Origin of the sequence: Bacillus sp. AF62 (assembly GCF_050312695.1) — a bacterium.
In the GTDB taxonomy this organism is placed as follows: Bacteria; Bacillota; Bacilli; order Bacillales; family Bacillaceae_G; genus Bacillus_A; species Bacillus_A cereus.
Genome location: NZ_JBNPJZ010000098.1, coordinates 1 through 57,671, shown reverse-complemented (window position 1 = coordinate 57,671; position 57,671 = coordinate 1). Strand labels below are relative to the sequence as shown.

Sequence of the window (57,671 nt, the reverse complement as noted above, 5' to 3'; positions counted from 1 at the left end):
ACAACTATCTTTATGTAACCCTTTATCCTTCCCAGCAAATTTGTCTTTTCTATTATCTGACACATAAAATATATCGTTCCCACTATACTCTAACGTTTGAAAAATCGGGTCCCCTTCAAGGGTATACTGTACAATTCTTATTTTATCAACTTCCCTTTGTTCGACATTCAAAACGAAATTTTCAAATTTATCTAGATTGGAAATCCTGGTTCCCTTTACAATGACATCGTTCTTCTTATCAATTGTAGTGTTAGATGGTGAGCATGCTACTAAACTAAAGAGAAATAGACATATAAAGCTGGTTCTTTTTTCTATTGTCATCCTCTCCTATAAAAATTATTTGTATACCCAAAAGCTACTTTCAACTATGAAAGTAGCTTTTCTTTTCCTTTCTCCTTCTTCGGAAAAACCACATATGAAAATGAAATCGCTGTATCAACTAAAAATATAATTGCCCACACTTGGCTCACGCGACTTGCAGCTTTATTTAAAACGATTCCCGATTCTAACCAATTACCCCATTGTTCAAATGGAATAAATCCATACGCGAAGAAAAAGAATATGTGCACACCAACGAATAAAACAAGATGTAATACCCAATTTTTTATTTCCTGCTTTGCATAGGCCATACCTGTTAATTCTACCTGTTCTTCAATAATAGGCGCCGGTTCATTACGCCATTTCGCAACTAGCTTTTGCGCAAATATATCAAGCTTCTTCAAATCCTTTTTCCCGTAGAAAACTGCATACAGTAAAATAATTACAGTAATGATTTGAAAATTAGAGAACTTTCCTGTTTGATAATAGTCCACTGCCCCTAATGTTAAAATAAACACTTCATTTACGAGGAGTACAATCCCCATAATAAAGCTCGCCTTCTTCAAACGGAATCCGTAACGGAGTAAAAAGAAACCGATAGCCGATAACCAAAATACAATCTCTGCTCCAATTAAAAAATACCAACGATATTCTGCGAGTATGCTCATTTATCCTTCTCCCTTTCATCATAAATACGAAAAGCTTCATCCATATATAATAAAAACTCTTCTTCAATTGGATACATGCTCATTTTCTGTGAATCTTCCTTTGATTTTCTAACTTCCCATAACTTATCTAAAAACGCTTCGTCACCATTAGCCATTTCTAAACACTTCTGCATTAATCTCTTCATTGCCCTTTGTACTTCATCACTAGTGGCTTCTTTACCCTCTTTCATAAAAATACGTAATTGCTTTAATAAATCTACCCATTCTAAAACATTCGGATCTTCCTCACTCATATTTGGCAAATTATGAAGCAACTTTTGTTCTTCCTTTGAAAATACTTCATTTTGAAATATTTCACGTATACGAGGAGACTGTTTTGAAAGCTGAATAAGTTCAAACATAACTTTCCAATCAAGTTCTCCCTCTACATCTACCGAATAAACAACCGCTTGTAAAACACGCTCCATTCGATTGAACTTCTTTTGCTCTTCTTGTACAAATCGAAGTTGGTTTTCAAGTGATTTTTTCAAATCCAGCTCACCTTTTACTAACATATTCGCAACTTCTTTTAATGAAAATCCCATTTCTTTTAAAAATAAAATTTGTTGCAAACGAATAACGTCAGCTTCACTATATAACCGATGCCCACCCTCTGTTTTTCCGCTCGGCTTTAATAAATCTATTTGATCATAATAACGTAGTGTACGTACTGTAACCCCTGTTTCTCTCGTCAATTCTTGTATTGAAATCACTACCATCACCTCTTCCCCCTCATTATAGAAGATGACGTTACGTAACTTTCAAGTATTTTGTAAAAAAAATACAAAAAGCTGTTTATACAAAGTGTATAAACAGCTTTTATGGAAATAACCCCTTTTGTATGGCGCGCCCACAAAATAAAATAAGTGCTCCAACAACAACACTCGTTGCCGTTTTATGATAATGGGCTAATAATAATAAATAATACGATAAACCTACAGTACCAATCATAATACAAATACTCGGCACTGGATTACGAGAAAAGTTTTGCATTCCCCAAAGAAGCGAAAATATAGCTGTAGCGACACATAACACCGGTAATCCCATCCCAGTTCCCCTTTTTCTATCTATTATTCTTTGTTGCTAACACGCTCGTTGATGCCGTACTAATTAATAAACCAAAACCAATCCTTATATATTTAAACGTTTAATCTAATTGAAATCTCTCAAGCTTATCATTTATTTTCTTTCCCCTTACTCCAGCGTAAATATTTCCTCCACCTTCAATCCAAAATATTTGGCGATTTTTAAGGATAGCTCTAGACTCGGGTTATAATGATGGTTTTCAATCGCCACAATTGTCTGCCGCGTCACCTGCATCGCCTTTGCCATTTCAACTTGCGTTATATGATTTTGCTTTCTTAACTCTTTTATTTTATTTTTCACACCCATAGGATCCACCTTCAAAAGTAAAGATATCTTTACTTAAATTATAAATATTTTCCAGTTATAAGTAAAGATATCTTTACAAATTTTAGAAAAACATTTCACTGCATATCTTCTCTAACAAAGTACAAGAGTAATTCAATTTATATCAGCGATTTTGCAAATATATCAGCGCAACTCCATTTATATCGGCGATTTCCCAAATATATCGACATCAGTAGCACCATAAGCATAAGAAAGAAGCTGCCCCAAAATATCTTTTGGAACAGCTTCTTCGTCCTACTTATATAAATCCTAATCCCCATACAAGAACGTATCCAAGAACCGATAAGCAAACCGAGCCAATCAGCCCTGCCACGAATGCTTTACTTCCTAATTTACGGAAAGTTTTAAACTCTACATTTAAACCGAGCCCTGCCATCGCCATTGCGATTAGCATATAAGCAATAACAACAATGTATCCCGCAACAACTTCTGGAATAATCCCAAGCGAATGCACTGCACTCATTGCTAAAAACCCAAAGATGAACCACGGAATTGGAAGGTCGCGCCATGATCTTTTTTCCTCGCTACCTTCACTCTTACCAAACCATAATCCGATTAAAATCGCTACTGGTACAAGCATTGCAACGCGCGTTAGTTTCACGATAACTGCGATATCTACAGCCGTGCTTCCTCCTGGCGCCGCAGCCGCAATTACGTGAGCAATTTCATGCAGTGTCGCCCCTGAGAACACTCCATATCCGTATGGAGATAGGCCAAGCACTGGATATAATAACGTATAAATAAGCGTAAATATTGTACCTAAAATTGCAATAATCGCCGCTCCAACTGCTGTTTCGTCATCTTTTGCTTTCACTTGCGGTGCAATTGCCACGACCGCGGCCGCGCCGCAAATTGCCGTACCGCATGCTGTTAAAATCCCAAGTTTCTTTTCTACTTTAAATACTTTCGTTAGTCCGTATACAACAAAAATAGTAAATGTAATAACAACCGCCGCGATGACCAATACTTTCGGCCCCGCCTTCGCAATATCAACAAGATTTAATCGCATTCCAAGTAAGATGATCCCAAAGCGCAGTAACTTCTTACTCGCAAAGTTCGTTCCTGTAATCGCATCATGAGGAACTCCAATTGCAGCGCGCCAAACCATCCCAATTAGAATAGCAATTACTAATTGTCCCATAATATTTAAAAATGGAAGCTCTGCTAAATATTTCGCGGCAATTGCGATTAATAATGTAATCCCAATTCCTTGCGAAAATCCAAAACGCTTCTTCTTTTGTATAACAAGTGTTTGTTCCATTTTGAACCACTCCAATAATCGTATTGGAACATGCATGTTCTTTCTACTTACATTATAAGAGAGTTTCTATAATAAGTTTAATACCAATACCAAATCTCTATCATCAGAAATACTTATGATAAGATGATAGAAAAAGAAAGGAGCCCATTATATGAACGTAGACATTTTAAAAATTTTTGTTACTGTCGTTGAACAGAAACACTTCTCCCGTGCAGCAGAATTATTAAACCTTTCACAGCCTGGAGTAAGTATGCATATACGCAACTTAGAAAACGAACTTGGCACTACGCTTATTCAACGCTCCCCGAAACACGTCCAAGTTACGGAAGCAGGAAACATATTATATATACATGCAAAGCAAATGCTCTCTCTTTACGAAGATGCTAAACAAGAAATTAATGAACTACATAACGTTGTAACAGGAACACTTCGTATTGGTGCTAGTTTTACAATTGGCGAATACTTACTTCCAAAAATACTGGCTAACTATGCGAATGAAAATCCACACGTCGAAGTTCATACTTTCATCTCAAATACAGAAGACGTTTTGCAAAGCCTTCGCTCTAATCAAATTGATATCGGCCTAGTGGAAGGACTAGTCGTATATGCCGACGTAGATGTTGAAACATTTATGCAAGATGAAATGAAGCTCGTCGTCCCGCCAAATCATCCATTACTCCGCACAAATGAAATAAATGAAAGTACACTCCAAGATCAAGTATGGGTATTAAGAGAAAGTGGTTCTGGTACACGCGCTTATAGTGACCGCTTTATTCATCAACACCATTTAAAAATGAAACGATTCTTTACATTCAGTAGTATCCAAAGCGTAAAGGAAGCTGTTAGTGCCGGGCTTGGCATCGCTATCCTTTCTGATTGGACTGTACGGAAAGAGCTATTAGCAAAAGAACTATTCCACGTCGAAGTTCCAAATGAACAACTAATCCGTCCGTTCTCCATCGTGCGCGGTAAATATTTCATTCCATCTAAAGCCATTCAAGTGTTCTTAAATCATGTAGATTCTTTTGCAAAAAAACAGAGTTGACCTTCACATTAGTGTGAAGGTTTACAATACATGTAAAAGGAGTGAAATACATTGCGAATTGGAGAATTATCAAAAGAAACTGGCGTTAGTGAAAGATCACTAAGACATTACGAAGAAAAGGGATTACTCCCTTCTAAGCGCCTTGCAAATGGCTACCGTGATTTTGATGAAAGTGCCATCGAAAAAGTGGAGCTTATTCAAATGTACTTACAAATTGGCTTAAATTTAGAAGAGACGGCAAGGATGCTGCGCTGCCTTGAAATTGAACCGCACCTGTACGACAATCCGTGCAGCAGTATCCTTACACTTTACGAAGATAAACTCAATGAAGTAACAAAGCAAATCACATTGCTTTCCAACATCCAAGCGAATTTGCAAAAACACGTTTCACTCCTAAAACAAGCAAAAGAAAAGGGATGATTATATGTTTGTTATACATGGCAGTTCAAGACAAAACGGAAATACAGAAGCTTTAACACATATGATGATAGAGGACATTGAAACAGAACAAATTTATTTGCGTGATCATACCGTCTATCCTATTACAGACCAACGTCATGATACGGAAGGATTCCAACCCGTAAATGATGACTACGAGCAGTTAACCAAACGCATGCTAGAGCACGACACAATTATCCTTGCTACACCATTATATTGGTACGGAATGAGTGGACATATGAAAAACTTTGTTGATCGCTGGTCACAAAGCTTGCGCGATACACCTCTTCATTTCAAAGAGAAAATGAAAGATAAAAAGATGTATGTTGTCATCGTTGGCGGAGACAATCCAAAACTGAAGGCATTGCCGCTTATTGCTCAGTTTCAATACATCTTCGATTTTGTTGGTTCATCATTTGAAGGATATATCATTGGAGATGCGAATGGATTAGATGAAATCAAAAACGATGCTGAGGCGCTGGCAAAAGTACAATTGTATAATAATAAATTCAAAAATAGTAAATAGAAATTAGTTTGACAAAAAAGATGACATCACATCTCTCAACCAGGAATACGAAACATTATTAGTTCAAATACGGAAATGTAAAGAAGTACTCTAATGTCTTCCCTATATATCGACGGGACCTTCCGCATTTCCCAAGAAATATTGAAACTTCGACATATAAAAGTAAAAAGCCGTGCTGATGCACGGCTTTTTACTTTTATATATGGACAGCAGTCCCGCTCACAGCAACCATTAGCATCCCTTCGCGAACTACTTCGTAATCCACGTCAATACCAACAATGGCATTCGCATTTTTTTGTCTTGCGAAAGTTTTCATCTCTTCCATTGCAATGTCGCGCGCTTCTTTTAATTTACTTTCATAAGCACCCGCACGACCGCCGACAACGTCACGGACAGAAGCGAAGAGGTCACGAACGATATTCGCGCCCATAATCGCTTCTCCATTGACGATATCGATATACTCAATAATTTCTTTTCCTTGAATTGTAGACGTTGTTGTTACAATCATACTTTATAGCCTCCCATATGAGATTTTTACCTACTTATGGTGCACTAATTCAGTACAAATTATATTTACGAACTAAACTGAGCTTCGTATAACCTACTGTATCCTCCGCCACGCTCAATTAATTCATCATGTGAACCTTGTTCTGCAATACCGTCTTTATTTACAACGACGATTCGATCTGCATTTTTAATCGTTGCAAGTCTGTGAGCGATAACTAACGTTGTACGACCAGCTGCTAATTCAGCAAGTGATTTTTGAATTGCAAGTTCCGTCTCAGTATCTAGTGCGGAAGTAGCTTCATCTAGTATTAAAATTGGCGGGTTTTTCAAGAACATACGGGCAATTGCTAGACGCTGCTTCTGTCCACCAGAAAGTTTTACACCACGCTCACCGATAACAGTATCTAAACCGTCTGGTTGTGAGTAAATTAAGTCTTCTAACTGCGCACGTTTTACTGCCTGCCAAATTTCAGCTTCTGACGCCTTTAAGTTCCCGTAAGCAATATTTTCACGAATTGTTCCTGAGAATAAGAACACATCTTGCTGCACAATTCCAATTTGCTTACGAAGTGAAGATAATGTCATATCTTTCGTATCAATACCATCAATTTGAATTGATCCAGATGTTTGCTCATAAAAACGTGGTAATAGGCTACATAACGTCGTTTTCCCTGCTCCTGATGGTCCAACGAACGCAACCGTTTCACCTGCATGTATGTTCAAACTAATGTCATTTAAAATCGGTTCTTTATTTTCATATCCAAATGTAATGTTGTTATATTGAATATCACCATGTACCTGTTTAACTTCCATTGCATCTTTAGAGTCTACAATGTCAGGCTCTGTTTCAAGAAGCTCTACATACCTTTTAAAACCAGCGATTCCTTTCGGATAGCTTTCGATTACCGCGTTAATTTTTTCAATTGGACGGAAGAAAATATTCGTTAATAGAACGAATCCGATAAATCCACCGTATGTTAATTCTCCTTGCAGAACAAACCATGTACCGCATATTAATACGAAGAGCGTTACGAGACGCATGAGCATATAACTAATCGATGAATTTAAAGCCATAATTTTATACGCCATTAATTTCGTTGTACGGAAACGAGCGTTGTTCACAGCGAATTGCTCTTTCTCAAACTTTTCATTTCCGAATGCTTGTACAACGCGAATACCACCAACGTTGTTCTCAATACATGCATTGAAATCAGCAACGTCTGAGAATAAACGTCTAAATGTACCTGTCATTTTTTTATTGAAGTAAAGTGATAACCATAATAGGAATGGAATGACGAAGAACGTTAATAACGCTAACTTCCAGTTGATCATCATCATAAATGAGAATGCCCCAACTAAAGTCATTACGGCGATAAATAAATCTTCTGGTCCATGGTGAGCAATTTCCCCAATTTCCATTAAATCGTTTGTAAGGCGCGAAATTAAATGACCTGTTTTATTATTATCAAAAAATCTGAATGATAGCTTTTGAATATGATCAAATAATTTCTGCCTCATATCTGTTTCAATATTAACACCAAGCATATGTCCCCAATATGTAACGACATATTGTAAGCCTGCATTTAACATATAAACTGCGAGTAAACCGAAACAAGCCCATAAAATAAGCGTCCAGTTTTGCCCTGGCAATAACTTATCAATAAATTGATTTACGATAAGCGGGAAGCCGAGTTCTAATAATCCTGCGACAACCGCACAAGAAAAGTCGAGTATAAATAAACCTTTATACGGTTTATAGTACGAGAAAAATTTACGCAGCATATCTTACCTCCATTTTCCAAAATTAAAAAGACTCCCTAAATGATAACCATTATCAAATAATTATTCAAGTTATCCGTCTATGAAACTGAAAATAAGCTTTGCGATAGCTGTCGTTTTTGGCCGGAAAGTCGATATATTCGAATAATCGCCGATATATTTCGAGTTACGCTGATATATTTGCAAAATCGCCGATATAAATTTCATTTACTAACTACCCTCCCCCAAAAAAACAAAAAAAGGTACCACCACAAGGTGATACCATTCCTTCTATTACATCGCTTCTGAATCCCACTCATGCTCCTGTTCAACGAATACAATACCTAATTCGTGATGTCCACCAGCATATAATGCAGTTTGTGCAAGACGAAGCTCACCATTTGTATCTAATACTTCTAATTTACAAAATGCTCCTGTCGTCTTCGTTTGAAGCGCATCATAAAATTCCTCGGCGCTTTTTGGAATGACTCCATTTACTTTCGTAATAATTTCTCCAGGCAGTAATTTCAGCTCTGCTCCAATTGTATTTGGAATTGTATCTAGTACAATGAGCCCATCATTGCGTGCAGCAAAATACGCTGGTCTTGTTTCATCGGCAATTTTCTCTTGCATCGAAATTGTGAAACGCCCAAGCATCGCGACTCCCATCGCGATAATTGCAAGTACGTGCCACCAGTAACTTGCGATTCCTAAAACGAGCACAAGTCCTGCTAATCCATAAACACGTCTTCCTGTAAATAATAAAGCTTCCGTCGGCTCATAACTTTTAATCTTTCTCATAAATCCAATTAAAAATGGAACGAGGAATAGAGAATATGTATTTGAACCTATTGAAACGACAGGCCACCATGAAATAAACTGCGTTACCGCATCACCCGGTACAAGAATAAAAATAGGAACGATCCATAAACGCTTTGATTCGTGTAAACCAATCTTTAATCCACGCTTCCCCTTCCTAATCTTCGGTGTAGAGTATCCTACCGCGTTTTTAGAAATCAATAAGCCTTCTACAATAAGCATAACGCCTAGCAAAATAGCAAGGGATACGATGGTATTCTCTTCACCTTCTCGAAGCTGTAAGAAGGAAACTGGTAGCTTAGAAGATAATAGAACACATACAATCGCAATGCTAAATGTATAAGCTGCCGATAAATATCGATACATAGCCGTTAATCCAAATAGTAATGTCCAAATTAAAATAGCCCATAAGCTTGCTTTAGAAACAACAAGTCCAAGCCCAATCGTAATAATAGATACTACTAATCCGTATCCAATCCCTGCAAATAGAGAGGTTCGCAGTTCAAACCAAATATCATAAACTTTAAAAGAAAAATCTTTTCGTTCTCTTAACATACGTAAGTATCCAACGAAGATACTACTTATTACAAATATATAGACAGCAGGGTGTAAGAAAAAACGTCCAACTGCCCGCATTATTTCAAAAATCCACGCCTCCACGAACTCATTCACCACCATTTATATCATTCTTTCTTTTTATATTATCACAACTAAACAAACGTTTGTTTAACACAAAAAAATACAGGCAGCAAACTGCCTGTATTTCTTCTTATTTTGCCATTAACTTTAATGCTGACTGTAATTGTAAATCATTTTCTCCAGAACGGATTTTTTCGATAATTTTAGTTTGAATCGCTTCAGCTGTCTTTTTATCAAGCTGTCCTGTCGCTTCCATCTCATTCGCATTTTGGAATGCTTTCAGCGCCGATTCTGTCTCTTTACTAAAGTATCCATCTTCACGACCTGGTACATACCCTAAGCTCTTAAGCATTTCTTGAGCATGTTTTACTTGTACATCATTTGAATTGTATGAAAGTGTTTTTTCAATTTGAATTGGTGTCGCATGATAATAATTTGGTTGCTTCACTTCTACTGTTGGTGCGATTCCTTTTTTATGAATCCAGTTCCCATCCGGTGTTAACCATTTAAACATTGTTAATTTAATGTTGCTGCCGTCTTTAAATGGAACAGCTTGCTGGACAGTACCTTTACCAAATGTTTTTTCACCAATTAAATCGTATCCTTCTCCTTCTTTCAGCGCACCCGCTAAAATCTCTGAAGCAGAAGCACTTCCATTATCAATTAATACTGAAATTGGATATGGTTTTCTCTCTTTCAGTTCCGTAGAGAATTTCTTCTTCTCACCATTTCGCTGCTCTACTTGTAGCATTGGCTTTTTATTCGTCATAATTTCCCCTAGTATATCTTCTACACTATTTAAATAGCCACCAGGATTACCACGCACGTCAATAACTAAGCCTTTTATATTTTTCTTCTCTAACTCTTTTAACTGATCCTTAAATTCCTTCGCTGTATTCTCAGCAAAAGAAGTGATTTGCATATAACCGATATCTTTTCCACTCTCTTGCTTCACAGAACTAAACACTGTAAAGATTGGAATCTTTTCACGCTTAATTTTAAATACAATCGGATCAGTTACTCCCGCACGTTTAATTTCAATTGCGACAGTCGTTCCCTTTTTACCACGAATTTTTAATACCGCTTCTTCACGTGATAAGTCTTTCACACTGTTTCCATCTACAGATAAAATTTGGTCATTCGGTTTAATTCCTATCTTTTCTGCTGGTGAACCTTTAATTGGCGATACGATAATAAGCTTATCGTCCGTCTTGTTCACCTCAGCCCCAATCCCCTCTAATTCAGGATCAAGCGATTCACTAAACTGTTTGGCTGTTTCTTTATCCATATACGTGGAATAAGGGTCCTTCAGCGTAGACAACATACCTTGTATTGCACCTTCAACTAACTTTTCATCTTTCACGTCTTCCACATAACGTGAATCAATTAGTGCATACGCCTCATTAATTTTTGCCAAATTCCCTTGCGCAGTGCTAGCATTCCCACTCGAAATTGTTTGCGTTACTTCTGCTGGGGTAACCCCAAATACAGACATGCCTGCAAACATTCCGCCAGCACCAATTAAAAATGCAACAACCATTCCAATAATTGCAACTCTACGTTTCAATGCGGAATTCCCCTTTCCAAAACACACAGGTGGTGTAGCAAAAGGCATCACACAGTGTGTGATGCCTTTACCTATTTCTACTATATGATAAGCTTGTACGAATTATGTTTGCAACTTTTTATACTTTTAAGAAGCGACGAATTGACATTACACTTCCCCACATACCGATTAAAGCACCGATTAACACTAGTAAACCAGCTAATTGGAATACGAAAGGACTGTATGGTAGAAGCTCGAAAATTGTTCCGCCAAGTTTTTCGTTAAACACACCTTGCAACGAATTATACGTAACTAGAATTAGGCCAATTGGAATAATTGATCCTAATACTCCTAAGAATAATCCCTCTAGCAAGAATGGCCAACGAATAAACCAGTTTGTTGCACCAACAAGTTTCATAATTTCAATTTCTGTACTACGAGCATAAATTGTAATTTTAATTGTATTAGAGATTAAGAACATCGCTGTGAATAAAAGACCAGCAATTAACGCAATCCCAATGTTACGACCAGTTTTTACAGTATCAAATAATCGTTCAACTTGCCCTTTTCCGTACTGAACATTACTGACAAACTGCATTTTTTCAACTTTCTTCGCGATTGTCGCTGTATCTGTTGGTTCTTTTGCTTTTACAACGAATACGTTTTTAAGTGGGTTATCTTGTTCAAATAACTCAAACGTTTTTCCACTATCACCTAAGCTTTTAATTAAACGTTTTAACTCTTCTTCTTTAGAAGAATATTTAATAGAATCTACTTTTGCAATCTTACTCATATCTTCTTCTAATTTCTTTTGATCAGCTTCTTTTGCAGCTGGATCAATGTGTACACGAATCTCTACATCTTGCTCTACTTTCGTCGCAAAATGGTTCATATTCATAATCGCTGTTAAAAAGACACCTACAAGTAATAATGTAACTGTTACTGCACTAACAGAAGCAAACGTCATCCATCCGTTACGTGATAGATTCTTTACACCTTCTCGCAAATGTCGACTAAGGGTCTTAGCCTTCATATCCGTATCCTCCCTCAATCTCGTCTCGAACAATTTTTCCGCCTTCAATCGCGATTACACGATGACGGATTGTATTTACGATATCTGCATTATGCGTCGCCATAACAATTGTTGTACCACGCTCATTAATGCGAGTAAAAATCTTCATAATATCAAGAGCTGTTTCAATATCTAAGTTACCTGTTGGCTCATCGGCAATTACAACCTTTGGTCGATTTACAATCGCTCTCGCAATCGCAACACGTTGTTGCTCCCCGCCCGAAAGTTCACTTGGGATTGCATCTGCACGATCTTCAAGACCTACAAGACCTAAAACTTCTGTTACGCGCTCACGAATTGCATCTGGTTCTTCTTCAATTACTTCTAAAGCAAACGCAACATTCTCATATACCGTTAATTTAGGTAGCAATTTAAAATCTTGGAAAATTACGCCTAATTGACGACGGAAATATGGAACATCTCTTTCTGCCAATGTTTCAATAACAAGTCCATTTACATTAATTGATCCTGTAGATGGCTTCTCTTCACGATACATCATTTTAATAAATGTAGATTTTCCGGCTCCACTCGGTCCAACTACGTATACGAACTCACCTTGTTTAATGTTAACTGTGAGACCAGCAATGGCTTTCATACCATTCGGGTACTCCTTATAAACATTCGTCATTTTTATCATTATTTATCACCCAATACTTAATGATTTTTTTCGAAATACTTTTCTGTACATCTGAAAATAAAAGACACCCTTTATTTTCGCCTGGTCTTTCTTGTTGAAGGCAGTTTACTTACGCTTTTTCATAAGCAATACTACTCTATGTAATATATTTCAGCAAAATTCTACAAAACCCATTGTAACATCAAACGGTTTCCAATTTGGATACATTTTTGTTACAGTTATGTTACATCCCAGAAAAAGGAAAACGAGTTGACTATATTATCAACTCGTCCATTTCACCTTTTTTATTTATGTTCAGCTAACCATTCAGATACTTTTTTCGCATCTTCACCTTGAATAAGTCCTGGCGACATTGAACCGCGGCCTTTTTTAATAATCTCTTCGATATCTGCAGCGTCGTACTTACCGCCTACTTTTCTTAAATCAGGTCCAGTTGCCCCTGATAAATCTGTCGCGTGACATCCAGCACAACTTCTTTGGAAAATTTGTTCTGCGCTGTCTGTGCTTGCAGACTGTTTCGAAGACTTACTCTCTTCTTTATTTCCGCATGCTCCTAAAGTAAAAACAACCGATGTCCCTAGCGCAATAGCCAACAATTTCTTTTTCAATTCTATCGCTCCCCATTGTTGATATTCTTTTTATTCTTAACACACTCATTTTCATTATAAGCATTATCTTTATATAGAAAAACCAAGGTGTATTTCATATTCCTCAAAAATACAGTGAGAACCTTGATAAAATAAAGCTTTCATAAGTTGTTTCAATTCTGTGAACAACTTAAAGAACTTCTATAAAGAATCCTTTTTAAAAGGAAAATTAGAAAAGTTCTTTATAAATCTTTCCCCTATTACCGCTCTATTTTACTATTCTCTACTTTTTACAAAACAATATACAGCATTGTAATCTACATATAATCCCATCAAAAAGAGAAGTTGTCGTTTCCAACTTCTCTTCCTCTTTACTTCATCTATAAAAATAAAATCAAATTCTTTCTATCCTCTATATCCTCAGCATGTGCCAACAATTTTGTTGGCTTTTTTTCGCTTATTAGATGCGAGAACGTAAGTAAGCATCAATAAATGGATCAATCTCTCCATCCATAACTGCTTGTACGTTACCAACCTCCGTATTTGTACGGTGGTCTTTTACAAGAGAATACGGGTGGAATACGTAAGAACGGATTTGGCTACCCCATCCGATTTCTTTTTGTTCCCCACGGATTTCATCTAATTGTGCCTGTTGCTCTTCTAGTTTCTTTTGATATAATTTCGCTTTTAACATCTTCATCGCATGCTCACGGTTTTTAATTTGTGAACGCTCTGACTGACACGTTACAACTGTATTTGTCGGTGTATGTGTAATACGAACTGCTGAATCTGTCGTATTTACGTGCTGTCCACCCGCTCCACTTGCGCGGTACGTATCAATTTTTAAATCTTCTGTACGTACTTCGATTTCAACTTCATCATTGAACTCTGGTACAACTTCACAAGATACAAACGATGTATGACGACGACCTGAAGAATCGAATGGTGAAATACGTACAAGACGATGTACACCTTTCTCTGCTTTTAAGTAACCGTAAGCGTTATGACCTTTAATTAATAAAGTTACACTCTTAATACCAGCTTCATCACCTGGTAAATAGTCAACCGTTTCTACTTTAAATCCACGTTTTTCAGCCCAACGTGTATACATACGTAATAACATAGAACCCCAGTCTTGTGACTCAGTTCCACCTGCACCTGGATGTAATTCTAAAATCGCATTATTTTTATCATAAGGATCACTTAATAGTAACTGAAGCTCATACTCATTCATTTCTTGAATTAAGCCTTTTACTTCTGATTCTAATTCCTCATGTAAATCTTCATCATATTCTTCTTTTAAAAGCTCATGCGTTACTTCTAAATTTTCGAACGTCTCATCTAACTGACGGAAACTTCCAACCATATCTTTTAACGCATTCGCTTCATTAATTACAACTTGTGCGCCTTGTTGGTCATCCCAAAATCCTGCGCCCATCATTTTTTCTTCTAATTCTGCAATTTGGTTCTCCTTAGTAGGGAGGTCAAAGAGACCCCCTAAAAGCCGCTAATCGCTTAGCCATTTTCTCTAATTCCTGTCTAATTTCTACTAATTCCATTTCCTTCACCTCTATGTAATTGCTGTTACTTTCGTATGAAAACAAGGGAAACTCTCTCCACTTATTACGGAGAGAGTTTAATTCTTCTTAATTATACATTTTTGATATAAAAGTTTGCAAAGCAGCCAAAGCTACCGCCCTATATTACTGAACAATACCACAGCAGTTTTTATATTTTTTACCGCTACCACATTTACATAAATCGTTGCGGCCCACTTGGTCACCTTTTACAACTGGCTTTTTCTTCGCTTCTTCGCCATCGCTAGATGGATGAACAGCTTCACCTTGAACAACTTCTTGACGTTCTAAGTTTTGTTCAATTTCAGCTTTCATAATGTAACGAGAAATTTCCTCTTCAATAGAAGCAACCATTGACTCGAACATCGCGAATCCTTCCATTTGGTACTCACGAAGTGGATCAATTTGACCGTAAGCACGTAAATGAATACCTTCACGAAGGTGATCCATCGCATCAATATGCTCTGTCCATTTCGTATCTACAACGCGGAATACAACAACCTTCTCAAACTCACGCATTTGCTCTTCTGGCATAAGCTTTTCTTTGTCATTATAACGCTCTATTAATTTCGCGATGATCGGTTCGCTCATTTCCTCAGGAGCAAGGCGACGTAATTCTTCTTCTTTTATGTCTCCTTCTTGAAGAAGGTTTGTATTTAAGTAGTCAACAAGACCTTTGATGTTCCAATCCTCTTCAATTTCCTCTTGTGTATGAAGCGCAACAGCACGTTCTACTGTAGATTTCATCATACCTTCAATAATGCCACGTAAGTTTTCCGATTCCATTACTTCTTGACGTTGCTTATAAATAACTTCACGTTGCTGACGAAGTACATCATCGTATTGTAATAACTGCTTACGTGCATCATAGTTATTTCCTTCAACACGTTTTTGTGCAGACTCTACCGCACGAGAAACCATTTTACTTTCAATTGGCTGAGAATCATCCATACCAAGACGATCCATCATTGCTTTCATATTATCTGAACCAAATCGGCGCATTAATTCATCTTCCATTGATAAGTAGAACTGCGTCACACCAGGGTCCCCTTGACGACCAGCACGACCACGTAACTGATTATCAATACGACGGCTTTCATGACGTTCTGTACCGATAACTGCTAGACCGAAGATTTTCACATCATCTCCAAGCTTAATATCTGTACCACGACCAGCCATATTCGTTGCAATCGTTACAGCACCTTTCATACCGGCTTCTGCAATGATATCTGCTTCACGCGCATGGTTTTTCGCATTTAAAATGTTATGACGTACACCTTTACGTGTTAACATTTTTGAAATAAGCTCTGAAGTTTCAATTGCAACTGTACCTACAAGAATAGGTTGCCCTTGTTTATGACGATTCACAATATCCTCAACAACTGCATTGAACTTACCTTCCATTGATTTAAAGATTAAATCGGCACGATCATCACGAATAATCGGTTTGTTTGTTGGAATTACGATAACATTCATATTGTAAATACTACGGAATTCTTCTTCTTCCGTTTTCGCTGTACCAGTCATACCAGATAACTTTTCATACATACGGAAATAGTTCTGGAACGTAATTGTTGCAAGCGTCATACTTTCATTTTGAATTTCTACACCTTCTTTTGCTTCAATCGCTTGGTGCAAACCTTCGCTATAGCGACGACCTTTCATAAGACGACCAGTGAATTGGTCTACAATTACGATTTCGCCCTCTTGTACAACATAATCTGTATCACGATGCATAACAACGTGTGCACGAAGCGCCTGATTAATATGGTGAAGAAGTGCTACATGTTTTAAATCGAATAAGTTTTCAATATGGAAAGCTTTCTCTGCTTTCGTAATACCATCTTCTGTTAACATTACATTTTTCGTTTTCACATCAAATGAATACTCTTTTTCATTTTCTAACGTACGAACGAATGCATTTGCAAACATGTATAGCTCTGTTGATTTTTGAGCTTGTCCCGAAATAATAAGCGGCGTACGCGCTTCATCGACTAAAATAGAATCGACTTCATCGATAATAGCAAAGTGAAGTGGACGTTGAACGCACTGCTCTTTATATAAAACCATGTTGTCACGTAAGTAATCGAATCCAAGCTCATTATTTGTGCTATACGTAATATCAGCAGCATAAGCCTCTTGTTTCTCTTCGCGTGACATACTATTTAAGTTAATTCCTACCGTTAAGCCAAGGAACTCATGAAGTTGTCCCATTTCGTTCGCATCACGTTGTGCTAAGTATTCATTGACTGTAACAACGTGAACACCTTTTCCTGTTAAAGCATTTAAATATACAGGTAATGTAGATGTTAACGTTTTACCTTCACCCGTTTTCATCTCAGAAATATTCCCTTCATGTAAGGCAATACCCCCCATTAACTGTACGCCATATGGACGCATTCCAAGAACACGAGTTGCCGCTTCGCGAACAACTGCAAAAGCTTCAGGTAGTAGATCATCTACTGTTTCACCTTTTGTTAGACGTTCTTTAAATTCAAGCGTCTTTCCTTTTAATTGTTCATCAGTTAGTGGCTTAATAGATGACTCTAATGCATCAATTTGCTCAACTGTCTTTTGCATACGTTTAATTTGGCGTTGGTTTACATCAAACACCTTTTTTAAAATACCGATCATAGGAAATACGCTCCTCTTTTTATTAAAATAAAACTTCCGATTGTTTTTCTTTTTCTCTATTACAATCAGTCGTTATAAAAATCAAATGTATGTTATGCCAATTTTTCTCCTAATTAAAAAAACTAAAATGTATATACCTAATGATAATTGTAACACTTGTCTTATAACTATGACAACAATCGGCCGAATGTCTCGTGCTAAATTAAGAAAAGTTTTTTAAAAATCTATTTTCAGCAAAAAAAGCGCAGCCATTTCGGCTGCGCTTTTGAATTATTATTTAGTTTCGATTAAACCGTATTTCCCATCTTTACGGCCATATACAACATTAGTTTCATTTGTATCAGCATTTGTGAAGACGAAGAAATTATGTCCTAGCATATCCATTTGTAGGATCGCTTCTTCAACGTCCATCGGTTTTAAATCGAATCGTTTTGTACGTACAAGTTCTAATTCATCCTCTTCTACCGCATCCAGAACAGCTACTGCTTCTGGAAGGATAAAGTTCGTTTTCATAGAACCTTTCTCACGTAACTTACGATTTACCTTTGTTTTATGTTTACGAATTTGTCGCTCAAGTTTATCAACTACTAAATCGATAGCAGCGTACATATCGCTATTAGTTTCTTCTGCACGAAGTAATAAATCAGTAAATGGTATTGTTACCTCGACACGTTGCTTGTCAGAGTATACTTTTAAATTAACTTTAATCTCTGGGAATGTATCAAAATAACGCTCTAACTTACTTAGTTTTTTCTCTACATATTCCTTTAATGCTGGAGTTACTTCAATATTTTCACCACGAATGTTGAATTTCATAGATGAATTCCTCCTTTCAAGCCTATGTACTATAATTTCGACACTGGCTTAAAAACTCCTTCTAACTTTTTTAAAAAAATTAGTGGAATTGCGATTTTTTTATCGTTTTTTGTTGAAATGAAAAGATGCATCGTTTCTATCTTTATTTTATCCTATTAACATCGTGAATAACGAATATAACTGTGGACAATTCGTTACAGAAAAGAAACAACTTTTTGACAACTTACCCTATAACAAAAAACCCCTTGCGAAAAACAAGAGGTTCTACTACATATATATAACGTTGCCACAAACGCAGCTTTCTCTTCCCAAAACAATATCCCCTACAGTTTCACAACATTAGCTGCTTGTGGTCCACGTGCTCCATCTACAATGTCAAACTCTACTTGTTGCCCTTCTTCTAATGACTTATACCCATCTTGTTGAATAGCAGAAAAATGGACAAATACATCGTCACCATCTTCACGCTCAATAAACCCAAATCCCTTTTCTGCATTGAACCATTTCACTCTTCCTTGCATGTTCATTCCATTCCCTTCACTCTAAAAATCAGGGCATTCGCCCCATATTTTGACTATAACGAATGACAACATATGAAGTCAAAGAAGACTTATCGCCTTTTTATTATCCCTTTCGACACTGCCATATTAACTTCTACAAAGTGTCAAACTAGATACTTCCCTTGCCCCTCTTTCATATAACAAACTTCCGATTTGCCTAACTGTAATTCCAGTCGTATACACATCATCAACGAGTAAAATATGTTGCCCAGAAAACATCTCTTCTCCCTGAAAATAAAAAGGATTGCTTCCTGACACCCTTTCTTTACGTGTCTTCTTACTTTGCTTTTCTGTTTCCCTTCTTCTTAATGATGGATAAGAAATTTTGACAGGTAAACAAGTTGCTAATAACTCAGCTTGATTAAAACCACGTTCAACTTCCCTTTCCTTACTAAGCGGAACAGCGATAACGGTTGAAACATTAGCAAAATACTTTTGAAATAAACTTCGAAAAGGACGATAAAAAATGCGCACTAACTCTGCATCCCCCCGAAACTTAAACTGCGCTACTATTTCTTTCATCTCATCATCATACATATATAACGAACGGTTTTTAAAAGAACGATACTCCGCCTCTTTCATCCACCTTAGACAATCTATACAAATTCCGTCTTCTTGAAATGAGGCAGGAACATATTCTAAAGGCCGCCCACACTCCATGCAAATTTCTCCTATAATATAGGAAAGTTTCTGCTCACATCTATCACATATATATTTTCTATGACACTTTACAAAAAAATTGTACCAACTAACCGTTTCTACAAAACACTCATCACAAAGTAAACAATGCATTAATCGATCAATCCTTGTTCTTTCGCATTTTTATTCATACCTTGAATATGTTTTTTCGCGTGCACCATCGCCTCTGTCTTACCATAGTGAAAATAAACGACCTCTCCATACGGTGCTTCAAAGCTCCGCCCTGCTCGGCCCGCAATTTGTACGAGTGCACTTTCTGAGAATATTTCTTCTTCCGCCCCTAAAACCGCTACTTGCAAATTTTTTACTGTTACGCCTCGCTCTAAAATTGTCGTTGTAACTAATAATGGGATTTCTCCTTTTCTGAAAGCCGCTACTTTTTCTTTTCTACCCGGATCTTCTGCATGTACACCTTCAATTCGCTTGTTTAATGACTTTAACAACAGGCTTATCTCTTCTATATATCGCACATGGGGGACAAATAAAAAAATAGGATATTTTTTATTTAAGTACGTTTGTAACCACTGTAGTAAAACTCGAGGAATTCTTTTATGAATGAGGCTTTTTTTCCAATTCCCGCACCAACAAAATAAAGGAACTGGCAAAGGATGACGGTGATATCGTCCAGAAACAATAACACCTTTTTGTTCACCTCTTCTAAATTTTTGCTTCCACGTTTCATCTGGAGTCGCAGTTAAATAAATACGCGCCGCTCTTTCTTTCATCGCTTGTTTTACCGCGTACTGTAACATTTGATCTGCACAATATGGAAAAGCATCTATCTCATCTACAACCATGACATGAAACGCCCTATAATAACGCAATAATTGATGCGTGGTTGCAACGACTAGTACTGCATCTTTTTCTTTATCCACACTCCCTCCATATAAAGCCGCTACCTTTATATATGGAAATACTTCTTGTAATCTCGGTGCTAATTCCAGAACAACATCCGTTCTCGGCGTTGCGATACAAACTCTTTCTCCTTTTTGAAGCGCTTCGTTAATACCGTAAAACAACATCTCTGTTTTCCCAGCCCCGCATACAGCCCAAATAAAAAATGATTCTTTTCGCTTAATAGCCTCTATAACTCCTTGCGCCGCCAAATTCTGACCAGTAGACAACGTTCCGCTCCACCGTAACAAGTTTAAATTCTTTTCTCTCTTTCTTTCAGCAATCCCGCGAACAAGTACAGCACATTCACTTACCCTCCCCATCGTTATACACTTCCGGCAATATGTGCACACTTTACTGCATCTTTTACATAAAAACGACGCAAATAGCCGCTGTTCTATATTTCCACAGCGCTGACATACATATTTAGAAGCCTTCTTTTTTACACCTTGTACACACACGACCTCTCCCTTCTTTTTCAAATCATTTAATTCCCTCTGTAAATCTGAAGAAAGTTCGTCTAATAGCAACTGTTTCCCCGCTAGCATCGACAATCACCTCCAGCACTACTATAAACCCTTCTTCAAATCCCGTAAAAACTCAAAAAAGCCGATAACCTACTTATAAAATAGTAAGCTATCGACTTTATACACGTTTTTTATTCTTTTATAAATCCTAGAATCGACCGTAACCTAAGAAATGTTTTTGGTTATATGAGCTGTTGATATCACCGTATGCAATTCCTTTATCACTAGCATGAATCATTTGGCCATTACCAACGTAAATACCGATGTGAGATGGACCTGCTTTATAAGTACCTTGGAAGAATACTAAGTCTCCTGGTTGTGGGCTACCTACTTTAGAAACTGAGTTCCAGTAACCTGCAACGTCTTGACGACCTACACCAAAAATGTAAGAAATGAATCCACTACAATCAAAACCACCGTTTGATGGAGATGCACTTCCCCAAACATATGGTAAACCTAAGTAGCTTTGCGCTTTACCAATTACGCCACCCACATTTGGAGCTGGCTTTTTCTCTTCTTGTTTAGGTGCTTCTTTCTTAGGCTCTTCTTTTTTTGGTTCCTCTTTTTTAGGTTCTTCTTTTTTAGGCTCTTCTTTTTGAGCTTGTCCACCATTGTTTGCTGGTGCAGCTTGCTCTGCAGGTGCTTGTGCTGGCTGAGCTTGCGCAGCTTTAGCAGCTTGCTCTGCTTGTTTTTGAGCAGCAGCTTCTCGTGCAGCTTTTGCTTGTGCTTCTTCTTCTGCAATGCGTTGTAATTGTAACGCTTGTTTCTCAAGCTCTTTCAATTGACCTTCCGTACTTGTCATTGAAGTTACAACTGTATCCATTTTACCGCTTAAATCGTTTACCGCTGTTGCTTTTTTCTCTTTTTCAGCGTCAAGTTCTTTCTTAGCAGTTTCAATTTGAGCTTGTGCTTCTTTTAATTCTTTTTGTTTCTCTTTTACCGTTGCAACATCTTTTTTCACACTAGCTTGATCTTCTTGCTGTGTTTTCATGATATCTTCATCAGACTCAAGAATTTTAGAAACAGAAGTTAAACGATCAACTAAATCTGCAACGTTTTTAGAGTTTACAAGAACTTCTGTTACAACGTTCGTATTTGGCTGTTCTTGAAGTGCAACTAAACGCTTTCTTAATAACTCTTCACGTTTTGCAATCTTCGTTTGTAATTCTGCAATATCTTTATTTTTCTTTTCAATTAATTGCTCAGTATCAGAAACTTTTTTCGTTGTTTCATCAAGCTTTGCAGCATTCTCTTGAACAGACTTATCTAAACCTTGAATTGTTTTGTTTAAGTCATTCATTTGTTTTTGTAATTCATCACGTTCTTGTTGTTGTTTATGTAAAGTGTCATTTTGTGTATTAATTTGTGATTTCACGTCAGAAATTTTATCTTCTGCAAATACATTTGGTGTTAGCCCTGAAAACATTAACCCTGCAACTAATGCGCAAGATGCCATTTTTAGCTTTTTCATTTTATTTTTTACACCGCTTTCTTTTTTCTTTTTCCGTATATAACCTATAAAATTTATACCATAATTCGGGATTTTTTTTGCTAATGTTACGTTTTTGTAAAACAAATGTAATATTATATGTAGCTCTAGCGCAAAATTCGTATATTTTTGTATGTGTGTGTAGAAATTTATATACTTTTCTTACTTCTATAAACAAAGAAAAAACGTAAGGAATCCCTTACGTTTTATTAAATATACGAATACAAATGAAATGCTACTTCATCCATTTCTCAGCCCAATTTTGGACCTCATCCATAACACTTTCTAACGCTTTTCCCTTGTCAGTTAAGCCATACTCGATTCGAACCGGTACTTCTGGATAGACATTACGAACTACAATGCCCTCGCTTTCCAATTCCTTCAAACGCTCTGACAACATACGATCGCTCATATTTGGGATAATATCTGCGATTTCTCTAAACCGTTTCGACTCTTCAAGCAAAGATTTAATAATTAAGCCAGTCCACTTCTTACTAAGCAGAGTAAAAGCTGACTCAAACTTTGGACATAAACAAGAATTATGCTCCATATGTTTCACCTCTCTTCTATTATAATATAGTTTCTTGTAAAAAGTAAGTTATAAAACTTTCCTCATTATTTTATTTTACGTACATTTTACCATTTCCAAATATTAACTTGTCAACTAAACGTAACATACCCGTAAAAAAACCCTCTTAAAAAGAGAGCTTTTTATATCTTTATTACTTCGTATACCATCCAAGACCTAATGCACCTTCACCTAAGTGCGTACCAATTACAGCTCCAAAATAACCTGTACGAATTGTGACGTGAGGATATTTTGCTTCTAATTCTTTCTTCCATTCATTCGCTTCCTCTTCACGTTGCGCATGAATGATAACTGCTTCCATAGGTACACCTTTACTTGCTTGCTCATCAAAAATTTCAATGATACGTTTTAATGCTTTTTTACGTGTACGAATCTTTTCAAACGGAATAATGATTTTATCTCTAAAATATAAAACTGGCTTCACTTGTAACAGACTGCCGATGAAAGCTTGCGCGCTATTTAATCGACCACCACGTTGTAAATGATGTAAATCATCAACTACAAAATAGGCGTCCATCGTTTTCTTCATTTCATCAAAACGAGCAATAATCTCTTTTGGACTCTTTCCTTCACTTGCTAACCTTGCACCTTCACGCACATAAAATCCTTGTACTTCACAACTAATTTCAGAGTCATACGTGTATACATCAATACCCTCTACCATCTGTCCAGCTGTCGTTGATGTTTGATATGTACCACTAATTCCACTTGATAGGTGAATACTAATAACTGCATCATAATCTTTAGCTAGTTCTTCATATAGCTCAACAAACTTTCCGATTGCTGGTTGAGAAGTTTTTGGAAGTTCCTCTTGTTCACGTACTTTCACATAAAAATCATCTGCTGAAATTTCAGCTTCTTCTTGATAAGATTCTGTTCCAAACACAACGTTTAATGGAATCATATATATATTGAGTTCATCACGGATTTGCTTCGGTATATATGCTGTACTATCAGTAACAATAGCTATTTTCATTTTCGTACCTGCCTTATAAAAAGTTTTATTTCCTAATTTTACACGAAAACTACAAATGGTGCATCCATACAGGGAAATGCCGGTTGAAATTATACTCACCATCTCGACAAATTACAACAAAAAGATAAAATACTCACCAAAAACTTCAGCCTATTTAGAAAAAATGTTTGAATATAAAAAGGCTCGCTTTTAAAATGGAAAGTACTAGTCATGTTGATAGATAGGGGCGTATACAAGTGCTATTACAATATTTAACAATCAAAGACTACGGCGAACACGAAATCGTCATTCAAAAATCAAGATTTATTTGTTATATTAGCCGAGCAACGACCGAGGAAGAGGCTCAAGAATTTATACAAAAAATAAAAAAACAGCATTGGAATGCAACACATAATTGTTCCGCTTATTTAATTGGCGAACAAGATCATATTCAAAAAGCAAATGATGACGGCGAGCCTAGCGGTACAGCTGGCGTACCAATGCTAGAAGTACTAAAAAAACGTGGGCTAAAAGATACCGTCGTTGTCGTAACACGCTATTTTGGTGGCATTAAACTTGGCGCAGGTGGATTAATTCGTGCATATGGAAAGTGTACAAGCGAAGGCATTAATCATGTCGGTGTTGTCCAGCGAAAACTAATGCGTGTGATGCAAACCGAGATTGATTACACATTACTTGGCAAAGTAGAAAATGAATTACGTAATTCAAAATATGCCATTAAAGATATACATTATCTAGAAAATGTCACATTTGATACTTATGTAGAAGAAGACGGCAAACAAGCATTTACAAATTGGATGATTGAATTAACAAACGGGAAATGTACAATTACAGAAGGAGATATGTTGTACTTAGAACAAGATGTTATCTAAGCATAACTCTTTTATCACCTTCAAAGATTAATGTAGTGAATTACTTCCCTACAAATGAACTAACGAACTAAGGAGATTATATATGGAAGAACGTTATTATCATCTCCAAAATAGCAGAATAAAAAAGAAGCGAAGAAGGAAACTTTTCTTCTTCCTTATTTTCGCATTTTTATTTGGCAGTATAGGAGTTTATGTGTTAAATTCTTACTCTTCTCTTATGGGGATGTATAGTGGTTTTACTCGTGAAAAATCGGATTTAAGAAACAAAGATGTAGAAATTACAAAGGAACCTTTTACAATTCTCATTATGGGTATAGAAGATTATGCGACAGACGGTCAAAATGGTCGTACGGACTCATTAATGTTTGCAACAGTCAATCCGAAAACTCAAAAGATTTCACTTATGAGTATTCCTCGTGATTCTCGAGTTAAAATTGTTGGTAAAGATAAGGAAGACAAAATTAACGCTGCCCATGCTTACGGCGGAGAAGAAATGGCAATCAAAACTGTCGAAGGCTTTCTAAAAGTTCCTGTAGACCATTATCTTAAAATTGATTTCCAAGGCTTTAAAGGTATCGTTGATGCTGTCGGCGGCGTTACGGTTGACGTACCCTTCGATTTCTGGGAGCGCTCTGACGTAGATTACTACAAAAAAATTCAATTTAAGCAAGGACAGCAAAACTTAAACGGTGAAGAAGCACTTGCTTACGTCCGTATGCGAAAACAAGATCCAAATGGCGATTATGGTCGAGCTGCTAGACAAAGACAATTACTAGCCGCTGTTGCCCAAAAGTTAAACTCCACCTCTACTGTATTTAAAATTAAAGATTTAACAGCTGTCGTTGGAAAATATATAAAAACCGACATTCCTATTTCAGACGGACTTGCTCTTTACAATAAACTCTCTGGATTTGATCCTTCTACAATACAAACGTTAAAGCTTGAAGGCGAAGACAAAAAGATAGGCGGTATTTATTACTTCCTTCCAGATCCAATCAGTGTAGAAACGGTGCGTAACGAAATTGAAAAAGAATTAGGGGAAAAAGCAAAAAATCCAACTACAAAAAACAACTCAAATCATGATTCAAATTCAAGTTCTAATTCTAACGAACAAGCAAAAAAAGAAACAAACCAAAATAAAACACCAACTAATCCGCCACCTTCTACAAATGCTCATGCAGAGTGGATTATGCGCAATCAGCCGTAACAAAAAGGCCCAATCTATCCGATTGGGCCTTTTTTATTTACTTATTAAAGTGTTGTAAAATTGCTTCTACAATGCGCTCTGATGCACGACCATCACCGTAAGGGTTAGATGCTTTCGCCATCTTATCATGAGCTTCTTTATCTGATAACAACTCATCTGCAAGACCAAAGATTGTCTCTTCGTCTGTTCCTGCTAATTTCAGCGTACCTGCTTCAATACCTTCAGGGCGCTCTGTTGTATCACGAAGAACAAGAACTGGTACCCCAAGTGATGGAGCTTCTTCTTGTACACCGCCAGAATCCGTTAACATTAAGTATGAACGAGCTGCAACATTGTGGAAATCAATTACATCTAGCGGCTCAATTAAATGAATACGATTATGTTCACCTAAAATTTCATTTGCTATTTCACGAACAACAGGGTTCATATGAACAGGGTACACAACTTGTACATCTTCATGCTTATCAACAAGACGCTTAATTGCACGGAACATATTACGCATAGGTTCACCTAAGTTTTCACGACGGTGAGCTGTCATAAGTACAAGACGATCATTTCCAAGTTTCTCTAGTACAGGATGACTATATGTTTCTTTTACAGTCGTTTGCAGCGCGTCAATCGCTGTATTTCCTGTGATGAAAATACGTGACTCATCTTTATTTTCCTTCTGTAAGTTCGTTGCTGATTTTGCTGTTGGTGAGAAATGAAGATCCGCCATTACACCTGTTAATTGACGATTCATCTCTTCTGGGTATGGAGAATACTTATCCCACGTACGAAGACCCGCCTCAACATGGCCTACTGGAATTTGATTATAAAAAGCAGCTAAGCTTGCAATAAATGTTGTTGTTGTATCACCATGTACAAGTACAATATCCGGCTTCGCTTCTTTCATTACTTTATCCAAACCTTCTAAACCGCGTGTTGTAACATCAATTAAAGTTTGGCGGTCTTTCATGATATTTAAATCGAAATCTGGCGTAATTCCAAAGATATTTAATACTTGATCTAACATTTGGCGATGCTGTGCTGTTACAGTCACAATCGATTCAATTTTTTCTGGGTGTTTTTGCAACTCTAATACAAGAGGTGCCATTTTAATTGCTTCTGGACGTGTCCCGAAAATTGTCATTACTTTTAAACGTTCAGTCATGTGATTGCCTCTTTTCTTTCACTAATTACAGCTTCTATTATGACATATAAAAATATGTATGAGTACATCCCTTTTTAACGCATAACAGAAACTTTTCTATTACAAATACTTTTTCTGCCCACCGAGTAATAATCTATCTTTTGTTTCTTAACATCTTCATCAGTATAACAATTTCTCCCATCGAATAAAATAGGCTCTCTCATAAGTTGTACGTACTTTTCTAACGGGTACACTCGAATAGCTTCCCATTCTGTTACGATAAAAACCGCACTCGCATCTCTAATCGATTCATCTATACATCTACTATATTGTATAGCATCTCCAAATATATTTTTCACATATTGAATTGCTTTTGGGTCGTACAGAACAATTTCTGCACCTATATTAAGTAATGCTTCTATTATAATAAGAGATGATGCCTCTCTAATATCATCCGTATTTGGCTTAAATGACGCGCCAAGAACTGCAATCCGCTTTTTATTCATGTTCATAACTTTTTTCGCTTTTTCAATCAATAGCAGCTGTTGCTTATTATTTACTTCAATAACCGCTTTTAACAAACGAAAATCATGAGCAACATTTCCCGCAATTTGCACCAGTGCTTTCGTATCTTTCGGGAAACATGATCCCCCATATCCAATGCCCGCATTTAAAAAAGATGCACCAATTCTCTTATCCATTCCCATCCCTTTGGCAACATCCAATACATTTGCGCCTACCTTCTCACATATATTTGAAATTTCATTAATGAAACTAATCTTTGTAGCTAAAAAGGCATTCGATGCGTATTTAATCATCTCTGCACTTTTAATATCTGTAACATACGTTTCTAAGCATAATTGGCTATACAAACTCTCTACTTTTCTTGCTACTTCCTCACTATCCGCTCCAATTACAATACGATCTCCATGAAAGAAATCATAAATACCTGAACCTTCACGCAAAAACTCTGGATTCGATACGATATGTACTGTATGCCTCCCTTTTAAATTCCCCTCAATCCATCCCTTCATTACATCATTTGTACCTACTGGAACTGTACTTTTCGTAACAACAATAATATCGTTTGTCGCATATAATCCAATATCTTTACAAGCACTCTGAATATACGTTAAATCCGCCGTCCCATCTAATAAAGATGGTGTTCCAACTGCAATAAATATAAACTCTACATCATCAAATGCCTCTTCTTTATTTGATGTAAAAGTTAAAGCATTATTCTCATATGCATAATTTATTAATTCATGTAATCTAACCTCATAAATAGGTAAATCCCCTTGTTTTATCCGTTCAATTTTTTCACCATCTATATCAAAACATGTAACTGAATGCCCCAACTTTGCCAATCCTACTCCTGTAATCAATCCAACATATCCAGTACCTATTATCGTAATTTTCATTTCCTTTTCGCACAGGAATTTACAATAGAAAAGATATGAAATACAGAATTCTCCCTGTGCTTCCCCCTCTCACATTAAAAATGAGAAAACCCTTTTCCTTCTTCATTATATGAATTACTTCCCTCATTCTTTTTAAAGTTTTTGTAAAATTAAATGCACTATAATATAAAGTGAAACTTTAATCAGTGGGGCTTTTACGAGCAGTTGATCCCCACCTAACTTCTTTGCTTCGCTGAATTTTGAGGAGGGGGTCTTACTGCCCATTAATGCGGGATAAAGTGAAACTTTAATTAGTAGGAATGGGGCTACTAGTTGACGCTAGATAAATTCCCACATTTTAACATGAAACTTACTCATTTCTACGTGTAACACTTATAATACTGAACTAAAAGTATTCACTATCGAAGAAAAAAAGGAAATGTCATATTCCAAAGTCCAGTACGATTAACCTTCTCATATGATGCAACATTCTATATACAATTGTCATATATTCTATCCGCTTCCATTAACCGTAAAGAGAAAAAAAGATTGAATTCTAATCTTTTTGTGATACCATATGTTATGAGCCTGTAAATAAACATCATAATTTTCAGATAAATATATTTTCAAAAAAAAAATTACGTTAGAATATAAAGGGTGGGGTATTAATGGACTCACAAGTGATTTATGCCATTTTGGCATCTTTCATCACTGTACTCGTCGTTACTCCTTTAGTTATTAAATTAGCTTTTAAAATAGGAGCGACAGATAAGCCAAACGCACGTAAAGTGCACCAAAAGATTATGCCACGTCTTGGCGGGTTGGCAATATTTATTGGTGTAGCTGTAGGATTTGTTGTCGGCGGCTTATATGAGCAAAGAATGTTATCAATAACACTAGGTGCGATTATCATTGTAATCATCGGAATTTTAGATGATATGTACGAGTTATCTGCGAAAGTAAAATTCGGTGGACAACTGTTAGTTGCCATTATGATTGTAAAAAGTGGCTTATTAGTGCAAGTATTATATATCCCATTCCTTGGGGATACTGAACTTGGATGGCTTGCTTATCCAATTACAGTATTTTGGCTTGTAGGTATTACGAATGCAATCAACTTAATTGACGGCTTAGATGGATTATCTGCTGGTATTTCATCTATCGTACTTGCAACGCTAGCATATATGGCCTTCACTAGCCCATGGGGTACTGGAACAGCTATTATCTTGCCACTTGCATTAATTATATTAGCAAGTACAATTGGATTTTTATTCTACAACTTCCATCCAGCAAAAATTTTCATGGGAGATACAGGAGCACTATTTTTAGGATACTGTATTTCTGTTATATCGTTACTTGGATTATACAAAAGTGTAACGTTATTCAGTTTTATCGTTCCAATTATCATTTTAGGTGTACCTATATTTGATACGATATTTGCAATCATCCGTCGTATCGTAAATAAAAAACCTATTTCAGCACCAGATAAATCGCATTTACATCACCGCTTACTTGCAATGGGATTCTCTCATCGTAAAACGGTACTAATTATATACGCATTCGGTATTTTCTTTAGTGTAAATGCCATTATTTTCACTAGTGCAACGTTATGGTTATCCATTATTCTTCTTTTCGCTTTGATTTTCTTCACAGAAATCATTGCTGAAATAATCGGGCTTGTACATGAACGTTACAAACCACTTATTTCCTTTTATAAAAAAGTGAAAAAACGCGAAGACTAATTGTAGTATAGCCTTTACCATTATGAAATATTCAAATAGCATCCTTTAGGATGCTATTTTTTATTCCTTATTTTATATTTCCAAAATATAGATTGTTTGAGAGTTCCTCTATTGGAGAAAGATATACATAATAAGAAAAGTATCAAGTTTTTTTTACATCTTGATTGTCAAACTGAGGGTGAATGTTATGATTAAGCGAGTATTTCAATGTATTATTTTATTCTTAACAATTACTACGTACGCATCATCTAATACTGAAGCAACAACCGTTATTCCTGCTGAACATCATCCAAATACTGAAACAACTTCTCCTACACAAAAAATTGCGTACTTAACATTTGATGACGGTCCAAACAAATATACTACACAAATTTTAAACATCTTAAAAGAAAAGAACGGAAAAGCAACTTTCTTTGTTATTGGCGGAAAAGTGCCGCATTACAAAAAAACGATGCAACGATTAATTAAAGAAGGACATTATATCGGGCTCCATAGCATGTCACATGATGTAAAACGCCTTTACACTGGTGACCCTTCCACTTTAATTGCAGAAATGGAACAAACTCAAAGCATTGTCCAGCAAGTTACGAAATTAAATACACATCTCGTTCGCGTTCCATATGGTAGTATGCCTTACTTAAAAAAGAATTACCGTGACGCACTTGTATCAGCCCAATATAAAATGTGGGATTGGACGATCGATACTTATGACTGGAAAAGCTATGATAATCCTTCTGCCATACTCGAAAGAGTGCGTAATCAAAGTGATGAACAAGTCGAAGTTATTTTAATGCATGATTCGAGTGTGACCGTACAAATACTGCCAAAAGTAATTGATTATTTACAGTCACAAGGATACAAACTTCTTCCCTATAATCCATCTTCTCATCTCGAGGTAAATTTTTGGAAAGACACAAGATTGTAACAGCTTTAGTACTTCTAGACTAAAGCTGTTTTATTTTTCTCTTCCCACCCTTCCCATTTTTGTGTAAACTTTTAAATAGTGATGAAGTTTCGAGGTGAATGGAAATGAAACGAATAGATCTCATTTTTAATGCAATACAAGAAGGAAATTATACAGAAGGTGTAACCGCATCAGAACTCGCTACATTTCTACAACTAGATCGCGCCAATGTAAGTAGCGACTTAAACAAACTTGTAAAAGATAAACGGTTATTAAAAACAAATACGCGACCTGTTCGTTTTTACATAGAAACGAACACTTCGTTGGAAACGCATTCAAAAGACATAACTTCATTAGATACATTTGCAATTGAAAATACGAGCCTTAAAATCGCAATTGAAAAAGCGAAAGCTTCTATTCTCTACCCTCCAAACGGTATGCATACTTTACTACTGGGAGAAACAGGGGTCGGAAAGTCTATGTTTGCTTCTTTAATGCACGAATATGCAATTGAAGTTGAACAGCTTCCCAAAAATGCACCATTTATCGTCTTTAACTGTGCTGATTACGCAAACAATCCACAACTACTACTTGGACAGTTATTTGGGATTAAAAAAGGAGCTTACACAGGAGCAAGTGATCAAAAAGGGTTAATTGAAAAAGCACATGAAGGAATTCTTTTCTTAGATGAAGTACATCGCCTACCTCCAGAGGGACAAGAAATGCTTTTCACCTTTATTGACCGCGGAGTGTACCGCCGCCTTGGAGAAACAGAGAACGAACGTAAAGCACAAGTATTAATCATTACTGCAACAACAGAAGAACCAAATTCCTTTTTATTAAAAACATTTACAAGACGTATACCGATGACTGTTACGCTGCCACCACTTCGTGAGCGTACACATAAAGAGCGCTTTGCTTTACTACAGCTATTTTTCACAAATGAAGCAATTCGTCTGCGAAAAGACATTCACGTTAGCCCAAATGCAATGCGTGCTTTCGTCTTTTACAATTGTCCCAATAACATTGGTCAATTAAAAACAGATGTTCAAATTGCCTGTGCGAAAGCCTATTCTGATTTGGTCACAAAGAAACGTGATTCTGTCTATGTTTCAAGTACAGATTTACCTTGGTATATGAAAGAAGGGTTGTTCATTGAAAGGAAGAGCCGTCACTTATACCAAATACCAAATGAAACATTTGTATTTACAGGTGAGGAAGGTTGGAGTAATCATAAAACAGAAGATGAAAAACGCTCTTCTATTTACGATTATATTGACTATAAATACGAAGAACTTCAAGCACGTGGTATTGAAGAGGAAGAATTAGAATTACTAATAGAAAATGATGTTCAAAGCTTTTTCGTACAATATTTTAACCAAATATCAAAAAAAACAAGCCATGAAAATGTTTTTAAAATTGTGGATCGTAATATCGTTTCCGTATGTGAAAAAATAGCGGAACTTGCTGAAAAGCATTTATCTAAGACGTTTGATGAAAAAGTATTTCTCGCTTTAAGTTTACATGTACAGACAACTCTACAACGTTTACAAAGCGGAAAACAAATACATCACCCACAATTAAATCAAATTCGTACGAAATATAAAGAAGCTTTTTCCGTAGCCATGCAATGCATTCAACTACTGGAGGAAGAATTACAAATAACAATGCCTATTGATGAAGCTGGCTTTTTAACAATGTTCTTCGTTGTTGATCCAATTCCTGCCTCACAAACAGAAGTAAAAGTATTAATATTAGCACACGGTAATGGCATCGCAACTGAAATGGCAAACGTTGCAAACGAACTTCTCGGCATTGAGGAAGTAACCGGTATTGATATGCCGTTACACGAATCACCGAAAGATTTCTTGGAACGTGTGAAAGTGTATATGAAAACACTACAAAATGTAAATGGGCTTCTCTTACTTGTCGATATGGGGTCACTTGCTTATATCGGTGACATATTAGAAACGGAGTTCAAAATTCCTGTACGTGTTCTCTCGATGACGAGCACACCACATGCACTAGAAGCAGCTCGAAAAGCTCAGCTCGGTTATTCATTAGATGCGCTGTATGAAACAGTAAAAAATTTAACACCATTTTACTTAAACGTACAAGAAGAAAAGAAAAAACCTCTCTCTCCAATGAAATCTGTGATTTTAACAGCTTGTTTAACTGGTGAAGGAAGTGCTTTAGCTATTCAAAAAATGTTAGAGAACTATTTACGATTTGATAAAGACTTAATTGAAATTATTCCGATTAGTATCGTCCATGAAAAAGATTTAACGAAAATGATCGAGAACATAAAAAAAGAGCGTAACATCATTTGTATCGTCACGAATTTCGATGTGCAAGTGCCGTGCTTAACATATCATTTCCAAGACATCGTAAACTACACAGCGATTCAGCCCATTCAAGAATTAATTACGTATGAAGAAACATATGCAAAAATGGCGGATATTCTTGAACAACAAATGCAACGTAACGATGGAGCATTACTGATTAAAACAATTCGTTACGCATTAAATACAATCCAAGAATTAATTTCCTTACAGCTAACTCCTGATAGCTTAATGGGTGTTATTCTGCATATGAGCTGTATGGTTGACCGTCTCCAAAAAGGAGAAAGCCTTCTTCCTCATCCTGATAAGGAGAAAAGGAGACAAGATGAATACTGGATGTATATGAAAGTAAAAAAAGCATTGCAACCAATTGAAAATACATTTGAAATACAAATACCAGATGACGAAGTATTTTACGTTATGGACTTCTTTATTAAAAATCAACCTGTGAAAAATTAATCGAGGCAGTTTTTAAAAATATCGACCGTAACGCGAGTTATATCAGCGATTATTGAAATATATCGGCGCAACTCAGATTATATCAGCGTTTTTCAAAATATATCGATTTACCGACAATAATCGCTAAAACTAGCACCTTATATAATGAGAAAAGGCTGTTCCAACATATGGACAGCCTTTTCCTCTACTTCTTTACTTTTCTAACTCGCCCTCTTATTTCTCCTCTTTTTTGTGATTTCGTATGAACATTAACATATACATTTGCTTGAATAATTTCTTGAAGTAAATGTACAAATGATTTCCCTTGTAAAGGTCCCTCAAAATCCTCCACATTCACTACACCAGTAATACTTCCCTCGTTCAAGCTAATCCCTTGCTCCAGTGGACCATACAAATATAAAACAACAGGACCAATTTGAGTAGACTTCCCTAAATGAATTTGACACGATGTAACCTTTTCTATATTTTTTAGTATTACTCTGTAATGCAATTTCGTTAAATCATCACTAAAAATAAACTCTGCTACCCCAAAAGCTTCTGTATTTACAGGAGGCACTTCCCTCTTACCTGTTAACCTGGCAAAGAAATGTGTTGTCATAAGGCATTCTCCTTATATAAATTTCCCAGCACTACTTCTACTACTTTATGGTTTAGACATAATCATTTATGACTTTTTCAATTTTAATTACAAAGAAAAGATTCACAAAATCTTTACATTAGATTTGTTCCTTTTGCTTTACCACTTCTTGTATAATGCACATAGCAAAAACATTCTAGGAGGTTATTTTGAAAAAAAACAAACACACCTTTCACACATTATTAGAGATTTTTCTCGTCTCATTTAAATTAGGACTTACTTCATTCGGCGGTCCTGTCGCTCATCTCGGCTATTTTCACCACGAATACGTGCAAAAAAGAAAATGGATGGATGAACGAAGCTATGGAGATTTAGTAGCGCTATGTCAATTCCTTCCTGGTCCTGCCAGCAGTCAAGTCGGTATGGGGGTTGGATTATTACGGGGCGGGCTTTTAGGAGCTATTATTTCATGGATTGGATTCACTTTACCGTCTGTCCTTGTTTTAGTTTTCTTCGCCTCATTCCTTAATCAGTTCGATCTTGGGAGTGCTGGCTGGATTCATGGACTAAAACTTGTAGCAGTCGCTATTGTCGCTCACGCCATATGGGGAATGGCGCAAAAGTTAACTCCAGATCGCAACCGTGCGACGATTGCGATTGTAACTGCCGCAATCGCCTTATTATGGCCAAGTAGCTGGACGCAAGTGATCCTCATTATAATATGTGGCTTTATCGGCTGGTTTTTATATCGCAACCAACCAATTAGCCAATCTCAGCATATAAAAGTACCTATTTCAAAAAAGATAGCAGTTTCTTGTCTCGTCTTATTCTTTGGACTCTTACTACTGCTACCAATATTAAGACCGTTCTCTTATTACATCGCTTTATTTGATAGTTTCTATCGCTCTGGCGCACTTGTATTTGGAGGAGGACACGTCGTGCTACCCCTTCTTGAAGGTGAGTTCGTACAAAACGGAATGATGACGAAAGAACAGTTCCTAGCTGGATACGGATTAACACAAGCAGTACCAGGACCACTATTTACATTCGCCTCGTATATAGGAGCAGTGTTAAACGGGACGCTTGGGGCAATACTCGCAACAATTGCGATTTTCCTCCCTGCTTTCTTACTCGTTATTGGTGTTTTACCATTTTGGAACAGTGTGAGAAAAATATCATTCATACAAGGCGCACTACTTGGTGTTAACGCCGCAGTTGTTGGTATTTTAATTGCCGCTTTTTACGATCCCATTTGGACGAGTACAATTATAAATGCTTCAGATTTCGTTTTCGCTTCGCTTCTTTTTTGCTTACTAGCTTTTTGGAAAACACCACCTTGGGTTATCGTTATACTCGGAGCCTTTGGCGGATATATTCTGTCCATTTTATAAATAGAAAAAACGACGGCATGATGTAGCCGTCGTTTTTTCTATTAAAACTTCACAAGTTCTATTCCTTCTGGCAACTCACTCTCTGTTAAAATACGCAATTCCTTCACACGATCCATTACGTAAGAAGAACGCTTTACAAGCTCTGGATCAATATAAGCTGGATGAACCATAATTTCTACCGTTTGTTCACCTTGTACTCTTTCTTTTAACTTCACAAAGTAATCTTCCGTCACACCATCCGCATAAAAGTCACTGTAAAACACATCAGAAAATGGATGCACCGCTCTATCTTCCTCACAACGACGAATCGGAACATTATATTTAGCCGCTAATCTCTCAAGAACATCATGTAAAATCGGTAAACCATGCACATGATGATGACTATCTAAATGAGTTGGTGTTAATCCGTAAGATAGGAATTTCTCAATTTGAGCAGTCCACTCCCTCTCAACTTCTTCTGGATTTATATTCCCTTCCCTTACAACACTTTGTTTATGAAACAACCCGTTTGCCCCTACGAGTGACGGTACATCCTTTAACAGTGGTTCTCCTGCTGTTAATACGAGATGTACGCCTACTCCGAGTAGGTTGTACTCTTTCGCTAAGCGTACCGCATGCTCTGTTCCTGGCATATTCATCATCATCGTCGTTGAATTTACAAGTCCATTTATATGCCCATCAATAATGCCGTAATTTGTACCCTCTGTAAGACCGAAATCATCTGCATTTACAATTAACTTAATCATCATAATACCTCCTAATAGAATAAAAAAAGCGGGCTAAATAGCGCCGCTTTTACTTCTCTACCTTTTTAAAGAACTGCGGAAGATACTCTTTATGTGCTTCCAACATTTCATCTAAAATTTGTTTTGCAACTTTATCTGATGGTACAAGTGGATTGATTGTCATAGCAAGCAGCGCCTTATGATAATCCCCTGTAACAGCAGCTTCAATTGTTGTGCGCTCGAATGATTTAATTTGTTGTACTAAACCGCGAACTGGTACTGGAAGATCTCCCACTGCAATTGGTTTTGGACCTTCTTTCGTAATAATACAGTTCACTTCAACAGCAGAATCATGTGGTAAGCTTGCAATTGTTCCGTTGTTTCGTGTATTAACAGGCTGGATATCACCTTTATTATTGTAAATAGACGTAATTAGGCTACATGCTGCATCACTATAATAAGCTCCGCCACGTTTTTCTAATTGTGGTGGTTTAATATCTAAGTTCGGGTCTTTATATAACTCAAATAAATCATTTTCTAATTGTTTTACTACTTCTGCACGTGTACCTTTTTCAACAGAAGCTTCTTTCTCTTCTTCTAACATTTCACGTGTTTTGTAGTAGTAACGATGGTATGGACATGGAATTGCACGAAGTCCGCGAATAAAGTCTGGTTCCCAGTTAAGCGCTGCGATATTTTCCATCGTAATTTGCTTTTCTGGATCTGTTACAAGCTCTAGCACGCGGTCCATTACACTCACGCCATCTAAATATACGTCTAGTCCGTATACCATATGATTTAAACCTGCGAAATCAACGTGAACACGACTCGCATCTACTTCAAGTAATCTTGCAAGACCCATACGAATTCCGATTGGAACGTTACATAGACCAACTACTCTTTGAATATTTGTATAACGAAGGACAGCTTCTGTTACCATACCAGCTGGATTTGCAAAGTTAATTAACCATGCATTCGGACAGAGCTCCTCCATATCTTTACAAATATCTAAAATAACAGGAATCGTTCTCAACGCTTTGAATAGACCACCAGGACCATTCGTTTCCTGACCGATTACATCATATTTTAACGGGATTGCTTCATCTTTTGCACGTGCTTCTAATAAACCAACGCGAAGTTGTGTTGTTACGAAGTCAGCATCTTTTAATGCCTCACGGCGATCAAGTGTTAAATGTACCTCGATTGGTAAACCTGATTTTTTCACCATACGTTTCGCTAAGTTACCAACGATTTCTAACTTTTCTTTTCCTGCCTCGATATCTACTAACCAAATTTCACGAACAGGCAGTTCATCATAACGCTTAATAAATCCTTCAATTAACTCTGGTGTATAACTAGATCCACCGCCGATTGTAGCAATTTTAATTCCAGTCATGCTTTATTCCCCTTTCGCTTCAAGCTTTTTATAAAGATCGATAAACTCTGCTGCTAATTCTTTCACTGTAATCGCATTCATTAAATGATCTTGTGCGTGAATTAAAAGAACACTAATCTCTGTTTTTTCTCCTCTTGCTTCTGATTGTATGAGCTCTGTTTGGAAATGATGCGCTTCATTGATCGCTTCTTTCGCCTTTACCATCGCTTCATCAGCCTCTGCCATTTTCCCCTGTTTGGCAAATTGAAGTGCCTCCATTGCAAAGCTTCGTGCATTACCACTATTTAAAATTAATTGGAATGGAATTTGTTCTGCTGTAGTCATCATAATTACCGCCCTCTCTATAAGGTTCAACCGATTTAAATACCCCTTCAGTTTGAACATGTCTATTAAATTATTATTTTATGAATGATAGTTTGGTGTTCTTGAAGATGGGTCTCATCTTTCTGAACATGATATAAAGGTAATTATTCTGACGAGCTATAGGAACTCGTCAGAATACTATTTTTAAAGTGATATTGTATTGTCGCTTCCTTTTGTTTCAGCTTTTGCAGCTTGCACATAAGTACGATCACACATTAATACGAATGGATAGTAAATTACTACCGCAATTGCAAAGTTTACAAGCTGTAGTACAGCACCAGCGATGCTTCCGCCCGATACAAGATAACCACTAAAGATTGGTGGCATTGTCCAAGGAACTAAAGCAACTGTCTTTGGTACCCATCCTAAATAAATTGCTGTATAAGAAGTAATAACCAATACAACTGGTGTAAGTACGAATGGAATAATTAGAGCTGGGTTTAATACAATTGGCGTACCGAAAATAACTGGTTCGTTAATGTTAAAGAAACCAGGGCCGATAGATACACGGCCTACACCACGAAGTTGCGCACTTTTTGCAACAAGCATTACCGCTACTAAGAATGCTAAAGTAGCACCTGATCCACCGATGTACACATATACATCAAAGAATGGTTTTGTGAAAATATTCGGTACATCATATGCAGACATACCATCGTTAAATAATTTAATGTTCTTTTCTAGTGCTGGTAAATAAATTGGGTCGATAATACCACCGATAATATTAGGACCATGTAATCCGAAGAACCATAATACGTGAATAAGTAATGCGATAATAATTGCACTTGGTAACGTACCTGCTAAACCTTGTAATGGTAATTGAATTGTTTCAAATACGATTTTATGAATACTTGTTCCCGCTAATTTCACAGCTAACTGAATACTTGCTGTTGCGATTAAAATAACGAATGCTGGAACTAATGCTGCGAATGATTTCATTACTGCTGGTGGAACACCATCTGGCATCTTAATTGTAATATCCCTTTGAACAAAGAACCTGAATACCTCGGTTACAAGAAGTGCTACAATGATAGAAACGAATAAACCTTGTGATCCTGTCCAAGCTAAATCAATACCGCCTTCTTTCGGCGTTGTCGGAGATATAATAATTAATGTACCGAATGTAATAATTGCTGCTGACAACGCGTCTACACCGTAAGATTTCGCTAAATTATAACTTATCCCAACTGCGGCTATGAGAGCTAATATTGCAAAGGACCCTGTCCACATACCACCGCCGATATCTTTCCAAACATCCCCAAATGCACCCTTCATAAGTTTTTGGAATGCATCAACTGGTAGATTATTTATAAGTACTGCAAACGATCCAACTAAAATAAGAGGCATAACTGCGATAAAACCATCACGGATTGCAACTAAATGACGCTGCGATCCGATTCTTCCTGCGACTGGAACTAAATACTTCTCCATAAATGCAATAAACTTTTGCATTTCGCTTCCCCCCTAATTATTTTTTAAGTGTTAATGCGTGATCTAAAACTGCTTCCCCATTCATCATGCCGTAGTGCATTGGATTGATAACGTCGATTCCAACGTTTCTCTCGTCAGCAAGCGTTTTCATTGAAGAGAGCATGTAACGAACTTGTGGTCCTAGTAATAATACATCTGCTTGATCGATATTCGTTTTTACTGCATCCCCAGATACAGCCCAAATCTTGCCTTCTAAACCGCGAGCTTTTGCAGCCGCTTCCATTTTTGTAACTAGTAAACTTGTAGACATCCCTGCTGAGCAACATAATAAAATATTCATTTGAAAATCCCCCTTGTGTAGTATAAAAAATTTATGTTTATTTATTTTTCTTTACGCTATTTATTAATGCAATTAGCGTGCCAACTTTTTAAAACCACTAAAATCAGTGCTTTTTCGAGCATTTTCTTTGTGTGTTAACGCTTTCAATTAGTGTGTCGTCCAAAAAACACACAGTGTGTTATAAAACAACACGCTTTTAACACATAACTGTATGAAAATAGATTAGTGTTTAGTTGTCTAGTTATGTTTAAAACAAAATAACACTAAAAAAATTTTTTAGTGAAAAATAATTTATTATTTTCATCCACTATTTAATGAAATAAAAAAACCTTGCATAAGCAAGGTTCATTCATCCACCGACATCTTCCTATATAACTCTACAAATTCACTTGCTAATTCTTTCACCGTAATTGCATTCATTAAATGATCTTGCGCGTGTACCATTAAAAGAGTAACTTCGGTCTTCTCGCCACCAGCTTCTTTCTGGATAAGCTCCGTTTGTACACGGTGCGCCTCTTTTAATTCCTCTAGTGCTTCTTGTAATTTAGCTTCAGCTTCTGTAAACTCCCCACGCTTCGCACAATCAATTGCTTCCATTGAACAACTTCTCGCGTTTCCTCCATGCAAGATTAAATGAAAAGCTTTCGTCTCTATCGTATCCATTTTAGTTATTTACTCCCCCTTTTCTTCCGCCAGTTTTTGTTTATCCCATATTTTTAAGAACGGTAAATAAATGAAGAATGCTAGCGCAAAGTTAACAAGTTGCAAAATAACACCTGAAATTTTCCCGCCCGATCCTAAATATCCACTAAAAAGAATAGGTGTCGTCCAAGGTACAGCGGCCCCACTCGGACGTGCGACCCATCCCCATTCCATTGCAAAGTAAGAAACAATTGTTAACACAACTGGAACTAATATAAATGGAATTAGTAAAAGTGGGTTCATTACAATCGGCATACCAAAAGTTACCATCTCATTAATATTAAATATACCAGGTGCAATTGACAATCTCCCTAAACTTTTTAATTGTTGACTTCGTGCAAATAGTAACATTCCGACAACTAGAGCAAGCGTTGCACCAGAACCGCCCATATAAATCCATAAGTCAAAAAACTGTGCCGTAATTGTATTTGGTACATCTTGCCCAGCTTGAAAAGCAACTCGATTTTGATCCATTAACGACAACCAAACGGGGCTCATTACACCACCAACAATAGTAGCACCATGAATTCCACACGACCAAAGAACATGAACGAGAATAACTGCTATTATTGCGCCCCAAAGACTAGCACCAAGTACACTAAGTGGTTCCTGTAAAATTTGTCCTACGATATTATGGATACTGCCAAAAGAAGTATTTTCTATAATTAAGCGTAAAATCCAAATAACTGTTACAACAATAAATCCTGGAACAAGTGCGGCAAATGAACGCGTGACAGCTGGTGGAACTGTCTCTGGCATCTTTATAATTATCTTTTTTTGTACAATAAACCGATAAAGTTCAGTAGATATAAGTGCAATAATCATTGCTACAAATAACCCTTGACTTCCCATTAATGCTGCTGGGATAGCGCCTTCTACAAGTACACTCTCTTTTGTACTTGGTATAATATATGCAACTTGAAATGGAGTCGCAAGTAAAAACGTCACAAGCGACAATGCCCCGGATGCTAAAGCATCCACTTTATAATACTCTCCAAGCCTGTAAGCGATTCCAAAAACAGCTATTAAAGCCATTATATTAAAAGTTGCACTAACTGGATACCCTAAAGCTCTCTGCCAATTCTCACCAAACAAACCTGCCATAAACTCGTTATATCCAGGTATCGGCAGTGCACTAATAATGAGGAAAAACGATCCAATAATTAAGAAAGGCATCGTTAAAATAATTCCATCTCGAATTGCTTGCAAATGCCTCTGCTCTGCAACCTTCCCTGCTACCGGCATCACGTACTTCTCTAAAAACCGTATCATCTATCCCACTCTCCTCATGGTTTCATTGACAAAGCTGCTTGCAAGATAGCTTCTCCATTACAAAGTCCGTAATGAACGGATTGAATGACATCAACAGGTATCCCTTTATCCTTACATAATTCTTTCATTTTCGGTAATAAATAACGTACTTGCGGTCCAAGTAAAAGGACATCAGCTTTATCAATATGACTATTCACTTCAGAACCTGATACTGCCCAGATTTTTACTTCTATCCCTCTTGCCTCTGCTGCTTTCTCCATCTTTGTAACAATCAAACTGGAAGGCATTCCCGCTGCACAGCAAAGCAAAATATTCATTCCGCTTCCCTCCCCCTTTTTCTAAACCTAAGTTATGGTGCATCCCTTGCCACCACTAGGTTACAAATATATATGTCTAGATTTCCTGCTGTATGCCGAGCTTAAAAACAAAAATTTCTTGGTTTTCACGCTATTCCATTTATCCGTATTCTCCTAGTAAAGAGGACTCTAACTCGCTATAATGATTCAGTATGATTTTTTTAATTGATAGGAGGATATATTTATGAAGGCATATCGCTTTCCACTTATTTTATTATCTTCTATCCTAATTGGTGGTTTCATTGGTTATTTCATGGGTGCCGATGCAGTTGCTTTAAAGCCGCTTGGTGACATTTTCTTAAACTTAATGTTTACGATTGTTGTACCTCTAGTGTTCTTTAGCATCGCATCGTCTATTGCTAATATGGATGGATTAAAACGTTTCGGTAAAATTATGTCTAGTATGGCTGGGACTTTCTTATTTACAAGTATTTTAGCTGGTATTTTTATGATTATTGTCGTGAAAGTATTCCCGCCAGCACAAGGTGTTGTACTAGAACTAACACAACCTGACAAAGCCGGCAAAGCTGTTAGTGTTGCAGATCAAATCGTCGGTATTTTAACAGTATCTGACTTCTCGAAGTTACTATCTCGTGAAAATATGTTAGCTCTTATTTTCTTCTCTATCTTAATGGGGATTGCAACTTCAGCAGTTGGCGAAAAAGGAAAACCATTCGCTACATTCCTACAAGCTGGTGCAGAGATTTCAATGAAGGTTGTATCTTTCATTATGTACTACGCTCCAATCGGACTTGCTGCTTACTTCGCAGCATTAGTTGGTGAATTCGGACCACAACTTCTTGGAACTTACTTCCGAGCAGCAATGGTATACTATCCAGCTTCTCTAATTTATTTCTTTGTATTCTTCACATTCTATGCATACCTTGCAGGTCGCAAGCAAGGTGTACAAGTATTTTGGAAGAACATGGTCTCTCCTACAGTTACATCACTTGCAACTTGTAGTAGTGCCGCAAGTATTCCAGCGAACTTAGAAGCAACGAAGAAAATGGGTATTTCTTCAGACGTTCGTGAAACAGTTGTCCTTCTTGGTTCTACACTTCATAAAGACGGCTCTGTTTTAGGTGGCGTATTAAAAATTGCTTTCTTATTCGGTATTTTCAACATGGAATTCGAAGGACCGAAAACATTAGCAATCGCACTTGTTGTTTCTTTATTAGTAGGAACAGTAATGGGTGCTATTCCAGGCGGGGGTATGATCGGTGAAATGTTAATCGTATCTCTATACGGTTTCCCGCCAGAAGCACTGCCAATTATCGCAGCAATTAGTACAATCATTGATCCACCTGCAACGATGTTAAACGTAACAGCAGATAACGCTTGTGCGGTAATGACAGCTCGCCTTGTAGAAGGTAAGAATTGGATCAAAAACAAATTTGCTTAATAGCTAGAAAGAGGATGCTCCAAACGAGCATCCTCTTTTTGTCGTTATTTGTTGATAAGTTGATATCTCCTCTGGCCACAAATTTGTTAAAATCTTCACAAATATTCCACATCCATTATCCATTCTCCGTACTATAATCATGTATGGAAAAGGAGATGGAAATAATGACACAAAGCGCACCTGAATTTAAAGTTTTGCAAAGCATTGCATTTCTCGCTGTCGTTTTGCAAAGTTCCTTATTATATACAATGAATCAAGGAAATGTCTTACTTGAGCAATCCCTCATTATGGGCATGCTATTTAATCTTGCAAAATTCTCAGCACCAGCATTCATATTTATCGTTGGATTTCACTTAATTCGTCACTATACGAAGCAATTAGTATATAAAGAATATATTTCTGAAAAAGCGACACACTTACTCATTCCTTATTTCTTTTGGTCTATTCTTTACTTATTAACAACAAATGATCTTATTACATTACAAGGCGGAATAAAAAGTTTATTACTCGGAACAGCCGCGCCCCATCTTTGGTACGTTATTATGATGTTCCAAATTCACTTATTGTTCCCTTTACTATGCACACTTTTTTATTGGTTTCAAAAACGAACAGAAAATAAAAAAGACATATATAAATATATGACCTTTTTCGCTTGCCTATATTTTCTATTAATGTGGTTCTCTTCTCACTATATTTTTAATGGAGAAAAATTAACAAGTTCAACAATTTTACATTATACAGATCGATCATTTCTATTCTACTCATTCTATTTCGTTATGGGTGGCATTGCCGCTGTAGCACTAAAAACTTGGCGTCTATTCGTCATGAAACATATCCCGCTTATAACAATATTATTTTTCATCTTATTTTTATTCATCAATTATGAGTTGTTTAGTTTTTACGGAGCAAACTCTATTCATTTAACTGTTTCTACCTATTTAAAACCATCTATGTTTTTATATATCGTATGCGAAATTATCATACTGTATGTATTATCTATTATGATAGTACAGCGTCGTGGTTTCTTATATAAAACGTTACGTTTCATTGGAAATTACACGTATGGTGCTTATTTAGCTCACTTATTCTTCTTGCAACTATGCACAAAGTTTCTTTCTTTATTCACACTGCAAGAAAATACTATATTATATAGCCTATTACTATTTGTGTTAACGGCTATTATCTCTATTTCAACAATGGTCATTTGTAGCACAATACCATTTCATACTTGGATTACAGGTCCTTCTCCTACAACAAAGATGAAATGGACGAAGGTTGTATTCCGAAAAAATCATAAAAAACTATTCAAACCATATATTTGATATAATGATACGCATATAAAAAGAAAGCGAGAGACACCTATGATTAATCAAGTTGGACAAATTATGCTATATGTAAATAACCAAGACGAAACAGTACAATTTTGGACAGAAAAAGTAGGGTTCCAAATCATTGCGGAAGAGAATAACGGAAACGGATTCCGCTGGATTGAAATTGCACCGGCGAAAGAAGCAGGAACAAGCATCGTCCTTCACGATAAAGCGTTAATCGCGAAGATGCAACCTGAACTAAACCTTAATACACCTTCACTTATGTTCTTCTCAAATGACTTAGACCGTCTATATAAAGATCTTTCTGAGAAAAATGTCACAGTTGGACAGGTTGTAGATTTACCTACTGGTAGAGCATTCAACTTTGCTGATAATGAAAATAATTACTTTGCAGTAATGGAACGTAAATAAAAAAGAAGCTATCCGAAAAAATCGGATAGCTTCTTTCATTTTAAGAAACTTGTTCTGCATTCGTTTCTCTATGCTGTATATGGCTCGTGATCCAAGCAATTCCACCGGCAACAACGAGATAACATAACAATATTAAAATTTGCATTTTTAATTGCGACCAATCTCCTAAAGAGATAACATCTTGTAATCCTCTAAGAGAATGAGACATTGGGAGAAACTGTCCAATTTTACTAAGAACAGCTATATTTAATTCTCCTGGGAAAGTACCTCCGCTCGTCGCTAATTGCAAGACAAGAAGCGTTACTGCTAAGAACTTTCCAACAAGACCAAATACTGTTACTAACATAAGAATAAATGTCATGAACGTAAAGGAAATCACAATACTTGATAAAACAAAGAGTGGCACACTGGCAACTGCTAATTTCATAACACCTAGCACAACTACATCTACGAGTAGCGCTTGAATAAGTCCAATTAAATATACCAATCCTAGTTTATTAATAAAATGTACCGTTCCGCTTACCTTCATATTTTGTCTGCGGCCAAGAGGTAAAATATTCGATGCCATAATTCCGCCAACATAAAATGCAAGTGATAAGAAATATGGCGCAATGCCTGAACCGTAGTTAGGAACGTCAGAAACTGTTGACTTCACTAACTGAACTGGCTCTGAGAACATCGTATTACGTGCATCATCATTACGAACATCCGCTATCTTCTCTGCGCCCTCTCCCAATTTCGTAGAAAGTTCTTTCGCACCATCATCAAGTTTAACAAGTCCATTTGTTAATTTACCAGCACCGTTATTCAGCTCCGTTCCACCACTCGCAAGCTGGTTTACACCTTCTTGCAATGACGTAAATCCATTTCCCCACTTCGTAAATCCATCAGCCAAATTCGATGCACCATCTGCTATCTTTTGCGTTCCAGCAGTAGCTTCATTTAACTTAACTCCGAATGTATTTATGCCTTCTTCAATCTTATGTTGACCGTCAGTAAGCTTCTTCGCACCTTGTGTCAATTGTTGTTGGCTATTATTTAAAGTACTTGTTGCTTTAGCTAGTCCATTAGACGTAGCAACGATTTTTTGAAAGGCGGGATCTTGCTGCACTTCTGGATGATTTTTCACGTACTCTTCTAATTGTTGTTTTATACTATTAGCTGCACCATCCGCTTTTACTTGCCCTTCAGCAAGCTTCTCACTTCCGCTCACCCATTCATTTGTACCGGCACTTAATTCACTAACTCCTGATTGTAACGTTTTTTCACCTTGTGCTAATAACTCCATACCACTATGAAGTGATGTCGCTCCTTGACTCAGCTCATTTGCTCCCCCGGTTAAAGCAGATTGACTGGATGCAAGCTTGTCACTTCCTTCTTTCAATTTCGATGTCCCATTACTTAAACGATTAATACCATCCGCAAGCTGATTCGCTCCATTTTTTGCATCGGTCGTTCCTTCATGTAACTTCTCAGCACCATTACTTGCATCACTCAATCCTTGTGCCAAATCTTGAAACTTTGAAAAGACACCTTCTGTATAAGATTTCGTAATACTATTTGAGATTTTTGTTTTCATATTTTCAACAGCTGTCGTTCCAATTTGAGCTGCTACAAAGTTTTTACCTGGATTTACTTTGTACTGCAACTTTGCCGGCTCTGGTTTCTCATCCATAAGTGTACTTACCTTTTTAGAGAAATTCTCTGGAATCGTAACAACCATATAATATTTATCTTCTTTTAACCCTTCATCTGCATTTTTTTCTGATACGAAATGAAAAGCCAGTTCCTTATTCTCTTTTAAACTTTTAACAAAATCGTCTCCTGCATGAATTGTTTTTTCATCCATCATAGCACCCTTATCTAAATTCACAACTGCAACAGGTAATTTATCTAATCTTCCGTACGGATCCCAATATCCAGCCAAGAAGAATCCTGAATAAATTAACGGAACAATTAACAAAAAAATTAAAGCGATACGTCCATGTTTATGGTGCCACATCGCTTTCCAATCTTTAAATATAAGTTTAATTCCCTTCATGAAACATACTCCTCTTCTAATTTAACACCCTTCGAATGGTTTAACAGATTTACTATACACGTCACTTTCCATACTGTATAATACATCTTTAATTATCAATTCATTCCTTTTGGTCTATAGAAAGGAGATTCGAAATGGAACTGCTCCAGTTAAAATACTTTCAGACAGTCGCACGACTAGAACATATGACAAAGGCAGCTGAAGAATTGCATATCGCACAGCCTTCTCTCAGCAAAACAATTGCTAGATTAGAAAAGGACTTAGGCGTTCCGTTATTTGACCGCCAAGGTCGACAAATTACATTAAACTCTTTCGGGAAAGTATTTTTAAAACGAGTAGAGCGCATTTTTCATGAATTAAGTGAAGGCGAACGAGAAATTAAAGATTTAGCTGACTTACAACAAAGCTCTATTACGTTGGCTGTTTCTATTCCAAGAATATTACCCGAACTAATTGGTTCTTTTTTACTAGAACATCCTAACGTTCGGTTCCAACAATTTCTCGCATCTACTCCTTCTATGAAACGACAACTAGATAATATAGAAATTGACTTTTGCATTTCTTCTGTGCCAATTGAAGGCGAAGAGATTATTTGGGAACCACTTATTACAGAAGAAATTTTCTTAGTCGTCCCTTCAGGGCACCGTTTATCAGAACGTGAAAGTGTATATTTGCAAGAAGTAAAAGACGAACCGTTCATTAGTATGAACACTGGTTACGGATTTCGGCACTTAACAGATGAATTTTGTAAAGAAGCTGGCTTCACTCCACATATTGCTTTTGAAGTAGATGAACCAACCGTGATTAGCGACCTGATTAAGCAAGGCCTCGGCATCGCCTTTGTCCCAAGTTTAACTTTATTAAAAAACTCTACTTTAGCATTAAATAAGTTACGTATTATTGAACCGAATTGTGAGCGAACGATTGGGTTAAGCTGGTCAAAAAAACGTTACTTATCGAAAACTGCTCAGAAATTTCGTGAATTCGTTATTGACTACTTCTCTAATATTAGGACGTAAAATTATATGAACAAATAAAAGGTGCCACCCTCATATGGTGGCACCTTTTATTGTTCACTCTTTTTTAATTCTATTTCAGCTAAAAGTGGTAGTACGTTATCAAAAATATGCGTATTATTATTTTCACCTGTTACATATCCACCGTAATATCTACTAAATACATTGTCATTTCGGAATGTGGCCATATGATCATACAATTCCTTCGCAAACTTTGTATCACCTGTTTGTAGTACGTACAAAATCGTTAGTCCGTAAGCGGCTGGCGATTCATAATTCACAGTTTGTTTTCCCGTTTCTAAATTGTAACGACCGTATAGCTTTCCATCCTTTTGGAACTTCTTCTTTATAAATTCCAAATAAGCAGCTGATGAAAGACCTCCTAAACTCCGATGATATGCAACGTATGATTGGTCAATAAGATTCACTTCTTTATCGTACGTAAATGTACCATCTTCTTTATACTCTTTTGGGAATGCCCAGCCATGCCTTGGATAATCAGCTAAAAATTGAACGACTTCCTGATATTGCTGAGCAGAAACTTTGCCGTACTTCTTCATATAGGAGAATGCACGCGGATTTATGTATGATGTTGTTACAAAATTATTTTGTTTCCCTGCATCTGCATCATAATAATCAACATAATAATTATCTTTTTTATTATAACGAAGTACAGCATCACTTAATTGATCGGCAAGGTTGTTATAACGCTCTTCCTTATACATTTCATAAGCACGATATAATTGTTCTATAATACGAAGATCATCTATAAGTGCATTTGTAGCTGACTGCCTCTCTCCCTTTTCAGAGAGTTTCCATAAAACGATATGATTCTTATATATGAAATTATCTTGAATAACCTTTACTTGCTCATCAAATAACGCCTGATCATCTTTATCAAGTGTATACTGTAACCATAATCCCGCCGATTCTGATAATGCTTCACGTCCCTTAGCTTCACCCGTACCTGCCTTAGTATCTACTAAACGATACGTGGCAAGTGTTCCATTGTCATTCACCATATGTCTTAAAATAAAATTTTCTGTACGGTTTCCTTGTAAAGCTGACCAAAATACAATTCCACCTAAAGCGATTAAGAAGATAACTCCAATCCCTATATATAAACGTTTCCGCAATCTTTTCACCTCCCTAGTAAGGCTAACCTTAATTTTATCAGAACATACATAAATTTAAAAAAGACAATCTATTAGATTGTCTCCCGCATTTTTATCCCTCACAAACCTCTTTAGAAGGTTTATATAGCGATTGTACAAGTCGATCATATTCACGACGCGTAATTTCTTTATTATATAGCTTCAATAATAAATCTCTATGCTCTTTTGAAAATGCCATCTTTTTAATGACTTCAGGATACATAAAACACCCTCTCCATTTCACATAAACTTCTTGATTCCAAAAAACAGAACTTATGTTCGCATAAAAGATTATAAAAGATTCCTGAGCAAAAAACAAACAAAACATGACCAACTATTTATTTCTTTCTATTCAAAATATTACAACATTATATTATCATATTCACTTTTTAAATACATATATATTTTTGGTAGTTTTTTTGAATAAATCTTCCAATTCAATCAGAAAATAATGGCAAAAAAGAAGAGGAGTTTACATATGGATACGGTAACATTAGCAAGAGCATTTTTTGGTTCTTCATTAGCATTCCACATTATCTTTGCAACACTTGGCGTCGGACTTTCATTGATGATTTTTATAAGCGAAATACTCTATCACTGGAAGAAAGACTCCGACTATGCCATTATGGCGAAAAGATGGACAAAGGCGTTTGCTATTCTTCTCGGTGTAGCAATTCCAACTGGAACAATTGTTGGTGTGCAAATCTCACTTCTTTGGCCTGGTTTTGCCAAAATTGTTGGGCAAGTTATTTCTGTTCCCTTCCAAATTGAGATTTTCGCCTTCTTTTTGGAGGCTTTATTCATGTCGATTTACGTATATGCAGCTGATAAACTTCCTCCATTTATGAGATTAATCTCGCTATTTTTCGTCATGCTTGGTGCCACGGCATCCGCCGTACTCATTACATCAGCAAATACATGGATGAATACACCAGCAGGCTTTTCAATGAATCCAGATGGATCTGTTTTTAACGTTGATCCGTGGAAAGCTTTCTTTAATCCAAGTTTTGGCACAAGTGCATTCCATGTTGTTATTACGGCTTATGCAACTGGTGCGGCTGTCATTGCTTCTATCGCTGGATTTAAATTATTGAAGAAAAATTTAAATACACGTGAAATTGCTTATCATAAAAAAGGGCTGCTATTAGGGCTTGTCGTTACATTTATTACAGGCGCTACGATGTGGCTTTCAGGACATGAATCAGCGATTGCCTTACATAAACACTCACCTGAAAAACTTGCATCTGCTGAAGCTTTATTTGAAACGACATCACACGCACCGCTATCCATTGGCGGGGTTGTGGATCCTAATACACTTGAACTAAACTATGCACTTGAAATCCCAAACATGCTTAGCTTATTAGTGGGACTAGACCCTAGCACTGTCGTAAAAGGTTTAAAGGAATTCCCACAAGAAACATGGCCACCATTTTATACACATACACTATTCAACTTAATGGTCGGCACTGCTGCGTTTACCTTTGCAGTTGCAGCAATTGCGCTCTTATATTGGTACTTCGTTTACCGAAAAAAGGGAACAGAACTACCGAAGTGGCTACTTTTGGGGGCTGCTGCATGCGGACCAATTATGATGCTCGGTATTGAATTCGGCTGGATTTTCAGTTGTAGCGGTCGTCAACCATGGACAATTTATGGTATGCAACGTACCGTCGATGCAGCTACACGCGCTGATTTCGTCGGTCCTTTATTTATTTTGTTCATCATTTTATATATTGGACTCGCTATTTTAACAGTCTTTGTTCTACGTACATTCTTTAGAAGACATCCACTAAAGAATGATTTACAACACCAAGGAGGCGATTCTCATGCATGAGGAAAGTATTGCAATCATCATCTTATGGGCCCTTATTTTCGTATACAGTATACTAGGGTCCATCGATTTTGGCGCTGGTTTTTGGGGCATGGTATACGCAAAACATCCAACGCTCGCTGCCAAACTTGCGAATCGGTACTTATCACCAACTTGGGAAGTAACAAATACGTTTCTCGTCTTCGTCGTTGTCGCATTTCTCGGCTTCTTTCCGAAAGCGGCCTTTACCCTTGCGACAGTAATGTTCGTACCAGTTATGTTAATTTTAGTGCTCGTTGCAGTACGTAGTACATTTATGGTGTTTGCTTACTCCTTGCCGAAATATCAGTACCTTCTTCGGGTTATTTCAGGTATTACTGGTCTCTTAATTCCAGCACTATTAATTACCGTTTTACCCGTTACAGAAGGAGCCTATATTACAATGTCTGAAGGAAAAGAAGTACTCTTGTATGGAAAACTTCTTTCTAGCCCGGTTATCTATTGCTATATGCTCTTCGGAATAACGTCTGAACTATTTCTATCCTCTCTCTTTCTTGCTGATTTTGCGAGAGAACAAAGTTCAGAAGATACGTATAGAATTTATAGAAGAAATGCCATCATCCTTGGTCCTGCAACGCTCGTTACGGCGATCATCGCCCTCGTTGTAATGGATCCTGAAACACATTGGCTTATGCAAGGATTAATAAAGCAATTCCCGTGGTTTACAGTTTCTATTGTTTTATTCGTTATCGGATACTCGTCCCTTTGGTGGACAAACAAAAAGTACAATACACTAGGATACCCCCGTATTGCCGTTTTAGCTGTCGTCGCTCAATATGCATTTGCAAGCTACGCTTACGGCGTCGCGCATTTACCTTATATTATTTATCCTGACGTAACTGTATTTACAAGCTTTACAACGACAGAAACGTTCTATGCACTGCTCATTCTATACGCAATTGGGATTGCAATTTTATTACCAGGATTTATTTTCTTCTGGAATTTATTCTTGAAGGATCGTACTTTTTTGAAGGAAAAATAATATAGTCTTGGGGTCTGTTCCAAAAGGCATTTTGGGATGGGCTCCTTTTGTCATGTTTTGTCGATAAGTCGATATATTTTAAAAATCGCTGATATATTTTCAGTTGCGCCGATATATTTCAATGATCGCTGATATATTTTGAGTTGCGCCGATATATTTCAATGATCGCTGATATATTTTGAGTTACGCCGATATATTTCAATAATCGCTGATATATTTTCAGTTACACCGATATAAATCTCACTTACTAACTTACTACCCAATCAATTTATAGACTCCTATCACAATAGTTATTTCACTACTAATGACACTTGTCCTTTAGCATGAAAAACACATATTCGCTTCATCTCGTTATACGTCTAGTTCTTCTTATTTTTTGCTGAATATACTACCAATATAACCTTGAGACAAGCTACATCTATTCAAGGGAAAATAGAAAGGTAGGCAAAATATGAGCATTGAAATATGGATTACTATTATTGTATTTTTCTTAACGATGATCGTTATCTTTTGGCGGCCTCGAGGTTTAAATGAAGCGTGGCCAGCAGCAATCGGAGCTGGTATCATCATAATTACTGGACTTGTATCAAAACCAGACGTCATGGATATTATAAGTAAAATTGGCGGTGCTTCCATAACAATATTAGCGACCATCGTCATGGCAGTTATATTAGAAAGCTTCGGCTTTTTCCATTGGTCCGCAGCGAAACTAGCAAATCTAGCAAAGGGTTCTGGACGCCGCTTATACTGGTATATTCAATTATTATGTTTTCTCATGACTCTTTTATTCAATAACGACGGTAGTATTTTAATTACAACTCCAATTTTAATTCTTCTTCTAAAAAATCTTCAATTAAAACCTCATCAGCAAATTCCTTATTTATTAAGTGGTGCTTTAATCGCTACGGCATCTAGTGCACCAATTGGTGTAAGTAATATCGTAAATTTAATCGCATTAAATATCGTTAATATGACTCTTTATATGCATACTGCTATGATGTTTGTACCTGCAACATTAGGCTTATTATTTATGTCATGGCTCATGTATACAGTTTTGAAGAAAAAACTTCCGAAAAAATTACCTGTTTCTTCATATGATATTGAAGAAATTTTCTTCACGAAAAACTTCCATCCACTAAAAGGAAATAATTCTGTTGATACGAAACAAAAACGGACAAGATTCATGTTAAAAGTATTAGGTTTCGTCTTCCTTATGCGCTGTCTTCTATTCGTTGCATCCTTCTTATCCATCCCAATTGAAATCGTTGCAGTACTTGGTTCACTCGTTCTTCTCATTTGGAGATGGTACTACTTACGAACAAATCCTGTCGACATTTTGAAAAAGACACCGTGGCACATTTTAATTTTCGCCTTCTCTATGTACGTCATTATTTACGGACTCCACAACGCAGGATTAACAGCTGCACTTGTACAATGGCTCGAGCCAATTGTGAATCAGCATCTACTCTATGCTAGCTTTGCAATGGGTGGACTTGTATCCATCCTCTCTAACGTCTTCAATAACCATCCTGCCCTTATGATTGGTACAATTACATTAACAGAAATGGGACTAGATCCAGTCACATTAAAAACAATCTATCTTGCAAACATCATTGGTAGTGACATCGGTTCACTATTACTACCAATTGGTACACTAGCTTCACTCATTTGGATGTATATTCTGAAACAAAACAAAATTAAAGTAAAATGGAAAGACTATTTAAGTGTATCCCTTATCGTTATCCCGCTCACAACAGTCGTCACACTATTCCTCTTATTCTACTGGGTACATCTCTTCTTCGCCTTATAAAGTGAAACTTTAATCAGTGGGGGTTTTGTTCATCCCCCACTGATTATTAGCCTTCACCAATCGGGCTTTTACGGGCAGCCCGACCCTGACCTAACTTCTTTGCTTCCGCTGAATTTTGAGGCGGGGGTCTTACTGCCCACAAATAGCGGGATAAACAACAGAAGCCCCATTTGCTACCGTCTTAGCAAATGGGGCTTCCTTCTATAATAAAGTTAGGTACTACAGTGTGATCAATCAAGTAAAGAGGTGTAACGTGTTATTGATATAAATGACTACCAGCTTCTTTAAATTCTTCTGCTTTCTCTTTCATTCCTTTTTCAATTGCTTCTGTCGTTTCTAAATCATTTTCTTTTGCATATTCACGAATATCATGTGAAATTCTCATACTACAAAACTTCGGTCCACACATTGAACAGAAGTGAGCTGTCTTTGCCCCTTCTGCAGGCAACGTTTCATCGTGATATTCCATCGCACGTTCAGGATCTAAAGATAAATTAAATTGATCGCGCCAACAAAATTCGAAACGTGCTTTTGAAAGTGCATCATCACGCTGATGAGCCGTTTTATGTCCTTTTGCAAGATCAGCCGCATGCGCTGCAATTTTGTACGTAATAACACCCGTGCGTACATCATCTTTATTCGGTAAACCTAAATGTTCTTTCGGCGTTACATAACAAAGCATCGCCGTTCCAAACCAACCAATCATTGCAGCTCCAATTGCCGATGTAATATGGTCATAACCTGGTGCAATATCTGTCGTTAGTGGCCCAAGTGTATAAAACGGCGCGCCCTGACAAATATCAAGCTCTTTCTCCATATTCTCTTTAATTAAGTGCATCGGTACGTGTCCAGGTCCTTCGATCATAACTTGCACATCATGTTTCCAAGCAATTTTCGTTAATTCACCAAGTGTTTCAAGCTCAGAGAATTGTGCTTCGTCATTTGCATCTGCAATCGATCCTGGACGTAATCCATCTCCAAGAGAGAACGAAACATCGTACTGCTTCATAATTTCACAAATCTCTTCAAAATGAGTATATAGGAAGTTTTCTTTATGATGGAATAAACACCACTGCGCCATAATCGAACCACCACGCGAAACGATACCTGTCGTACGCTTTGCAGTAATTGGAATGTAACGAAGTAATACACCAGCATGAATCGTAAAGTAATCCACGCCTTGCTCCGCTTGCTCAATTAACGTATCACGGTACACTTCCCACGTTAAATCTTCTGCAATTCCATTTACCTTTTCAAGCGCTTGATAAATCGGCACAGTTCCAACTGGTACAGGCGCATTACGAATAATCCACTCACGCGTCGTATGAATGTTTTTACCTGTAGATAAATCCATAATCGTATCTGCACCCCAGCGAGTAGCCCACGTCATCTTTTCTACTTCTTCTGCAATAGAAGAAGATACAGCAGAGTTTCCGATATTCGCGTTTACCTTCACATGGAAGTTACGCCCGATAATCATCGGTTCAGCTTCTGGATGATTAATATTCGCTGGTAAAATAGCACGCCCTTCCGCAATTTCCTTACGAACAAACTCCGGCTCTACTCCTTCACGAATTGCAACGTATTCCATCTCAGACGTAATAATGCCATTACGCGCATAATGCATTTGCGTAACATTTGCACCTTGCTTCGCTCTAAGCGGCTGGCGATCCATTTGCGGGAAAACAGGTGTATGTTTCGAAGCCACTTTCACACCATCATCCTCTGGTTTCACCTCGCGCCCTTCATATGCCTCTACATCCCCGCGCTCCATGATCCAAGAATGACGCGGCGTTGGAATTCCCTTTTCCAGCTCCACTTTATACGACGGATCCGTATAAGGACCGCTCGTATCATACACACGGACTGGAGGATTTGGGATGCCGTTCGTTTCGCTTTGTTCAATCTCACGCATCGGCACTTTCATGCCTGCGCGTGGTCCATCCACATATACTTTCTTACTCCCTGGTAAACTCGATTTCAATTCAATTTGCTCAGCTGAAACAGACTGTTTCATAACCTTTGTTTCCTCCCCTGTTCGTGACAAGGACGAGATATGGCCAGCGCATGCCAAAATAAAAAGAGCCAGGTCCATAAAAAAATAAGGACCTGGCTCATAAAAGACATCATTATGTAAAGCCGTTAACTTCCCTACGCTGGTACGAGCCAGATCAGGTCCAAAGGGTTAAGAAGATCACGCGCTTCTCTCTCAGCCTACGCATACGTTAGGCACCCCTAGTTTATCACTGATTTAATTTTCAATACTTTCCCATCATACACGATAATCTGAAAAATGCAAAGTTTATTTCTTTTGTCGCTTATGGAATCATCCACGTTAAATAATATGCCTGTACATACGTCATAATACCAACAATAATTACGAAGAACACCCTATTGTAAAAATAGGTTATGACTTAACATGGGAGTTTAAAAACATCTTCACCACAAAGAGTGTTGAGAATCTCGACCATTGCATTAAGAAAATTAAGAATACTAATATACAAGAGTTTAAGAGCTTTACGAATGGATTAGCCCGGGATATTGAAGCTGTCAGAAATGCGGTAACTTATGAGAATAATAATGGTCTTGCCGAAGGGAGCATAAACAAGTTAAAGCTTATTAAAAGAATCATGTATGGTCGATGCAAATTCTCCACATTGCGGACAAAGATTCTACTTTTGGAGAGAATGAGACTTTTCAACTAACTCCGGGAAGAACCATTTTTTACTTGCCAAATACATTCATCAGTCCCGTTTGACAAAGAGCCTTTGTCTCTGCTGCATTTCGCTACAACTGCTACTGTTACCTGCCATACAACCTTCAATAGAGATAGGTAACAATTTACTATACAAGGAACAAAATTGACCTGCTCCTCCATTTAGTGATTTAACTATCTTTATTATTCAGAGCTAAAACCTAAGAACCTGTTTAGAATCTATGGTATAATCTGTACAAAAAAGGATATTTTCTATGATACATAATTATACAAGT

At 37.0% G+C, this 57,671-nt stretch carries 54 protein-coding genes, 2 pseudogenes and 1 riboswitch (1 of these 57 running past the window's edge); of the genes and pseudogenes, 18 read left to right on the top strand and 38 right to left on the bottom strand.

Annotated elements, in window-relative coordinates:
* The 6 genes from ACQRBL_RS26075 to ACQRBL_RS26050 all read right to left on the bottom strand — a co-directional run.
* Nucleotides 1–321: the 5' portion of a DUF4362 domain-containing protein gene (locus ACQRBL_RS26075; RefSeq protein WP_065485789.1), read on the bottom strand. Its footprint begins 111 nt before the window's first position; the window shows 321 of its 432 coding nt (coding positions 1–321); its start codon is at nucleotides 319–321; the stop codon falls past the left edge of the window.
* A gap of 44 nt (nucleotides 322–365) precedes the next feature.
* On the bottom strand, nucleotides 366–986 hold the full coding sequence (locus ACQRBL_RS26070; protein WP_000025200.1) for a hypothetical protein: 621 nt from the start codon (nucleotides 984–986) through the stop codon (nucleotides 366–368).
* Nucleotides 983–1,744 (bottom strand): MerR family transcriptional regulator, encoded by a 762-nt coding sequence (locus ACQRBL_RS26065; RefSeq protein WP_000260342.1) that lies wholly within the window; start codon nucleotides 1,742–1,744, stop codon nucleotides 983–985. The genes ACQRBL_RS26070 and ACQRBL_RS26065 overlap by 4 nt, the downstream gene beginning before the upstream one ends.
* Before the next feature lie 100 nt (nucleotides 1,745–1,844).
* Complete coding sequence (locus ACQRBL_RS26060; RefSeq protein WP_000524139.1) at nucleotides 1,845–2,072, bottom strand: hypothetical protein; 228 nt, start codon at nucleotides 2,070–2,072, stop codon at nucleotides 1,845–1,847.
* 147 nt (nucleotides 2,073–2,219) lie between these two features.
* A complete protein-coding gene (locus ACQRBL_RS26055) occupies nucleotides 2,220–2,417 on the bottom strand; it encodes a helix-turn-helix transcriptional regulator (protein WP_000538362.1) in 198 nt (65 codons plus the stop codon).
* 277 nt (nucleotides 2,418–2,694) lie between these two features.
* Nucleotides 2,695–3,717: a YeiH family protein gene (locus ACQRBL_RS26050; protein ID WP_000438436.1), complete on the bottom strand. Its 1,023-nt coding sequence runs from the start codon at nucleotides 3,715–3,717 to the stop codon at nucleotides 2,695–2,697.
* A 151-nt stretch (nucleotides 3,718–3,868) separates the two neighbouring features.
* Here ACQRBL_RS26050 and ACQRBL_RS26045 point away from each other — a divergent pair, with 151 nt between their 5' ends.
* From ACQRBL_RS26045 to ACQRBL_RS26030, 4 genes and pseudogenes are all read left to right on the top strand, one after another.
* On the top strand, nucleotides 3,869–4,762 hold the full coding sequence (locus ACQRBL_RS26045; RefSeq protein WP_078994127.1) for a LysR family transcriptional regulator: 894 nt from the start codon (nucleotides 3,869–3,871) through the stop codon (nucleotides 4,760–4,762).
* 51 nt (nucleotides 4,763–4,813) lie between these two features.
* Complete coding sequence (locus ACQRBL_RS26040; protein WP_078994126.1) at nucleotides 4,814–5,182, top strand: MerR family transcriptional regulator; 369 nt, start codon at nucleotides 4,814–4,816, stop codon at nucleotides 5,180–5,182.
* A gap of 4 nt (nucleotides 5,183–5,186) precedes the next feature.
* Complete coding sequence (locus ACQRBL_RS26035; protein ID WP_078994125.1) at nucleotides 5,187–5,726, top strand: flavodoxin family protein; 540 nt, start codon at nucleotides 5,187–5,189, stop codon at nucleotides 5,724–5,726.
* A 19-nt stretch (nucleotides 5,727–5,745) separates the two neighbouring features.
* Nucleotides 5,746–5,820, top strand: a pseudogene (locus ACQRBL_RS26030) (macrolide transporter); the annotation flags it as partial.
* Between the two features lie 102 nt (nucleotides 5,821–5,922).
* Here ACQRBL_RS26030 and ACQRBL_RS26025 read toward each other — a convergent pair.
* The 16 genes from ACQRBL_RS26025 to ACQRBL_RS25950 all read right to left on the bottom strand — a co-directional run bounded on the left by ACQRBL_RS26025 (nucleotide 5,923) and on the right by ACQRBL_RS25950 (nucleotide 24,052).
* On the bottom strand, nucleotides 5,923–6,234 hold the full coding sequence (locus ACQRBL_RS26025; RefSeq protein WP_411996229.1) for a heavy metal-binding domain-containing protein: 312 nt from the start codon (nucleotides 6,232–6,234) through the stop codon (nucleotides 5,923–5,925).
* Between the two features lie 65 nt (nucleotides 6,235–6,299).
* On the bottom strand, nucleotides 6,300–8,015 hold the full coding sequence (locus ACQRBL_RS26020; RefSeq protein WP_411996228.1) for an ABC transporter ATP-binding protein: 1,716 nt from the start codon (nucleotides 8,013–8,015) through the stop codon (nucleotides 6,300–6,302).
* A 270-nt stretch (nucleotides 8,016–8,285) separates the two neighbouring features.
* A complete protein-coding gene (locus ACQRBL_RS26015) occupies nucleotides 8,286–9,488 on the bottom strand; it encodes a PDZ domain-containing protein (RefSeq protein ID WP_000261251.1) in 1,203 nt (400 codons plus the stop codon).
* Nucleotides 9,489–9,579: 91 nt separating this feature from the next.
* On the bottom strand, nucleotides 9,580–11,064 hold the full coding sequence (locus tag ACQRBL_RS26010) for a S41 family peptidase (protein ID WP_002094199.1): 1,485 nt from the start codon (nucleotides 11,062–11,064) through the stop codon (nucleotides 9,580–9,582).
* 70 nt (nucleotides 11,065–11,134) lie between these two features.
* Nucleotides 11,135–12,028 (bottom strand): permease-like cell division protein FtsX, encoded by an 894-nt coding sequence (ftsX, locus tag ACQRBL_RS26005; protein WP_000645028.1) that lies wholly within the window; start codon nucleotides 12,026–12,028, stop codon nucleotides 11,135–11,137.
* Complete coding sequence (ftsE, locus tag ACQRBL_RS26000; protein WP_000594326.1) at nucleotides 12,018–12,704, bottom strand: cell division ATP-binding protein FtsE; 687 nt, start codon at nucleotides 12,702–12,704, stop codon at nucleotides 12,018–12,020. Before ftsE ends, ftsX begins: the two co-directional genes overlap by 11 nt.
* A gap of 284 nt (nucleotides 12,705–12,988) precedes the next feature.
* A complete protein-coding gene (gene cccB / locus ACQRBL_RS25995) occupies nucleotides 12,989–13,312 on the bottom strand; it encodes a cytochrome c551 (RefSeq protein ID WP_000727975.1) in 324 nt (107 codons plus the stop codon).
* Nucleotides 13,313–13,751: 439 nt separating this feature from the next.
* A protein-coding gene (gene prfB / locus ACQRBL_RS25990; protein WP_096001455.1) for a peptide chain release factor 2 occupies nucleotides 13,752–14,850 on the bottom strand; the annotation gives its coding sequence in 2 pieces (ribosomal slippage) (nucleotides 13,752–14,777 and nucleotides 14,779–14,850; 1,098 coding nt in all).
* A gap of 144 nt (nucleotides 14,851–14,994) precedes the next feature.
* Nucleotides 14,995–17,502, bottom strand: a complete 2,508-nt coding sequence (gene secA, locus ACQRBL_RS25985; protein ID WP_000579372.1) for a preprotein translocase subunit SecA — start codon at nucleotides 17,500–17,502, stop codon at nucleotides 14,995–14,997.
* Between the two features lie 273 nt (nucleotides 17,503–17,775).
* Nucleotides 17,776–18,318 carry a ribosome hibernation-promoting factor, HPF/YfiA family gene (hpf, locus tag ACQRBL_RS25980; RefSeq protein ID WP_000671189.1) on the bottom strand — a complete coding sequence of 181 codons (543 nt, stop codon included), beginning with the start codon at nucleotides 18,316–18,318 and terminating at the stop codon, nucleotides 17,776–17,778.
* Between the two features lie 323 nt (nucleotides 18,319–18,641).
* Nucleotides 18,642–18,839, bottom strand: coding sequence for a cold shock protein CspC (cspC, locus tag ACQRBL_RS25975; protein ID WP_001990088.1), 198 nt, complete (start codon nucleotides 18,837–18,839; stop codon nucleotides 18,642–18,644).
* Nucleotides 18,840–18,965: 126 nt separating this feature from the next.
* Nucleotides 18,966–19,670 carry a ComF family protein gene (locus ACQRBL_RS25970; protein WP_021036092.1) on the bottom strand — a complete coding sequence of 235 codons (705 nt, stop codon included), beginning with the start codon at nucleotides 19,668–19,670 and terminating at the stop codon, nucleotides 18,966–18,968.
* Nucleotides 19,670–21,019 (bottom strand): ATP-dependent helicase ComFA, encoded by a 1,350-nt coding sequence (comFA, locus tag ACQRBL_RS25965; RefSeq protein WP_000879411.1) that lies wholly within the window; start codon nucleotides 21,017–21,019, stop codon nucleotides 19,670–19,672. The genes ACQRBL_RS25970 and comFA overlap by 1 nt, the downstream gene beginning before the upstream one ends.
* Before the next feature lie 127 nt (nucleotides 21,020–21,146).
* Nucleotides 21,147–22,574, bottom strand: a complete 1,428-nt coding sequence (locus tag ACQRBL_RS25960; RefSeq protein WP_411996227.1) for an NlpC/P60 family protein — start codon at nucleotides 22,572–22,574, stop codon at nucleotides 21,147–21,149.
* Nucleotides 22,575–22,722: 148 nt separating this feature from the next.
* Nucleotides 22,723–23,037 carry a winged helix-turn-helix transcriptional regulator gene (locus tag ACQRBL_RS25955; protein WP_000400857.1) on the bottom strand — a complete coding sequence of 105 codons (315 nt, stop codon included), beginning with the start codon at nucleotides 23,035–23,037 and terminating at the stop codon, nucleotides 22,723–22,725.
* A 172-nt stretch (nucleotides 23,038–23,209) separates the two neighbouring features.
* The gene (locus tag ACQRBL_RS25950; RefSeq protein WP_000684727.1) at nucleotides 23,210–24,052 is read right to left on the bottom strand and encodes a DegV family protein; all 843 of its coding nucleotides are present in this window, start codon (nucleotides 24,050–24,052) and stop codon (nucleotides 23,210–23,212) included.
* 236 nt (nucleotides 24,053–24,288) lie between these two features.
* On the opposite strand from ACQRBL_RS25950, the gene ACQRBL_RS25945 reads away from it, so the two are divergent.
* Together ACQRBL_RS25945 and ACQRBL_RS25940 are read left to right on the top strand one after the other, a co-directional pair.
* Nucleotides 24,289–24,924, top strand: a complete 636-nt coding sequence (locus tag ACQRBL_RS25945) for a YigZ family protein (RefSeq protein WP_000926670.1) — start codon at nucleotides 24,289–24,291, stop codon at nucleotides 24,922–24,924.
* Nucleotides 24,925–25,006: 82 nt separating this feature from the next.
* Complete coding sequence (locus tag ACQRBL_RS25940; RefSeq protein ID WP_097961023.1) at nucleotides 25,007–26,131, top strand: LCP family protein; 1,125 nt, start codon at nucleotides 25,007–25,009, stop codon at nucleotides 26,129–26,131.
* A 37-nt stretch (nucleotides 26,132–26,168) separates the two neighbouring features.
* Here the strand turns inward: ACQRBL_RS25940 and wecB are convergent, their stop codons facing one another.
* A complete protein-coding gene (gene wecB / locus ACQRBL_RS25935) occupies nucleotides 26,169–27,284 on the bottom strand; it encodes a non-hydrolyzing UDP-N-acetylglucosamine 2-epimerase (protein WP_000140121.1) in 1,116 nt (371 codons plus the stop codon).
* A gap of 74 nt (nucleotides 27,285–27,358) precedes the next feature.
* A complete protein-coding gene (locus ACQRBL_RS25930; RefSeq protein WP_411996226.1) occupies nucleotides 27,359–28,684 on the bottom strand; it encodes a UDP-glucose dehydrogenase family protein in 1,326 nt (441 codons plus the stop codon).
* 647 nt (nucleotides 28,685–29,331) lie between these two features.
* Here ACQRBL_RS25930 and ACQRBL_RS25925 point away from each other — a divergent pair.
* From ACQRBL_RS25925 to ACQRBL_RS25915, 3 genes are all read left to right on the top strand, one after another.
* Entirely contained in the window at nucleotides 29,332–30,405 is a 1,074-nt protein-coding gene (locus tag ACQRBL_RS25925; protein WP_023523500.1) for a glycosyltransferase family 4 protein, read from the top strand.
* 187 nt (nucleotides 30,406–30,592) lie between these two features.
* Entirely contained in the window at nucleotides 30,593–31,330 is a 738-nt protein-coding gene (locus tag ACQRBL_RS25920) for a polysaccharide deacetylase family protein (protein ID WP_065485867.1), read from the top strand.
* Nucleotides 31,331–31,434: 104 nt separating this feature from the next.
* Nucleotides 31,435–34,110, top strand: coding sequence for a PRD domain-containing protein (locus ACQRBL_RS25915; protein ID WP_000820950.1), 2,676 nt, complete (start codon nucleotides 31,435–31,437; stop codon nucleotides 34,108–34,110).
* A 184-nt stretch (nucleotides 34,111–34,294) separates the two neighbouring features.
* Here ACQRBL_RS25915 and exsM read toward each other — a convergent pair whose 3' ends face one another.
* The gene (gene exsM / locus ACQRBL_RS25910; RefSeq protein ID WP_000207046.1) at nucleotides 34,295–34,708 is read right to left on the bottom strand and encodes an exosporium regulatory protein ExsM; all 414 of its coding nucleotides are present in this window, start codon (nucleotides 34,706–34,708) and stop codon (nucleotides 34,295–34,297) included.
* Between the two features lie 188 nt (nucleotides 34,709–34,896).
* Here exsM and ACQRBL_RS25905 point away from each other — a divergent pair, with 188 nt between their 5' ends.
* Nucleotides 34,897–36,078: a chromate transporter gene (locus ACQRBL_RS25905; RefSeq protein ID WP_090978141.1), complete on the top strand. Its 1,182-nt coding sequence runs from the start codon at nucleotides 34,897–34,899 to the stop codon at nucleotides 36,076–36,078.
* Between the two features lie 41 nt (nucleotides 36,079–36,119).
* On the opposite strand, the gene chbG is transcribed toward ACQRBL_RS25905, so the two are convergent.
* The 8 genes from chbG to ACQRBL_RS25865 all read right to left on the bottom strand — a co-directional run bounded on the left by chbG (nucleotide 36,120) and on the right by ACQRBL_RS25865 (nucleotide 42,624).
* Entirely contained in the window at nucleotides 36,120–36,824 is a 705-nt protein-coding gene (chbG, locus tag ACQRBL_RS25900; protein ID WP_000593494.1) for a chitin disaccharide deacetylase, read from the bottom strand.
* Nucleotides 36,825–36,873: 49 nt separating this feature from the next.
* Nucleotides 36,874–38,199 carry a 6-phospho-beta-glucosidase gene (celF, locus tag ACQRBL_RS25895; protein WP_000145762.1) on the bottom strand — a complete coding sequence of 442 codons (1,326 nt, stop codon included), beginning with the start codon at nucleotides 38,197–38,199 and terminating at the stop codon, nucleotides 36,874–36,876.
* A gap of 3 nt (nucleotides 38,200–38,202) precedes the next feature.
* The gene (locus tag ACQRBL_RS25890; protein ID WP_000989050.1) at nucleotides 38,203–38,526 is read right to left on the bottom strand and encodes a PTS lactose/cellobiose transporter subunit IIA; all 324 of its coding nucleotides are present in this window, start codon (nucleotides 38,524–38,526) and stop codon (nucleotides 38,203–38,205) included.
* 180 nt (nucleotides 38,527–38,706) lie between these two features.
* The gene (gene celB / locus ACQRBL_RS25885; protein ID WP_411996224.1) at nucleotides 38,707–40,014 is read right to left on the bottom strand and encodes a PTS cellobiose transporter subunit IIC; all 1,308 of its coding nucleotides are present in this window, start codon (nucleotides 40,012–40,014) and stop codon (nucleotides 38,707–38,709) included.
* 16 nt (nucleotides 40,015–40,030) lie between these two features.
* Nucleotides 40,031–40,333 carry a PTS sugar transporter subunit IIB gene (locus ACQRBL_RS25880; protein ID WP_001023569.1) on the bottom strand — a complete coding sequence of 101 codons (303 nt, stop codon included), beginning with the start codon at nucleotides 40,331–40,333 and terminating at the stop codon, nucleotides 40,031–40,033.
* A 345-nt stretch (nucleotides 40,334–40,678) separates the two neighbouring features.
* On the bottom strand, nucleotides 40,679–40,996 hold the full coding sequence (locus tag ACQRBL_RS25875; protein ID WP_000379645.1) for a PTS lactose/cellobiose transporter subunit IIA: 318 nt from the start codon (nucleotides 40,994–40,996) through the stop codon (nucleotides 40,679–40,681).
* A 9-nt stretch (nucleotides 40,997–41,005) separates the two neighbouring features.
* A complete protein-coding gene (gene celB / locus ACQRBL_RS25870) occupies nucleotides 41,006–42,307 on the bottom strand; it encodes a PTS cellobiose transporter subunit IIC (protein ID WP_000617789.1) in 1,302 nt (433 codons plus the stop codon).
* Nucleotides 42,308–42,321: 14 nt separating this feature from the next.
* Nucleotides 42,322–42,624 (bottom strand): PTS sugar transporter subunit IIB, encoded by a 303-nt coding sequence (locus ACQRBL_RS25865; protein WP_411996223.1) that lies wholly within the window; start codon nucleotides 42,622–42,624, stop codon nucleotides 42,322–42,324.
* Between the two features lie 223 nt (nucleotides 42,625–42,847).
* Here ACQRBL_RS25865 and ACQRBL_RS25860 point away from each other — a divergent pair, with 223 nt between their 5' ends.
* The 3 genes from ACQRBL_RS25860 to ACQRBL_RS25850 all read left to right on the top strand — a co-directional run bounded on the left by ACQRBL_RS25860 (nucleotide 42,848) and on the right by ACQRBL_RS25850 (nucleotide 45,807).
* Nucleotides 42,848–44,065 carry a dicarboxylate/amino acid:cation symporter gene (locus ACQRBL_RS25860; protein WP_411996222.1) on the top strand — a complete coding sequence of 406 codons (1,218 nt, stop codon included), beginning with the start codon at nucleotides 42,848–42,850 and terminating at the stop codon, nucleotides 44,063–44,065.
* A 164-nt stretch (nucleotides 44,066–44,229) separates the two neighbouring features.
* Nucleotides 44,230–45,387, top strand: coding sequence for an acyltransferase (locus tag ACQRBL_RS25855; protein WP_000194332.1), 1,158 nt, complete (start codon nucleotides 44,230–44,232; stop codon nucleotides 45,385–45,387).
* A gap of 39 nt (nucleotides 45,388–45,426) precedes the next feature.
* Entirely contained in the window at nucleotides 45,427–45,807 is a 381-nt protein-coding gene (locus ACQRBL_RS25850) for a VOC family protein (protein ID WP_000610162.1), read from the top strand.
* Between the two features lie 40 nt (nucleotides 45,808–45,847).
* Here the strand turns inward: ACQRBL_RS25850 and ACQRBL_RS25845 are convergent, their stop codons facing one another.
* Nucleotides 45,848–47,848, bottom strand: a complete 2,001-nt coding sequence (locus ACQRBL_RS25845) for a YhgE/Pip family protein (protein ID WP_411996221.1) — start codon at nucleotides 47,846–47,848, stop codon at nucleotides 45,848–45,850.
* A 134-nt stretch (nucleotides 47,849–47,982) separates the two neighbouring features.
* Here ACQRBL_RS25845 and ACQRBL_RS25840 point away from each other — a divergent pair, with 134 nt between their 5' ends.
* Nucleotides 47,983–48,867, top strand: a complete 885-nt coding sequence (locus ACQRBL_RS25840; protein ID WP_023523507.1) for a LysR family transcriptional regulator — start codon at nucleotides 47,983–47,985, stop codon at nucleotides 48,865–48,867.
* A gap of 47 nt (nucleotides 48,868–48,914) precedes the next feature.
* Here the strand turns inward: ACQRBL_RS25840 and ACQRBL_RS25835 are convergent, their stop codons facing one another.
* Both ACQRBL_RS25835 and ACQRBL_RS25830 read right to left on the bottom strand, forming a co-directional pair.
* A complete protein-coding gene (locus tag ACQRBL_RS25835) occupies nucleotides 48,915–50,000 on the bottom strand; it encodes a transcriptional regulator (protein WP_411996220.1) in 1,086 nt (361 codons plus the stop codon).
* 91 nt (nucleotides 50,001–50,091) lie between these two features.
* Nucleotides 50,092–50,241, bottom strand: a complete 150-nt coding sequence (locus ACQRBL_RS25830; protein WP_000283179.1) for a hypothetical protein — start codon at nucleotides 50,239–50,241, stop codon at nucleotides 50,092–50,094.
* Nucleotides 50,242–50,496: 255 nt separating this feature from the next.
* On the opposite strand from ACQRBL_RS25830, the gene cydA reads away from it, so the two are divergent.
* The 3 genes from cydA (at nucleotide 50,497) to ACQRBL_RS25815 (ending at nucleotide 54,680) form a co-directional block, all read left to right on the top strand.
* Complete coding sequence (cydA, locus tag ACQRBL_RS25825; RefSeq protein WP_097920042.1) at nucleotides 50,497–51,852, top strand: cytochrome ubiquinol oxidase subunit I; 1,356 nt, start codon at nucleotides 50,497–50,499, stop codon at nucleotides 51,850–51,852.
* Nucleotides 51,845–52,870, top strand: a complete 1,026-nt coding sequence (locus ACQRBL_RS25820; RefSeq protein ID WP_000544183.1) for a cytochrome d ubiquinol oxidase subunit II — start codon at nucleotides 51,845–51,847, stop codon at nucleotides 52,868–52,870. Before cydA ends, ACQRBL_RS25820 begins: the two co-directional genes overlap by 8 nt.
* Nucleotides 52,871–53,321: 451 nt before the next feature.
* On the top strand, nucleotides 53,322–54,680 hold the full coding sequence (locus tag ACQRBL_RS25815; RefSeq protein ID WP_000021123.1) for an arsenic transporter: 1,359 nt from the start codon (nucleotides 53,322–53,324) through the stop codon (nucleotides 54,678–54,680).
* Nucleotides 54,681–54,936: 256 nt separating this feature from the next.
* On the opposite strand, the gene thiC is transcribed toward ACQRBL_RS25815, so the two are convergent.
* Nucleotides 54,937–56,697, bottom strand: coding sequence for a phosphomethylpyrimidine synthase ThiC (gene thiC / locus ACQRBL_RS25810; protein ID WP_411996219.1), 1,761 nt, complete (start codon nucleotides 56,695–56,697; stop codon nucleotides 54,937–54,939).
* A 114-nt stretch (nucleotides 56,698–56,811) separates the two neighbouring features.
* Nucleotides 56,812–56,927: riboswitch (TPP riboswitch) on the bottom strand.
* 71 nt (nucleotides 56,928–56,998) lie between these two features.
* Nucleotides 56,999–57,070: pseudogene (locus ACQRBL_RS25805) on the bottom strand (L-lactate permease); the annotation flags it as partial.
* 3 nt (nucleotides 57,071–57,073) lie between these two features.
* Here ACQRBL_RS25805 and ACQRBL_RS25800 point away from each other — a divergent pair.
* A complete protein-coding gene (locus tag ACQRBL_RS25800) occupies nucleotides 57,074–57,385 on the top strand; it encodes a transposase (RefSeq protein ID WP_411996235.1) in 312 nt (103 codons plus the stop codon).
* The last annotated feature ends 286 nt before the right edge of the window (nucleotides 57,386–57,671 follow it).

Coding starts and splice junctions, on each gene's coding strand:
- ACQRBL_RS26070 (WP_000025200.1), bottom strand. CDS start 986: ATGAGCATACTCGCAGAATATCGTTGGTATTTTTTAATTGGAGCAGAG.
- ACQRBL_RS26065 (WP_000260342.1), bottom strand. CDS start 1,744: ATGGTAGTGATTTCAATACAAGAATTGACGAGAGAAACAGGGGTTACA.
- ACQRBL_RS26060 (WP_000524139.1), bottom strand. CDS start 2,072: ATGGGATTACCGGTGTTATGTGTCGCTACAGCTATATTTTCGCTTCTT.
- ACQRBL_RS26055 (WP_000538362.1), bottom strand. CDS start 2,417: ATGGGTGTGAAAAATAAAATAAAAGAGTTAAGAAAGCAAAATCATATA.
- ACQRBL_RS26050 (WP_000438436.1), bottom strand. CDS start 3,717: ATGGAACAAACACTTGTTATACAAAAGAAGAAGCGTTTTGGATTTTCG.
- ACQRBL_RS26045 (WP_078994127.1), top strand. CDS start 3,869: ATGAACGTAGACATTTTAAAAATTTTTGTTACTGTCGTTGAACAGAAA.
- ACQRBL_RS26035 (WP_078994125.1), top strand. CDS start 5,187: ATGTTTGTTATACATGGCAGTTCAAGACAAAACGGAAATACAGAAGCT.
- ACQRBL_RS26025 (WP_411996229.1), bottom strand. CDS start 6,234: ATGATTGTAACAACAACGTCTACAATTCAAGGAAAAGAAATTATTGAG.
- ACQRBL_RS26020 (WP_411996228.1), bottom strand. CDS start 8,015: ATGCTGCGTAAATTTTTCTCGTACTATAAACCGTATAAAGGTTTATTT.
- ACQRBL_RS26015 (WP_000261251.1), bottom strand. CDS start 9,488: ATGGTGGTGAATGAGTTCGTGGAGGCGTGGATTTTTGAAATAATGCGG.
- ACQRBL_RS26010 (WP_002094199.1), bottom strand. CDS start 11,064: ATGCCTTTTGCTACACCACCTGTGTGTTTTGGAAAGGGGAATTCCGCA.
- ftsX (WP_000645028.1), bottom strand. CDS start 12,028: ATGAAGGCTAAGACCCTTAGTCGACATTTGCGAGAAGGTGTAAAGAAT.
- ftsE (WP_000594326.1), bottom strand. CDS start 12,704: ATGATAAAAATGACGAATGTTTATAAGGAGTACCCGAATGGTATGAAA.
- secA (WP_000579372.1), bottom strand. CDS start 17,502: ATGATCGGTATTTTAAAAAAGGTGTTTGATGTAAACCAACGCCAAATT.
- hpf (WP_000671189.1), bottom strand. CDS start 18,318: ATGAAATTCAACATTCGTGGTGAAAATATTGAAGTAACTCCAGCATTA.
- cspC (WP_001990088.1), bottom strand. CDS start 18,839: ATGCAAGGAAGAGTGAAATGGTTCAATGCAGAAAAGGGATTTGGGTTT.
- ACQRBL_RS25970 (WP_021036092.1), bottom strand. CDS start 19,670: ATGCATTGTTTACTTTGTGATGAGTGTTTTGTAGAAACGGTTAGTTGG.
- comFA (WP_000879411.1), bottom strand. CDS start 21,019: ATGCTAGCGGGGAAACAGTTGCTATTAGACGAACTTTCTTCAGATTTA.
- ACQRBL_RS25955 (WP_000400857.1), bottom strand. CDS start 23,037: ATGGAGCATAATTCTTGTTTATGTCCAAAGTTTGAGTCAGCTTTTACT.
- ACQRBL_RS25950 (WP_000684727.1), bottom strand. CDS start 24,052: ATGAAAATAGCTATTGTTACTGATAGTACAGCATATATACCGAAGCAA.
- ACQRBL_RS25940 (WP_097961023.1), top strand. CDS start 25,007: ATGGAAGAACGTTATTATCATCTCCAAAATAGCAGAATAAAAAAGAAG.
- wecB (WP_000140121.1), bottom strand. CDS start 27,284: ATGACTGAACGTTTAAAAGTAATGACAATTTTCGGGACACGTCCAGAA.
- ACQRBL_RS25930 (WP_411996226.1), bottom strand. CDS start 28,684: ATGAAAATTACGATAATAGGTACTGGATATGTTGGATTGATTACAGGA.
- ACQRBL_RS25925 (WP_023523500.1), top strand. CDS start 29,332: ATGGACTCACAAGTGATTTATGCCATTTTGGCATCTTTCATCACTGTA.
- ACQRBL_RS25920 (WP_065485867.1), top strand. CDS start 30,593: ATGATTAAGCGAGTATTTCAATGTATTATTTTATTCTTAACAATTACT.
- ACQRBL_RS25915 (WP_000820950.1), top strand. CDS start 31,435: ATGAAACGAATAGATCTCATTTTTAATGCAATACAAGAAGGAAATTAT.
- exsM (WP_000207046.1), bottom strand. CDS start 34,708: ATGACAACACATTTCTTTGCCAGGTTAACAGGTAAGAGGGAAGTGCCT.
- chbG (WP_000593494.1), bottom strand. CDS start 36,824: ATGATTAAGTTAATTGTAAATGCAGATGATTTCGGTCTTACAGAGGGT.
- celF (WP_000145762.1), bottom strand. CDS start 38,199: ATGACTGGAATTAAAATTGCTACAATCGGCGGTGGATCTAGTTATACA.
- ACQRBL_RS25890 (WP_000989050.1), bottom strand. CDS start 38,526: ATGATGACTACAGCAGAACAAATTCCATTCCAATTAATTTTAAATAGT.
- celB (WP_411996224.1), bottom strand. CDS start 40,014: ATGCAAAAGTTTATTGCATTTATGGAGAAGTATTTAGTTCCAGTCGCA.
- ACQRBL_RS25880 (WP_001023569.1), bottom strand. CDS start 40,333: ATGAATATTTTATTATGTTGCTCAGCAGGGATGTCTACAAGTTTACTA.
- ACQRBL_RS25875 (WP_000379645.1), bottom strand. CDS start 40,996: ATGGATACGATAGAGACGAAAGCTTTTCATTTAATCTTGCATGGAGGA.
- celB (WP_000617789.1), bottom strand. CDS start 42,307: ATGATACGGTTTTTAGAGAAGTACGTGATGCCGGTAGCAGGGAAGGTT.
- ACQRBL_RS25865 (WP_411996223.1), bottom strand. CDS start 42,624: ATGAATATTTTGCTTTGCTGTGCAGCGGGAATGCCTTCCAGTTTGATT.
- ACQRBL_RS25860 (WP_411996222.1), top strand. CDS start 42,848: ATGAAGGCATATCGCTTTCCACTTATTTTATTATCTTCTATCCTAATT.
- ACQRBL_RS25855 (WP_000194332.1), top strand. CDS start 44,230: ATGACACAAAGCGCACCTGAATTTAAAGTTTTGCAAAGCATTGCATTT.
- ACQRBL_RS25850 (WP_000610162.1), top strand. CDS start 45,427: ATGATTAATCAAGTTGGACAAATTATGCTATATGTAAATAACCAAGAC.
- ACQRBL_RS25845 (WP_411996221.1), bottom strand. CDS start 47,848: ATGAAGGGAATTAAACTTATATTTAAAGATTGGAAAGCGATGTGGCAC.
- ACQRBL_RS25840 (WP_023523507.1), top strand. CDS start 47,983: ATGGAACTGCTCCAGTTAAAATACTTTCAGACAGTCGCACGACTAGAA.
- ACQRBL_RS25830 (WP_000283179.1), bottom strand. CDS start 50,241: ATGTATCCTGAAGTCATTAAAAAGATGGCATTTTCAAAAGAGCATAGA.
- cydA (WP_097920042.1), top strand. CDS start 50,497: ATGGATACGGTAACATTAGCAAGAGCATTTTTTGGTTCTTCATTAGCA.
- ACQRBL_RS25820 (WP_000544183.1), top strand. CDS start 51,845: ATGCATGAGGAAAGTATTGCAATCATCATCTTATGGGCCCTTATTTTC.
- ACQRBL_RS25815 (WP_000021123.1), top strand. CDS start 53,322: ATGAGCATTGAAATATGGATTACTATTATTGTATTTTTCTTAACGATG.
- thiC (WP_411996219.1), bottom strand. CDS start 56,697: ATGAAACAGTCTGTTTCAGCTGAGCAAATTGAATTGAAATCGAGTTTA.